The sequence below is a fragment of the Streptomyces sp. PA03-1a genome, assembly GCF_033792805.1.
In the GTDB taxonomy this organism is placed as follows: Bacteria; Actinomycetota; Actinomycetes; order Streptomycetales; family Streptomycetaceae; genus Actinacidiphila.
This window is the reverse complement of record NZ_JARAVO010000058.1, coordinates 1-41,620: the sequence shown is the minus strand read 5'-3', so window position 1 is coordinate 41,620 and position 41,620 is coordinate 1. Positions and strand designations below refer to the sequence as shown.

40 protein-coding genes and 5 pseudogenes are annotated in these 41,620 nt (G+C 70.7%); 19 read left to right on the top strand and 26 right to left on the bottom strand.

The genetic code is table 11. The features are described 5' to 3' along the window. Positions 1-232: pseudogene (locus PV341_RS15540) on the bottom strand (DUF3152 domain-containing protein); the annotation flags it as partial. 184 nt (positions 233-416) lie between these two features. Here PV341_RS15540 and PV341_RS15535 point away from each other — a divergent pair. Genes PV341_RS15535 through PV341_RS15525 form a run of 3 tightly spaced genes read left to right on the top strand, consistent with a single transcriptional unit; the run spans position 417 to position 3,294 of the window. After that, positions 417-1,106, top strand: coding sequence for a response regulator (locus PV341_RS15535; RefSeq protein ID WP_500325925.1), 690 nt, complete (start codon positions 417-419; stop codon positions 1,104-1,106). Further along, entirely contained in the window at positions 1,103-2,710 is a 1,608-nt protein-coding gene (locus PV341_RS15530) for a sensor histidine kinase (protein ID WP_500358098.1), read from the top strand. Before PV341_RS15535 ends, PV341_RS15530 begins: the two co-directional genes overlap by 4 nt. Continuing rightward, positions 2,707-3,294: a hypothetical protein gene (locus PV341_RS15525; RefSeq protein WP_500358096.1), complete on the top strand. Its 588-nt coding sequence runs from the start codon at positions 2,707-2,709 to the stop codon at positions 3,292-3,294. The genes PV341_RS15530 and PV341_RS15525 overlap by 4 nt, the downstream gene beginning before the upstream one ends. A 26-nt stretch (positions 3,295-3,320) precedes the next feature. Here the strand turns inward: PV341_RS15525 and PV341_RS15520 are convergent, their stop codons facing one another. Both PV341_RS15520 and PV341_RS15515 read right to left on the bottom strand, forming a co-directional pair. Beyond that, positions 3,321-4,073 carry an SDR family NAD(P)-dependent oxidoreductase gene (locus PV341_RS15520; RefSeq protein ID WP_500358094.1) on the bottom strand — a complete coding sequence of 251 codons (753 nt, stop codon included), beginning with the start codon at positions 4,071-4,073 and terminating at the stop codon, positions 3,321-3,323. A 50-nt stretch (positions 4,074-4,123) separates the two neighbouring features. Next, the gene (locus PV341_RS15515; RefSeq protein ID WP_500358093.1) at positions 4,124-4,564 is read right to left on the bottom strand and encodes a TIGR03618 family F420-dependent PPOX class oxidoreductase; all 441 of its coding nucleotides are present in this window, start codon (positions 4,562-4,564) and stop codon (positions 4,124-4,126) included. Between the two features lie 297 nt (positions 4,565-4,861). On the opposite strand from PV341_RS15515, the gene PV341_RS15510 reads away from it, so the two are divergent. Then, positions 4,862-6,184, top strand: coding sequence for an epoxide hydrolase family protein (locus PV341_RS15510; RefSeq protein WP_500358092.1), 1,323 nt, complete (start codon positions 4,862-4,864; stop codon positions 6,182-6,184). A gap of 295 nt (positions 6,185-6,479) precedes the next feature. On the opposite strand, the gene PV341_RS15505 is transcribed toward PV341_RS15510, so the two are convergent. Beyond that, positions 6,480-7,217: a GNAT family protein gene (locus PV341_RS15505; protein ID WP_500325937.1), complete on the bottom strand. Its 738-nt coding sequence runs from the start codon at positions 7,215-7,217 to the stop codon at positions 6,480-6,482. A 151-nt stretch (positions 7,218-7,368) separates the two neighbouring features. Here PV341_RS15505 and PV341_RS15500 point away from each other — a divergent pair, with 151 nt between their 5' ends. The 3 genes from PV341_RS15500 to PV341_RS15490 all read left to right on the top strand — a co-directional run bounded on the left by PV341_RS15500 (position 7,369) and on the right by PV341_RS15490 (position 9,818). Then, a complete protein-coding gene (locus tag PV341_RS15500) occupies positions 7,369-8,244 on the top strand; it encodes a glycosyltransferase family 2 protein (RefSeq protein ID WP_500325939.1) in 876 nt (291 codons plus the stop codon). Between the two features lie 61 nt (positions 8,245-8,305). Then, complete coding sequence (locus PV341_RS15495; RefSeq protein ID WP_500325941.1) at positions 8,306-9,127, top strand: MBL fold metallo-hydrolase; 822 nt, start codon at positions 8,306-8,308, stop codon at positions 9,125-9,127. 289 nt (positions 9,128-9,416) lie between these two features. Next, a complete protein-coding gene (locus PV341_RS15490) occupies positions 9,417-9,818 on the top strand; it encodes a YciI family protein (protein ID WP_500358091.1) in 402 nt (133 codons plus the stop codon). Positions 9,819-9,860: 42 nt separating this feature from the next. Here PV341_RS15490 and PV341_RS15485 read toward each other — a convergent pair whose 3' ends face one another. Continuing rightward, positions 9,861-10,205, bottom strand: coding sequence for a DUF6188 family protein (locus tag PV341_RS15485; protein WP_500325945.1), 345 nt, complete (start codon positions 10,203-10,205; stop codon positions 9,861-9,863). A 266-nt stretch (positions 10,206-10,471) separates the two neighbouring features. Beyond that, complete coding sequence (locus PV341_RS15480) at positions 10,472-11,254, bottom strand: DUF899 domain-containing protein (RefSeq protein ID WP_500358089.1); 783 nt, start codon at positions 11,252-11,254, stop codon at positions 10,472-10,474. Between the two features lie 370 nt (positions 11,255-11,624). On the opposite strand from PV341_RS15480, the pseudogene PV341_RS15475 reads away from it, so the two are divergent. Beyond that, positions 11,625-13,134 (top strand): annotated as a pseudogene (locus PV341_RS15475) (CoA-acylating methylmalonate-semialdehyde dehydrogenase). 74 nt (positions 13,135-13,208) lie between these two features. Further along, positions 13,209-13,342 (top strand): annotated as a pseudogene (locus PV341_RS15470) (LuxR C-terminal-related transcriptional regulator); the annotation flags it as partial. A gap of 53 nt (positions 13,343-13,395) precedes the next feature. Here PV341_RS15470 and PV341_RS15465 read toward each other — a convergent pair. Then, positions 13,396-14,154 (bottom strand): PIG-L family deacetylase, encoded by a 759-nt coding sequence (locus PV341_RS15465; protein WP_500325949.1) that lies wholly within the window; start codon positions 14,152-14,154, stop codon positions 13,396-13,398. A gap of 73 nt (positions 14,155-14,227) precedes the next feature. Next, positions 14,228-14,515, bottom strand: coding sequence for a hypothetical protein (locus tag PV341_RS15460; protein WP_500358099.1), 288 nt, complete (start codon positions 14,513-14,515; stop codon positions 14,228-14,230). Positions 14,516-14,554: 39 nt separating this feature from the next. Between PV341_RS15460 and PV341_RS15455 the strand changes: the two are divergent. Continuing rightward, a pseudogene (locus tag PV341_RS15455) lies at positions 14,555-14,653 on the top strand (IS5/IS1182 family transposase); the annotation flags it as partial. A 56-nt stretch (positions 14,654-14,709) separates the two neighbouring features. Here PV341_RS15455 and PV341_RS15450 read toward each other — a convergent pair. Beyond that, positions 14,710-15,210: an SMI1/KNR4 family protein gene (locus PV341_RS15450; RefSeq protein ID WP_500358087.1), complete on the bottom strand. Its 501-nt coding sequence runs from the start codon at positions 15,208-15,210 to the stop codon at positions 14,710-14,712. A 113-nt stretch (positions 15,211-15,323) separates the two neighbouring features. On the opposite strand from PV341_RS15450, the gene PV341_RS15445 reads away from it, so the two are divergent. Further along, positions 15,324-15,713, top strand: coding sequence for a hypothetical protein (locus PV341_RS15445; RefSeq protein ID WP_500325954.1), 390 nt, complete (start codon positions 15,324-15,326; stop codon positions 15,711-15,713). A gap of 75 nt (positions 15,714-15,788) precedes the next feature. Here PV341_RS15445 and PV341_RS15440 read toward each other — a convergent pair whose 3' ends face one another. The 4 genes from PV341_RS15440 to PV341_RS15425 all read right to left on the bottom strand — a co-directional run bounded on the left by PV341_RS15440 (position 15,789) and on the right by PV341_RS15425 (position 23,402). Continuing rightward, positions 15,789-16,403 carry a hypothetical protein gene (locus PV341_RS15440; RefSeq protein WP_500325956.1) on the bottom strand — a complete coding sequence of 205 codons (615 nt, stop codon included), beginning with the start codon at positions 16,401-16,403 and terminating at the stop codon, positions 15,789-15,791. Between the two features lie 29 nt (positions 16,404-16,432). Further along, positions 16,433-20,056, bottom strand: coding sequence for a S8 family serine peptidase (locus tag PV341_RS15435; protein ID WP_500358086.1), 3,624 nt, complete (start codon positions 20,054-20,056; stop codon positions 16,433-16,435). Between the two features lie 131 nt (positions 20,057-20,187). Next, positions 20,188-20,361, bottom strand: coding sequence for a hypothetical protein (locus PV341_RS15430; RefSeq protein ID WP_500358084.1), 174 nt, complete (start codon positions 20,359-20,361; stop codon positions 20,188-20,190). 110 nt (positions 20,362-20,471) lie between these two features. Next, positions 20,472-23,402 carry a helix-turn-helix transcriptional regulator gene (locus PV341_RS15425; RefSeq protein ID WP_500358082.1) on the bottom strand — a complete coding sequence of 977 codons (2,931 nt, stop codon included), beginning with the start codon at positions 23,400-23,402 and terminating at the stop codon, positions 20,472-20,474. 400 nt (positions 23,403-23,802) lie between these two features. On the opposite strand from PV341_RS15425, the gene PV341_RS15420 reads away from it, so the two are divergent. Beyond that, a complete protein-coding gene (locus PV341_RS15420; protein ID WP_499509873.1) occupies positions 23,803-24,177 on the top strand; it encodes a YidB family protein in 375 nt (124 codons plus the stop codon). 161 nt (positions 24,178-24,338) lie between these two features. Further along, on the top strand, positions 24,339-25,004 hold the full coding sequence (locus PV341_RS15415) for a nitroreductase (RefSeq protein WP_500325964.1): 666 nt from the start codon (positions 24,339-24,341) through the stop codon (positions 25,002-25,004). 36 nt (positions 25,005-25,040) lie between these two features. Here PV341_RS15415 and PV341_RS15410 read toward each other — a convergent pair whose 3' ends face one another. The 3 genes from PV341_RS15410 to PV341_RS15400 form a co-directional block, all read right to left on the bottom strand. Then, positions 25,041-25,733: a hypothetical protein gene (locus PV341_RS15410; RefSeq protein WP_500325966.1), complete on the bottom strand. Its 693-nt coding sequence runs from the start codon at positions 25,731-25,733 to the stop codon at positions 25,041-25,043. Between the two features lie 271 nt (positions 25,734-26,004). Then, positions 26,005-26,676, bottom strand: a complete 672-nt coding sequence (locus PV341_RS15405; protein WP_500325968.1) for a DUF4097 family beta strand repeat-containing protein — start codon at positions 26,674-26,676, stop codon at positions 26,005-26,007. A 339-nt stretch (positions 26,677-27,015) separates the two neighbouring features. Continuing rightward, positions 27,016-27,588, bottom strand: coding sequence for a hypothetical protein (locus PV341_RS15400; protein ID WP_500325969.1), 573 nt, complete (start codon positions 27,586-27,588; stop codon positions 27,016-27,018). 248 nt (positions 27,589-27,836) lie between these two features. On the opposite strand from PV341_RS15400, the gene PV341_RS15395 reads away from it, so the two are divergent. Continuing rightward, positions 27,837-28,838: an alpha/beta hydrolase gene (locus PV341_RS15395; protein ID WP_500325970.1), complete on the top strand. Its 1,002-nt coding sequence runs from the start codon at positions 27,837-27,839 to the stop codon at positions 28,836-28,838. A 100-nt stretch (positions 28,839-28,938) separates the two neighbouring features. On the opposite strand, the gene PV341_RS15390 is transcribed toward PV341_RS15395, so the two are convergent. The 3 genes from PV341_RS15390 to PV341_RS15380 all read right to left on the bottom strand — a co-directional run bounded on the left by PV341_RS15390 (position 28,939) and on the right by PV341_RS15380 (position 31,976). Then, complete coding sequence (locus tag PV341_RS15390; RefSeq protein ID WP_500325972.1) at positions 28,939-29,862, bottom strand: NADP-dependent oxidoreductase; 924 nt, start codon at positions 29,860-29,862, stop codon at positions 28,939-28,941. Between the two features lie 136 nt (positions 29,863-29,998). Continuing rightward, positions 29,999-31,312, bottom strand: a complete 1,314-nt coding sequence (locus PV341_RS15385) for an MFS transporter (RefSeq protein ID WP_500358081.1) — start codon at positions 31,310-31,312, stop codon at positions 29,999-30,001. A gap of 25 nt (positions 31,313-31,337) precedes the next feature. Further along, a complete protein-coding gene (locus PV341_RS15380; protein ID WP_500325975.1) occupies positions 31,338-31,976 on the bottom strand; it encodes an HD domain-containing protein in 639 nt (212 codons plus the stop codon). A gap of 137 nt (positions 31,977-32,113) precedes the next feature. Between PV341_RS15380 and PV341_RS15375 the strand changes: the two genes are divergently transcribed. From PV341_RS15375 to PV341_RS15360, 4 genes are all read left to right on the top strand, one after another. Continuing rightward, positions 32,114-33,091, top strand: coding sequence for a GlxA family transcriptional regulator (locus PV341_RS15375; RefSeq protein ID WP_500325977.1), 978 nt, complete (start codon positions 32,114-32,116; stop codon positions 33,089-33,091). A 608-nt stretch (positions 33,092-33,699) separates the two neighbouring features. After that, on the top strand, positions 33,700-34,038 hold the full coding sequence (locus tag PV341_RS15370) for a YciI family protein (RefSeq protein ID WP_500325979.1): 339 nt from the start codon (positions 33,700-33,702) through the stop codon (positions 34,036-34,038). Positions 34,039-34,398: 360 nt separating this feature from the next. Further along, positions 34,399-34,590: a hypothetical protein gene (locus PV341_RS15365; RefSeq protein WP_500325981.1), complete on the top strand. Its 192-nt coding sequence runs from the start codon at positions 34,399-34,401 to the stop codon at positions 34,588-34,590. 65 nt (positions 34,591-34,655) lie between these two features. Beyond that, on the top strand, positions 34,656-35,033 hold the full coding sequence (locus tag PV341_RS15360) for a hypothetical protein (RefSeq protein WP_500325983.1): 378 nt from the start codon (positions 34,656-34,658) through the stop codon (positions 35,031-35,033). 48 nt (positions 35,034-35,081) lie between these two features. On the opposite strand, the gene PV341_RS15355 is transcribed toward PV341_RS15360, so the two are convergent. The 7 genes and pseudogenes from PV341_RS15355 to PV341_RS15325 form a co-directional block, all read right to left on the bottom strand. Beyond that, entirely contained in the window at positions 35,082-35,474 is a 393-nt protein-coding gene (locus PV341_RS15355) for a DUF1622 domain-containing protein (protein WP_500325984.1), read from the bottom strand. 118 nt (positions 35,475-35,592) lie between these two features. Continuing rightward, positions 35,593-36,240, bottom strand: a complete 648-nt coding sequence (locus tag PV341_RS15350) for a cysteine hydrolase family protein (protein WP_500325985.1) — start codon at positions 36,238-36,240, stop codon at positions 35,593-35,595. A 260-nt stretch (positions 36,241-36,500) separates the two neighbouring features. After that, positions 36,501-37,655, bottom strand: coding sequence for a 3-oxoacyl-ACP reductase FabG (gene fabG / locus PV341_RS15345; protein ID WP_500358079.1), 1,155 nt, complete (start codon positions 37,653-37,655; stop codon positions 36,501-36,503). Then, positions 37,652-38,170, bottom strand: a pseudogene (fbiC, locus tag PV341_RS15340) (7,8-didemethyl-8-hydroxy-5-deazariboflavin synthase); the annotation flags it as partial. The pseudogene fbiC and the gene fabG, both read right to left, overlap by 4 nt. A 172-nt stretch (positions 38,171-38,342) precedes the next feature. Next, the gene (locus tag PV341_RS15335; protein ID WP_499509914.1) at positions 38,343-38,564 is read right to left on the bottom strand and encodes a helix-turn-helix domain-containing protein; all 222 of its coding nucleotides are present in this window, start codon (positions 38,562-38,564) and stop codon (positions 38,343-38,345) included. Then, positions 38,564-39,055 carry a DUF2975 domain-containing protein gene (locus tag PV341_RS15330; protein WP_500325991.1) on the bottom strand — a complete coding sequence of 164 codons (492 nt, stop codon included), beginning with the start codon at positions 39,053-39,055 and terminating at the stop codon, positions 38,564-38,566. Before PV341_RS15330 ends, PV341_RS15335 begins: the two co-directional genes overlap by 1 nt. Positions 39,056-39,198: 143 nt before the next feature. Beyond that, the gene (locus PV341_RS15325; RefSeq protein WP_500358077.1) at positions 39,199-39,645 is read right to left on the bottom strand and encodes a GNAT family N-acetyltransferase; all 447 of its coding nucleotides are present in this window, start codon (positions 39,643-39,645) and stop codon (positions 39,199-39,201) included. 867 nt (positions 39,646-40,512) lie between these two features. Between PV341_RS15325 and PV341_RS15320 the strand changes: the two genes are divergently transcribed. Further along, positions 40,513-41,487, top strand: a complete 975-nt coding sequence (locus PV341_RS15320) for a GNAT family N-acetyltransferase (RefSeq protein WP_500358076.1) — start codon at positions 40,513-40,515, stop codon at positions 41,485-41,487. Positions 41,488-41,620: the final 133 nt, after the last annotated feature.

The window sequence follows — 41,620 nt, the reverse complement described above, 5'->3', positions numbered from 1 at the left end:
GGGTCGGTGTGGGCGTGGGCGTCGGAGTGGGCGTGGGGGTGACGTGCACCACGCTCCGCGGGCGTGGGGCGCCGCTCGACGCGTCACTTCGCCCGTCGTCCAGGAAGAACGCGACGGAGCCGAGCAGCCCTGCGACCACCAGCGTGGCGACCAGATAACCCCGGCCCCGGCGGCGCGGACGGCGCCTGCGACGGGAGGCCCGGTGGCGTCCGGCACGGTGGGATGAATGCATGGCAGCTCAAACTGGTCATTTCAGATGATCGCCATGAGCTCACGCCATCACGAAACGATAACGAGCGGCCTTCCGGTGACCCACCGGCCGGCCCCACGCCCCACGTATGACCCTTCTGTAACAGCTCCCGGGCGGGCCCCTTCCGCCGCCCGGTCACCGATCGCGATCTGCTTAGACTGTCGGCGTGCCACGAGTCCTTATTGTCGAAGACGACCCGGATGTCCGGAAGGCCGTCCAGCTGGGGCTGCGCCACCAGGGACACGAGGTCTTCGCCGCCGGAACGGGTGAAGAGGGATTGGAACAGCTCCGCCCCTTCCACCCGGACGTCGTCGTGCTCGACCTCATGCTGCCCGGGATGTCCGGTCTCGACGTGTGCCGCCGCATACGCGACCGCGACCAGGTGCCGATCATCATGGTCACCGCCAAGGGCGACGACATCGACGTGGTCGTGGGGCTCGAGGCCGGCGCGGACGACTACGTCGTCAAGCCCGTGCAGGCCCGGGTGCTCGACGCACGCATACGGGCCGTGCTGCGCCGGCAGGACGCGTCGTTCTCCGACGCCGTCCGCCCCAGGGCGGAGTCCCACGGCGAGCTGGCCATCGACCGGGCCGGACTCGTGGTGACGCACCGAGGTGAACCCGTCGCACTCGCCCCCTCGGAGCTCCGGCTGCTGCTGACCCTGTCGGCCTCGCCCGGGCAGGTCTTCAGCCGCCAGCAACTGCTGGAAGCGGTCTGGGAGCACAGCTACTACGGCGACATACGGCTCGTGGACGCCTGCGTGAAACGACTGCGCGGCAAGCTCGGCGAGCTCGGCGGCGCTCCCCGGTACATCCAGACCGTGCGCGGCTTCGGTTACCGCTTCGGTACCGCGTGAGCCGCCGGAGATCGGCACGGCCGCGCAAGGCCGTGCGGCAGCGCGAAGCCGCGGCGACCGGGCAGGGCCCCAGGTGGACGCGCCTCCACCGCGCGGCACTGGCGAAGGTCCCGCTCCCCCTGCGGGGCCTGCGCTCCCGCCTCGTCGTGGCCTTCGTCCTGGTGACCATGGCCGGAGCACTGAGCACCGGAGCCGTCACCTTCCGGGAGGCGCGCACCGGCGTGCTGCAGCAGAGCCAGGACGCCGTCATCCAGCAGTTCCGGGACAGCGTCGACGCCGTGGCCGAATACACCCCCACGAATCCGGACCAGTCGGACCTGCAGACGGCGGTGAACCAGGTGTTCCGCGCCAACCAGTCCCAGGGCTGGCGGGTCATGGCCACGTACGGCGACCTCCGCGCCTGGGTGGTGGGCGCCGAGTTCGACATGCTCAGCCCGGAACTGCGCCGGAGCGTGGCGACCAAACGCGCCGCGGTGTTCCAGCGGGTGACCACCGACGGGCGTCCCTGGCTCGTCGTCGGGTTGCCGGTCACGTACACCAGCGGCGAGGGCAAGGAGCCCCAACTGTCGGGGCTCGTGATGTACCTGGTGGTGCCGCAGGACACCGAGCAGGCCTACGTCAGTGCGATGGTCAGCGCCATCGAGCACGCCTCCCTGGTCGCGCTGGGCCTCGCCGTCGTCCTGGCGCTGCTGGCCGCGCGAGGTGTCCTCCGTCCGGTACGGGCGTTGCGCGGGGCGACGCGCCGGATGGCCGAAGGCCACCTCGACGTCCGCCTGGCCGTCAACGGCTCCGACGAACTGGCCGACCTCTCGGAGTCCTTCAACCACACGGCGGCCGAACTGGAGCGTTCGGTGGCGGAGTTGCGCCGCCTGGAGGCCCAGGCGCGCCGCTTCGTCGCGGACGTCTCCCACGAACTGCGGACGCCGCTGGCGGCGATGACGGCGGTCACCGACGTGCTCGACGAGAACGCCCTGCGGCTGGACGTGGAGACCGGCGAGGCACTGCGGCTGATCAGCGAGGGGACCAGCCGGCTGAGCGGGCTGGTGAACGACCTGATGGAGATCTCCCGCTTCGACGCGGGCGCGGCCGAACTCAACGTGGACGAGATCGATCTGGCCGACTTCGTGCACCACTCCCTCGCCGCCCGCGGCTGGCAGGGCCAGGTGGAGACCCATCTGCCCCCGCCCGGTGTGCTCCGGACCCGCGTGGATCCGCGCCGGCTCGACGTGGTGCTGGCCAACCTGGTCGGCAACGCGCTGCGGCACGGGGCGCCGCCGGTACGGCTGACCATGAGCGTGCGGGAGGAACGGCCGGACGTGGCGTGGGCCGTCATCGAGGTGACCGACAACGGGAAGGGCATCGCCGAGGACGCCATGCCTCACATCTTCGAACGCTTCTACAAGGCGAACAGCACACGGACCAGGAGCGAGAGCAGCGGTCTGGGCCTCGCCATCACGGCGGAGAACGTGCACCTGCACGGAGGGCGCATCACCGCGGCCAACCTGCCCTGGGGCGGCGCGGCGTTCACCGTCGAACTCCCCCTGCACCGCGACTCGGCCGCCGACGGCGACGGCACCGACGACGTGATCGAAGGTGCCCGGTGAAGGGGGCGCGCGTCGCGGCGCTGACGGCCGGGCTCGCCGCCGGGCTCACGCTGGCGGGCTGCGGAGTCCCGCCGTCCGACGTCATCGAGGCCGGCGCGCCGGCGAGCGGCATGTTCTACGCCCCCGAGCCCGCGGTGACGGCCCCCGTGTCCCTGTATTTCCTGCTCAACGGCGATCCGACGCCCGTCGGCCGCAAGCTCGCCGATCCTTCGGACGTTGCAGCCGCCGTGCGCTTGCTGTTCGACGGACCGGCCGGAGGCGAGGCCGACAAGGTCACCACGGAGCTGCCGCACCTCGCGGTCGCACCGGAGGTGACGGTCGGCAAGACCGGCCTCGTCTCCGTCCGGCTCCCCGAAGGCATCCCTCCCCTCAGCCACCCGGCCATGCTGCAGCTGGCGTGCACGGTGTCCCACGTGGGTGGGTCCTCCGCCACGCTGCCCTCGGTCTCGGGCGGAGGCGGCGCCGCCGCGTCTCCTTCCGTCGCCGTGCGGGACTCCCTGTTGTACAAGGGCGTCGATGTGCGCGGGGACGGATGGACGATGACGCAGTCGGCCGACGCCTGCCCCGACGCCGGCCGCTCGTAGGCAAGGCCTACGCTCCCCCGTCCGGGTCAGACCTGGACGGTGCCGCCGTCGACGAACAGCTCCGTACCCGTGACGAAGCGGCTCTGGTCGGACGCGAGGAAGAGGACCACGTCGGCGACGTCGTCCGGAACGCCGATGCGGCCGAGCGGGATCCGGGAGACCAGGAACTCCTTCATGCGTCGCCCCTCCTCCGTGCCCGCCCCGAGCGCCTGGTCGAGCTGGGGCGTGTCGATCGTGCCCGGACTGATGGCGTTGACGCGGATGGACCGGTCCTTGAGCTCGTTGGCCCAGGTGCGCGCGAAGGACCGGATCGCCGCCTTCGTGGCCGAGTAGACGCCGAAGCCCTCGGGGCCCTCGACCGTCCAGATCGAGGCCGTGAGGATGACGGACGCACCCTCGTTCAGCAGCGGCAGGACCTTCTGCACGGTGAAGACCGTGCCCTTCACGTTCACACCGAGGAGGAGGTCGAGGTGTTCCTCGGTGACCTCCGCGAGCGGAGCCCGCTCCCCCACCCCGGCGTTCGCGTGCAGCACGTCGACCCGGCGGCCGTCCGCGGCGATGCGCTCGCAGAGGCGGTCGAGGTCGGCGGGGACGGCGACGTCGCCACGGACGCCGGTCGCCGCGGGCCCGATGCGCGCCACGGCCGCGTCCAGCTCCACCTGCCGCCGGCCCATGACGTAGACGTGGGCCCCCTCCTCGGCGAAGCGACGGGCGCATGCGAGGCCGATCCCCGTCGAGGCGCCGGTCACCACGGCCGTCTTCCCGTCGAGTCGTCCCATCAGGTCCTCCTCAGCCGGCCCGAGGTGTCACCGCTCCTCGCGGCCCGCGTTCAGACGCCGTAGATCCGTTCGGGCCGCACCAGCACGGCCGCCCGGCCTTCGGCGGCCATGACCTCGTCGTAGGCGTCCCAGTCGTCATGGGTGCCGCCCGCCGCGGTGAAGATCTCCCGCAGCAGCAGGCGCCTGCCGTCCGCGTCGACCGCCGGATGCGGGTCGTCGGGACCGATGATCTCGGCGTCCCCCTCCACCGTCAGCCAGTGCCATCCGGAGCGCACGCACGCGGCGAGCCGGGGACGCCCCCTGAGGTTGGCGAGCTTGACCTTGCCGTAGGTCACGAACGCCACCGCCTCCAGGCCGGACACCGGATGCCTCATGACCCCGAGGTTGACCACGGAGGACTGGATGCTCCGGTCGGCGCGCAGCGTCGACACCACACCGAGGCCCTGCTCGGCGCGGGCCAGCTCCGCGAAGTCGTTCAACGTCGCCGCCACTGTCGTCCCCTGCCTGTTGCGGTGCGCTCCGGAACAACGATGACACGCGATCGCGACGCGGACCTGCCGGCCTCCATGCCACCCCGGGCCGGGCCCGACCCTGAGTTGCGGAGCAACAGAGCGCCACATAGCGTCTCGCTTCATCGCACTACCCTCATATCGGATACCGGCCCGGCCCTCCTGCCCCGCACCCCGTGGCGATCGCGCATTCCGTGCGGCATCTCCCGCCGTCTCCGACGAGGTACGTGCACGCCCACGACGCTTCCCTCCGGGGAAACGGACGACCGGAGACCTGCCATGCCCGACATTGCCCGTCTGCTTTCCCGGCGAAAGCTCCTGCTCACCTCCGCCGGCGCGATGACCGCGGCGACCACGGGGGCCGTCGGCATGGCCTCTCGGACGCCGGACGCGGTGCACGAGCGGGCGGCGGCGGGCACGGGCATCCGGCCCTTCCACGTCGACATCCCGGAGGCGGCTCTCGCCGAGCTCCGCCGACGGGTGAACGGGACGCGGTGGCCCGACCGCGAGACCGTCCCCGACCAGTCGCAGGGCGTCCGGCTGGCGACGATGCGCGACCTCACGCGCTACTGGGGAAGCGACTACGACTGGCGGAAGATCGAGGCGAAGCTCAATTCCCTGCCGCAGTTCAAGACCAGGATCGACGGGCTCGACATCCACTTCATCCACGTCCGGTCCCGCCACCAGGACGCGCTCCCGATGATCCTGACCCACGGCTGGCCGGGCTCGGTCCTGGAGTTCCTCAAGGTCATCGACCCCCTGACCAACCCCACCGCCCACGGCGGCCGCGCGCAGGACGCGTTCCACGTCGTCATCCCCTCGATGCCCGGATACGGCTTCTCCGAGCGACCCACCACCCCCGGCTGGAACCCCAGCCGCATCGCCCGCGCCTGGGCCGTGCTGATGCAGCGTCTGGGGTACACGCGCTATGTCTCCCAGGGCGGCGACTGGGGCGCGGTGGTGTCGGACAAGATGGCGGCGCAGAAGCCCCCCGGGCTGATCGGCATCCACGTCAACATGCCGGCCACCGTGCCGCCGGCCATCGCGAAGAAGCTCGCCTGCGGCGACCCGGCCCCGTCAGGCCTGTCCGCCGACGAGAAGGCCGCCTACGACAAGCTCAACGCCTTCTACAAGACCGGCTCGGGCTACTCCGCGATGATGGTCACCCGCCCGCAGACCGAGGGGTACGGACTGACGGACTCGCCCGCCGGACTGGCCGCCTGGATGTACGACAAGATCGCCGCCTGGACCGACAGCGACGGCGACCCGCAGCGGGTGCTCACCAAGGACGAGATCCTCAACGACATCAGCCTGTACTGGCTCACCAACACCGCGGTCTCCTCCTCCCGCCTCTACTGGGAGAACAACGCCAACAACTTCAACGCCGTGTCGATCTCGATCCCCGCCGCCATCACCGTGTTCCCCGGCGAGATCTACCAGGCACCGCTCAGCTGGGCGGAAGACGCGTACCACGACCTCATCTACTACAACAAGGCTCCGCGGGGCGGCCACTTCGCGGCCTGGGAGGTCCCGGACATCTTCACCAGGGAGCTCCGCGCCGCGTTCTCGGCACTGCGCAACCCCGGAACGCCGGGCAAGTAGCCGTCACGGCCTCGCGGTGGCTCATCACCGCGAGGCCGCATCCCCATGGTCCGAGCAAGGGGGTCCCCACCCGCAATGCTTGCTCGGTCAAATAATTGAACAGCACGGCATAAATACGTTCAAGTAGCTTGACCCGCCATCAACTCGTGCGGCTCACGCCGGAGGCTCGGCCGCCAGGAAGGCGCGCAGCCCGTCACCCCTCCCAACCATGACCGCAGGCTACGGGCATCCGGTCCAGTGATGCCGTGGGGGGGGCGTCGGCTGCCCCGACCGAACGGCGCGGCAAGCCGGCGGGTCAGCGGTGCCGCACCCACACGTTCGGCTCCACCAGCGTGCCTCGATCAGCGCCGTGATCGATCACCAGTGGCGCGAGGGCCCCGGGGACGACATAGCTGCCGGACGCGGGGAGGGGGAATCCCACCCACTCCTCCCACTGCGCGACGGAGCCCTCCATCGTCATGGAATGCTCCGCGGCAGCCAGCACCCGCGCGCCCGAACGATGGTGCGTCCTCAGCCACGGGTCCAAGGGAGCACCGTCCGCCCGCGCCCAGTTCATGAACTCACCCATCGGGGTGAGCGGATAGCGCGCCTTCAGCGGCGGCCGCACCGGGGCGATCACGCGCGCCAGACCGGCGCGCTCCGCCGCCGACGCGAGTCGCGCCAGCACCTCCGCTGCCAGACCACGCCCCTGCAGATCCCGGCGGACCTGTGCGGCCGCGATCACCAGCGTGTCAGCCCTGCCACCCGCCTCGTACAGCGCGACGGCCCGCACCAGCGAGCCGTCGTAGCCGGCGGGCAGGTCGTCGCGCGACCCGTCCCACCGCACCGGCACGCCCCACCCGCCTGCCACGATCCGGTCCTCGCCGTCGACGAGGAGGAGGTTCAGTTCGCCGAACCACCGCCGCACCCGGTCCATGTGCTCATCCGCGACCGGGTCGTGGAAGATGAACTCCGGCCACTCCTCGCCGAAGATCCCCTCCGCCTGCCCGTGCAGATCGGGACGGTCATCGAAGAGATACGTCTGCAGATCCACAGCGCTGGAGCGTACGCCGCACCGAACGCCGGGTGCCGGGATTTTCGGCGCCGCCTGTGGCGCCGGTGGTGGCCGGTACCGCACGAGGGGTGTGCGGAGCGCGGGGCGGTTAGCATCGCGAGGACCACTTCCGGACGAACGGAGTTCACCCGTGGGCCACCTGCGCATCGGGGTTGCCGTCCTCACCATGGGCAACCGGCCCGCCGAACTCGATGCGTTGCTGGCCTCGGTCGGCGCGCAGGATCTGCCGCCGGCGCGGGTCGTCGTGGTGGGCAACGGGTCCCCGCTGCCGGCGCTGCCGGACGGGGTGACCGGGGTGGTCCTCCCGGAGAACCTGGGGGTGGCGGGTGGTCGCAACGTTGCCCTGCAACGGCTGCGGCAGTTCGGGGATGTCGACGTGGTGGTCGACCTGGACGACGACGGGCTGCTGATCACGGCCGACGTCTTCCGCCGTTTGGCGGAGCTGTACCGCCGGGACGCACGGCTGGGCATCGTGTCGTTCCGGATCGCGGACGAACTCGGCCGCACCCAGCGGCGGCACGTGCCGCGGCTACGGGCTTCGGACCCCATGCGCGGCGGCCTGGTGACGACGTTCCTCGGCGGAGGACACGCGTTGTCGATGCGGATGCTGGAGGAGGTCGGCGGCTGGCCGGACGCGTTCTTCTACGCCCACGAGGAGACGGACCTGGCGTGGCGGGCGCTGGATGCGGGCTGGCGGATCCGGTACGCGCCGGAGCTGGTGCTGCAGCACCCATGGACGTCCCCGACACGGCATGCGGTGTTCTACCGGATGGTGGCCCGGAACCGGGTGTGGCTGGCCAGGCGGCGTCTCCCGACCCCCTTGGTGCCGGCGTACCTGGGGGTGTGGGCGGTGCTCACGGTGCTCAAACGGCCGTCACCGGAGGGGCTTCGGGCCTGGTGGGGCGGCTTCATGGAGGGTGTTCGCACGCCGTGCGGGGCGCGGAGGCCCATGCGGTGGCGCACCGTCGCGCGGATGACCGCCCTGGGCCGCCCCCCGGTGGTGTGATGTGATCACCCAGGGCCCGGCGACGGGCTCCGGTGACAAGCACGACACGAAAGGTGCCGCGATGAACGATCAGGTCAGCCCCGCCCGCCTCCCCGGCGCGGTGAGCGTCCTCGGAGGGCCCACCACGGTGATCGACATCGGCGGGCTCCGCCTGGTGTCGGACCCCACCTTCGACGACCCGGGCGACCACGGGTACCTCACCAAGACGGCGGGGCCCGCCGTCGGCGAGGACGCCCTGGGGCCGGTGGACGCGGTCCTCGTCAGCCACGACCTCCACCCCGACAACCTGGACACCCGCGGCCGTGCCTTCGCCCTGGGTTCGCCGCTGGTGCTGACCGGGCCCGCCGCCGCGCGGCGGCTGGGCGCCCCGGCCCAGGGGCTGTCGGCCTGGGACCGCGTGGAGCTCCCCCGCCCGTCCGGAGGCACCGTCACCGTGCACGCCGTCCCCGCCCAGCACGGTCCCGACGACGGCGAACGCGACGAGCAGGGTCATGTGAACTGCGAGGTCACCGGCTTCGTCCTGACGGGTGACGAGCTGCCCACCGTCTACGTCAGCGGCGACAACGCCTCGCTCGCGGTGGTGGCCGAGATCGCCCGCCGCATGCCGCCCGTCGACGTGGCCGTCCTGTTCGTGGGTGCGGCGCGCGTCCCGTCGAAGATGCGCGGCCGGCCTCTGACGCTGACCGCGCAGCGGGCCGGCGCCGCCGCCTCCGTACTGGGGTCCCCGATCGTCGTCGCCGCCCACTGCGACGGATGGGCGCACTTCAGTGAGACCCGCGCCGACATCGAGCGGGCCTTCGACGACGCCGGGCTCGCCGCGCGGCTGCGCACCGCGGGCAACGGCGAGTGGATCGACCTGGGTCAGGCGGTCGCCCAGCGCTGACCGGTCGGCACTCGCACCGACCATGGCGACCTGGCTTTAATTTGTGCATTTAGCCGTGGTAGCTTCTGGTCCGGCAGGGGGGCGGGTCGACCGATTGAGATGACCGGTCACTTTCATCCTGGGTGACCGCGTTTTCAGCCGCTACGGGCAACGCGGCGGTCGGCGGCCCGTTCCACTGTCGACGGGCATCGGAGAAATCTCGGGCGGTGATGTCGAGAACCCGTGGCCGGCTCCGTCCCCGGGGTGAAGGCGGCCACAATGGGTCGCACCGGCACCAGGGAGAACCACCATGGCCAAGTACCTGCTCCTCAAGCACTACCGCGGCGCACCGGCCGCAGTGAACGACGTGTGCATGGACCAGTGGACGCCCCAGGAGATCTCCGACCACGTCCAGTACATGCAGGACTTCGCCGCCCGCCTGGAGAAGACCGGCGAGTTCGTCGACGGCCAGGCCCTCGCCCCCGAAGGCACCTGGGTCCGCCACGACGGCGAAGGCCGCCCGCCCGTCACCGACGGCCCCTTCGCCGAGACCAAGGACCTCATCGCCGGCTGGATGATCATCGACGTCGACACCTACGACCGCGCCCTCGAACTCGCCGGAGAACTCTCCGCCGCACCCGGCGCCGGCGGCAGGCCCATCCACGAATGGCTCGAACTCCGCCCCTTCCACGCCGCCCCGCCGGCCCCGTAGCCCGACGACCCACGCCGGGCAGGCCCGCCGAGGGGATCCGCTTCACGCGCCGGGCACGTGCCGCACGTCGAACCTCGCGTCCGCGACGATCCACAGGAGCGCACCGGCGTCGAAGGCGATGAGGAACGAACCGTCGGCGACCACCTCGACGTCCGTGACGGACTGACCGAACAGGTCGAGCACCGGGGCGAGGGCAGAGCCCGTTCCGGGGTGCATGTCGTGGTACTGGCCGTCGTCGTCCCGCAGGCGGAACCCCGTTTCCAGGACCAGCTCCGTGGTGACGCCTGACGTCTCACCTCCCTCCGCAGGGGCGAGACGCAGGCGCACCCGGTCGTCGCACGACGTGTCCTGCACCCGACTGCCGACCAGCGCTTTGAGGCTCTTCACCGCATGACTTCCACATCGCTCTGATGGCCCGGCAGGTGCTCCTGTCGAGCAGGGCACCCCCGCCGTATGCCGCTCGGACAGGCCGCCGGGCTCGGGGAACCGCCACAGATCCGGGGCTGGTGCCGCCACCCAGGGCTGACAACGTTGTCCACCCTACCTCCAACCCTCAGCCCGCTCGTAGATGATAACGATCATCCAGCTGTCCCATCAAGCTCACGTTCCGTGGCGGTCCGGCCACACCTCCGACGCCCCTCGAGGATGGCGCGTCAGTGGTGGTGGCCGTGCCGGCCGAGGGTCTCCACGGGGGTCGCGCCCGGGCGGGTCCACTGCGGCACGGGGCGGCTCGTCGGGCCCCAGGTGGCGTTCCCGTCCGCGTCCGAACGCCAGGACCAGCAGGCGTCGCCGCCCTTCGGCCAACCCTCGGGCTTGTCCTCCCACGCCTCGCCGCGACCGTAGGGCGTCATGTCGAGCAGGCCCATGGACCCGTTGACCGCTTCGTTGCCGCGCCCCGTCGTGGAGTAGGTGAGGAACACCCGGTCGCCGTCGCGCAGGAAGCAGGTGAGGTACCCCATGCTGCCGCCGGCCGGCCCGTCCACGTCGCGCACCGAGTACCAGGGCTGGGTGTAGCCCATGAACTCGACGTACGGGGCCACCTCCTCCCACCTGCCCGTGGTCAGGACGGCGAACGAGACGCCGCGGGCGTTGAGGTAGACGGCGTCCCTCAGGTGCCAGGCCGTGGTCGTGCAGCCCTCGCACTGCCCCTGGTGCGGCGCGCCGTCGTGCCACATGTGCTTGTAGACCACGAGCTCGTCGCGGCCATGGAACAGGTCCAGGAACGGGACCGGGCCGTCGGGTCCGACGACCTCGACCGTCCCGTCGAACTCCACCATCGGCAGCCGGCGGCGCGCCGCGGCGAGGGCGTCGCCCTCGCGGGTGTGCGCCTTCTCGCGGAGCAGGAGCTCGTCACGGGCGGCCTGCCAGGTGGCCAGGTCCACGACCGGCGGGCGGCCGGGCAGCGCGGTGGTCGGGTCGTCCGGTGTGGTCGTCATGGTGTCCTCCGTGGTGTCTGGTGCCGGGCAGCGTCGTACGGCCGTCGACGGCGTCCTGCGACGGTCACCGGAACAGACTCCCGCCGCGGCCGGAACTCATCGCGCCGGGCGCGAACACGGCGGCTCCCGGCATCCGGGTGATCCAGCCCACGACGATTCGGGACACGCGGCAGGCACTTCGGGCCGCCGGGCTCCCAAGCGCCTGTTCGTGCGGATCGGAACCGTAACTTCGATATCAGCAGCCGCGCGCTCCCGGGCTGGGGGCGTGTCCGTGGACAGGACCGCGGACCTCCGGCTGCAGTCAGGGTCCGTGAGGTGGACGACAGGAACCTCACCGCCCGCCACCGTCACCTTTGGAGGAGTTCCGCCGATGAAGACCGTCACCCACTGGATCGGTGGCAAGCCCTACGGAGACGCCGCAGGCGCCTCCGGCACCTGGGGACCCGTGACCGACCCCGCGACCGGAACGGTCACCACCCGGGTCGCGATGGCCGGCGCCGACGAGGTCGACGCCGCGGTCGCGGCGGCGAAGGAGGCCTACGCCACCTGGCGCACGTCCCCGCTCGCGCGGCGGATCGCGATCCTCTTCCGCTACCGCGAACTGCTGGACGCGCGCCGCGACGACCTGGCCGCGCTGATCACCGCCGAGCAGGGCAAGGTCCACGCGGACGCGCTGGGCGAGGTGGCCCGGGGCCTGGAGATCGTCGAGCTGGCCTGCGGGCTGGGCATGGCGCTCAAGGGCGACACGTCCACCGAGGTGTCGGGCGACGTCGACGTGGCGTCGATACGGCAGCCGCTCGGCGTGGTCGCGGGCATCTCGCCGTTCAACTTCCCCGCGATGATCGGCATGTGGATGTTCCCCATGGCGATCGCCTGCGGGAACACCTTCGTCCACAAGCCCAGCAGCAAGGCCCCGTCCGCGTCCATGCTCCTCGCGGAGCTCGCGGCCGAGGCGGGCGTGCCCGACGGGGTGCTCAACATCGTGCACGGCGACGAGGTCGCGGTGAACGCGCTGCTCGACCACCCGGACGTGGCGGCCGTGTCGTTCGTGGGCTCCACGCCCGTCGCCCGCCACGTCTACCGCAGGGCCTCCGCGAGCGGCAAGCGCGTCCAGGCCCTCGGCGGCGCGAAGAACCACATGCTGGTCCTGCCGGACGCGGACCTCGACGCGGCCGCCGACGCCGCCGTGAACGCCGCCTACGGATCCGCGGGCCAGCGCTGCATGGCGGTCTCCGTGGTGGTCGCGGTCGGCTCGGCGGGCGACGCGCTGGTGCCGCGGATCGCCGAGCGTGCCACGAAGGTCAAGATCGGCCCGGGCGACGACCCGACGTCCGAGATGGGCCCGCTCGTCACCAAGGCACACCGTGACGAGGTCGCGGCGTACGTCGCGGGCGCGGCCGCCCAGGGCGCCGATGTGGTGCTCGACGGCCGGGGCTTCACCGTCGAGGGCCGCGAGAACGGGCATTGGATGGGCATCTCGCTCCTCGACAACGTCAGCACCGACTCGGACGTCTACCGGAACGAGATCTTCGGCCCCGTCCTGTGCGTGCTCCGCGCGGAGACCTACGAGGAGGCCATGCACATCATCAACGGCTCCCCGTTCGGCAACGCCAGCTCGGTCTTCACCCGCGACGGCTGTGCGGCCCGCCGGTTCCAGCTGGAGGTCGAGACCGGCATGGTCGGCGTGAACGTGCCGATGCCGGTGCCGGTGGGCTACCACTCCTTCGGTGGCTGGAAGGACTCGGCCTTCGGCGACCACCGCATGTACGGCAGCGAAGCCGTGCACTTCTACACGCGCGGCAAGGTCATCACGAGCCGCTGGCCGGGCCCGGCCGAGCTGACGGCCGGCTGACGACCTGGATTTCCCCTCGTCCCGCTGACCGCCCCCCACACGCGGCCGCGCCGGCTCCCCTTCCGTGCCGGTGCGGCCGTCGGCCCTTGCCCGCGGTGACCCGTCAGCCTCGTCGCCCGGGGACTGACCAATGCCGAGATCGCCGCGGCGCCCTCTCGGCCGGCACGGTGAAGACGCACCTCGCCAACGTGCAGACCAAGCCGGCCGCCCGCAATCGTGTGGAGATCGCCGCCTGGGGGAGTCCGGTCTCCTGGACCGGCGTTGACGAGCGAGGGCCCGGACGGCCTGGTCAGGTGGTCAGTTCCGTCTGGGCCGCCGCTGCGGAGAAGGGGGCGTGGCGGATGTACCACTCGGTGGCGAGCAGTCGCTCCCGGGCATGTGATGGAAGGCCTGCGATCACCCCCGGCACGGCTCCGCGTTCGACCTCGGAGCGGTGCGCCAGCACCGCCGCGACCTTCTGCGTCATCCAGGGACGGACGTCGACGGTCGCGGTGACCTGTTCGTCCGGGACGCTGTACATCGCCTTGCGCGCACCGACCAGATGGTGCAGCGCCGGCACGGCCGAGCTCGGGTGGGCGGCCAGGTACAGGGAACGCGGCTGCCAGGGGGCACCGGCATCCGGGTAGAGCTGCCCGAGCCCGGCCGCTTGTGCGGCGATCACGGTCACCCGATGGGTGTGCACGTGATCCGGGTGACCGGGAAGGCCGCCGTAGGCGTCATGGGTGACCATGACGTCGGGGCGGAACTCCCTGATGTGCGCGACCAGTCGGTGCACCACCTCGTCGAGCGGCGCGTCGCAGAACCTCGGGCGGCCCGGGGCCGACCGGGGCACCCGCGCATCGGCGTAGCCGAGCATCCGCGGCGCACCGGCGCCGAGGATCCGCAGCGCCTCGCCCAGTTCCGCGGCCCGCGCGCTGTCCGCGGCCCAGGTCGCCGTGACGACCGCGGTCCGGGCACCAGCGGCCGCGTGACGGGCCAGCACTCCGCCCGCCGACAACGACTCGTCGTCCGGGTGGGCGAAGACCCCGAGCAGGCTCGGCACGGACATGGGCGGACCGCCTTCCTCCGCGCTGCGACTCCCGACGTCGCTTACGAGGGGGCCACTTCACCACACCGCTCGGTCAGAGGAGGGCGTCGAGGACGACCGCCAGGTGGAAAACGGCAGCGCCCACTGGCGCGAGCGCGGCGCACAGCCAGTAGCGGCGCACCCCGGCACGCGCCAGGTAGACGGTCAGGAGGCCGGTGAGCAGCGCGCCGACAGCCAGGAAGACAGCCAGCTCTCCCCAGTAGTGGAGGGCCAGGCCCAGCCAGAGCCCCTCCCCCGGCACCACCATGGCGATGACGGCCCCGGCCATACGCGGGCCGCCCGGTGACGAGTGAAACGATCTCGCGGTGTCTGGTGTGATCACGGCTTCGGAGCCCCGGGACCCCGCCGTGCGGGGCTCCGCCGCGACCGCCGCCTCAAAGGCGACGGAGTCCCCTGCGCCATACGCGGCATCGCCCGGATGCACAACCTCACCCTCGCCGGATACGAGCGACCCGTATGACGGCCAAGGGCTCCCGAGGCAGCTCGCAGATCAATGACGGGACGGCTCTCGGCCCGTCACAGGCTTCCGGGCTCACGCGTCAGTCCCTCGATGAACGACCGGAAGTCCGGGGCAAGGTGCAACTCCGCTTCGAGTTCCGCGTCGAACCAGGTCACGGAAGGCTCCCCGTGCCGCCCGCAGGCCCGGTAGTCCAGCCCGATCCAGCAGGGGCCGTCGCCCGAGACCAGCACCACCGCGGTGGGGAGCCCCCATTCCCGGACCAGGTACGGACTGTCGAGCATGGAGAGTGCCGCCGCGCGGTGCCCGATGCCCATGAGGAGGTCGAACGGGACATGATCGGCACTCCACGAGGTCGGCTCGCTCGTGGGGAAGGCGTTGCGGTCGGCCGCCACCGCGCCTCCGTTCTGCCGGCGCAGCAGATCGAGCAGGGAACCGGGGAGTGTGACGCCCAGCGAGCGCTCGGCCTCCACGATCAACGGGTCGGTCAGGGGCTCCTGAATTCCGTACTGGCCCTCGGTGTCCCAGAGGGAGCGGCGAAGGTCCTCGAAGCGTGCCATGGCCGGAATCGTAGGAGCTCTGATCCTGATGTGGCGCTTCGTCTCGTGGCCCGGGACGGGCGGCCCGGTCGGCGGTGGGAACACACGCGCGGAGCACCCAATAGAATCCTGGCATGCTGCTTTTCCACTTCACGCGGCCGGAGCTGTGGCCGCTGATCCTGGCAGACGCAGAGATCAAAGCGACCTGGCCGACGGCTCAGGAGGGCAGGCAGGAGCTGGCGGGGACCGTGCACCTCACGTCCGATCCCAGCCCCGCCTCGCTCCCCGGACCCTTCCGGGACTGCACGGTGCGGTTCACCGTGGAAGTGCCGGCCCCGGAGGCGCAGCGGTGGCACGCGTGGGCGGGCACCAGGCTGCCGGCCCAGACCGTCCACGTGCTGACGGCGACGCACTTCGGGGAGCGCCCCGACGAGTGGTTCGTCGTGGAGCGGGCCATCCCGTCGGCGGAGTGGGTGTCGGTCGTGGATCTGCAGATACAGAAACCTCTGTGGCCCCAGCCGTAGGCCTCCGCAGCCCGAACAGGGCGGGGCGAGACTCGGTCTCGCCCCGCCCTGTTCAGGTGTTCGCGGCCGTGCCCGTCAGCGCAGCGTGTACGCCGTGGGGAAGGTCTGCCTGACGGTGTTGCCCCCGGTATCGGTGGCGCTGATCCGGAGACCGACACCCTGGGCGGCCTGATCCTGCTTCGGATGCTTGATCTTCGCGGTGAAGGTGTTCGTACCGGCGGCCTTGCTGGTCACCGTGTGCCAGCTCCGGCCACCGTCGAAGGTGGCCTCGACCTGCAGTGAGTTCACCTCGGGCGGGGTGCTGAGGCGTTCCTGGTAGTAGCCGACGACCGTGATCTGGTGGATCTCCCCGGCCTTGGCCGTGTTGTCCAGGCCGAGACCGAGGTCGTAACGCAGGAAGATCAGCGGCTCCGGGCGGCAGGCCGCGCGGTTGTCGCCGACCACGTCGCCCATGCACGGTTGGAGCTGCGGGGCGTCGCCCTTGGTGGGCTTGTCGGAGGTGTACTCCCACACCGTCTTGACCCCGTTGGTCTCCGCCTCGAACGTGTACCGGGCCGATGTGGCCGGCAGGTCGTAGGCGACGAGGTCCCCGGAGCCCCCGGCGCAGCCGGAGAGCGCGAGCACCGCCGCGGCCGCGAGCGCCGCGAAGATCCCGTTCCGGCGCCGTGTGGACGGCAGGCTCGTGTTCATCGCGCTGGTCTCCTTAGCGGTTGCGGCCGTCATCGCCGGCTCTCGAAGATGCCGACGTGGAGTCGCTGCAGACGGCGTTCGACTTCGTCACCGGACTGGTTCAGCAGCTCGAATTCGCAGGTGGAACCGAGGGTCGGCAACGTGGGCGAGGCCGTCGCGGCACAGACCGGGGCGCCGAAGAGGAACTCCGCGAGGTTGTCGTTGTTGACGATGCCGACCACGGCCTGGCGGGCGCCTCCGCTGCTGGTCAGCTGGAAGGTCGGGTAGAAGGTGTCGCCCTGCCGGCAGCCCGAACACGGCGTCGCGGTGGCCAGCGTGAACCCTGACTTGGTCCGCACCTGCGGCACGGCGCCCGGTACGGCCGGACCCTCGTTCCAGTGGACGTCGTCCCTGCCCGTCAGGACCATCTCCCGCCTCTCGCCGCGGGCTTGGACGAGGACGGAGTCCGCTCCGTGGTCGGCCCAGGCGGCGTAGAACTGGTCGATGGCGTCGGGCTGCCGCTTGATGAAGGTGGTCATCGTCTGCTGCGTGCTCGTGTGCGGCAGGGCGTCGCCCATCGCACCCGGGGCGGACTCGGACTGCTGCCACCAGAGCATCCTGGTGACCACTCCGGGCCGGTCGGCGTGGAAGTAGTGGTCGACCCTGTCGAGCTCGCCCTTCCCGACGCGGTGCTCCAGGTCGGAGGGGATCCGGCCGTCGGAGTGGTACCTGGCCGCGTAGGTCCGCGGCGCAGCGCTGCCGCCGAGCTCGATCTTGACGTTCGACCGGTCGGCCTTGATCCGCTTGATCAGGCGGTCCGCCTCGGCGTACGGCACCTTCACGACCGGCAGCGCGGCGTACGGCTCGACCTTCGGACAGCTCTGCGGCCCGTCCGTGCACAGGGCGAGTTCCAAGGAGCCGCCCACCGAGTTGAGGTCCGGTGCCGAGACCAGCACGCCGACGGCGCCGGCAGCGGCGGCGGCCGCCACCCGTTCGTCGCGGAGCCTGGGGAAGTCACAGCTGGTGCCGCAGATGTCAGTCGGGGTCAGCAGCACCAGCTTGCCCCGGGCGTTGACGCCGGCGAGCTCGGGGGCGGAGCCCGTGCCCGCGTAGACCACCGGCACGCGTCCCTTGATCGGCAGTCGCGCGATCGGGGCCGAGACCTCGCGGACGACCGACTTCTCGCCGTCCTGCCACATCTGGGAGCCGACGAGCGAGGCGTCCGGGGTCCGGTAGCGGGCGGTCAGACTGAAGGGGGCACCGCCGCCCGTGGCCCGCATGGTGACGACCGGAGTCGTCCGCACGCTGTAGGTGTCCTGGGTGAGGGTACCCGTGTGCACCTTGCCGGTGGGCAGCGCCCACCAGTTGGGCTCGTCGCCGTATCCGGTCGTCAACGCCGTCAGGAACGACCGTGTGCCGGTCGCCGAGATCCGCCGGGTGTTGTCGCTCATCTCGTAGACCTCGGTGGATTCCGGGAACCGCACGGTCAGCGGCTTGAGCTTGCGCAGGTCCAACGTGACCGTGGTCGCCTTGGCGAGGTCCACCTCCGCCACGACCGGCGCGGCCTGCTGCCACTCCCCCGCCACGTCCCGCCACTTGAGCGGGACGGTGGCCGAGTAGGGTCCGCGGAAGAGCGAGAGGGTGAAGGTGTCGGCACCGAGCGCGCTCGTCACGTCCTTGCCCAGGCCGGGGATGTCGTCGCCGTCGAGGGGAAGGAAGGAGGCGGATCCGTATTCGACGTCGGTGGCGCCCGGCGGGCGGATGACGTTCACGGTCAGCGGGAGCTTCTGGGGCTCGAGGAAGGCGGTGACCGGGACGGCCGACCGCAGTGCTCCCGAGGAGTCCCGGGCGTTGAGCAGTCCGGAGTAGCCGCCGAAGGCGCCGTCGGTGCCGAGCACCCGGCCGTCGAGCGTCATCGACACCTCGGCCGAACCGCCCGCGGGTACGACCACCTGGTCGGGGCTGAGGGTGATCAGGCCGGCGGGAGCGGCCTTGCCGGCGGACGACACCGAGGCCGTGAGGTGGAGCGTGCTCGGCTCGTCGGTGTGGTTGGTGTAGGTGATCTTCCGCGTCTGCGGCGCGTGCGGGTAGGCCAGGCGGCCGAAGCCGAGGTTGCCGTTCGCGGTGGTCCGCGGGTCGATCGCGGCGGCGACGTCCACCCGGCCGACGCCCTGGGCGTCCCGGTCGAACCCCAGGTCGGTGGCGGTGCTCATCAGCAGCGCCTTGATCTCCCGTCCGGTCAGGTCCGGGTGCTGCTGGGCGATGACGGCCGCGGCGCCGGCCACGTGCGGGGTGGCCATCGAGGTCCCGCTGGCGGTGGTGTAGTAGTCGTCGACCGTCGTGCCCATGGCCGTGCCCGCGGCGCGTGCCGCAACGATGTCGACGCCCGGGGCGGCGATGTCGGGCTTGGCGGCGCCGTCCCCGATCCGCGGTCCGCGGCTGGAGAAGTCGGCCATCTTGTCCTGCTTGTCGACCGCCGCCACGGTCAGTGCCTCGTCGGCGGCGCCCGGGCTCCCGACCGTTCCGTTGGCCGGGCCGGAGTTGCCCGCCGCGACCACGAACAGGGTCCCGGTGGCGCGGCTGAGCTCGTTGAGCGACTGGCTCAGCGGGTCGGTCCCGTCGGTGGGGTCACCGCCGAGGCTCATGTTGACGACCTTGGCCCCGGAGTGGGCGGCCCACTCCATGCCCGCGATGACGGCGTCGTCGGTGCACTGCCCCTGGTCGTCGCAGACCTTTCCGACCCGCAGTTCCGCGCCGGGTGCGACGCCCTTGCGCACCCCGCCGGACGCGGCTCCGGTGCCGAGGATCGTGGACGCCACGTGGGTGCCGTGCCCGTGGCCGTCTCGGGTACCGCTGGGACTGTCGGTGAAGTCGACCTTCTCCACGAGGTGTCCGGACACGTCCGGGTGTCCGGCGTCGATGCCGGTGTCGAGCACCGCCACGGACACGCCCTTGCCGTCGTACCCGCGGTCCCAGGCGACGGGCGCGCCGATCTGCGGTACGGAGGTGTCGAGACTGATCTTGGCCAGCCCGTTGAGCCACACCTTCTTGACCCCGGCCAGGGTCCCGGCGGACCGGGCGGCGGCGGTGCCGGAGTCCGTCTTGCCCCGCACCCCCTGCCACCAGCGGCCGCCGTCGGCTATCTCCATCGAGCGGCCGTTGATGCTGGCGAGCGTCCTGCCGGCGGTCGCACCGGCGACCTCGGGGGCTCGCTGGGCCCCGGTCTTCCCGGTGTAGGTGACCAGCACGGGCACCTCGCCGCCCTTGCCGGCCGCGGCGAGCGTCACCAGCTCGGTCAGGTCGAAGAGTCCCCAGTCGAGCAGTCCGCTGCCGACCAGCGCGAGGGCGTCGTTGGGGACGACGTACACCTTGCCCGTGCGGGTGATGGTGTGGAACACGACGGGGGATCCGTCGGGCCGTGCCGCGCTCTCGATGGCGCGGACGGTCGGCTTGCCGTGGGCGTCGACGGCGACGTCCACCTTGTCCCCGGTGATCAGCGTCACCGGCACGGTGGCTCCGGAAGCGGAGAACGTCCGCGCGAGGTCATCGTTGTCGATCACCGTCGTCTTCTTGGTCTGGACGACTCCTGGAAGCGTCACCTTCCGGGCAGGCTCGGCCGCGTGGGTCGCCGTGGTCGACGCGACCATCCCGAGGATGGTCAGACCGACGGTCACGGCGCCCAAGCGTCGTCTGGCTCGCCTGTTTTCCCTTCGCCTCATCTATTCGATCTCCTGTGAGAGTGATGACCGGGGGGAGAGCTGGTGCGATGTGCCCCGAGGCCGCACAGCGGCACCAGGCCTCCTGGCTAGAGCGGTTCGTACTCGCCCACGACGTCGGCATCAGCGCCCGCGTGCTGGGCGGCGGAGGCGTCCGCTGGTTCGGCCGGCGCTTCTGCCGGCGCCGGTGCGGGCCGGGAACGGAGTCCCCGCTCGAGCAGGTCGGCTGTCGGCTGGGGCGTCGGCGGTTCTGCGGGCAACATGGGGACGAGTGTGCAACCGGGCCCGACGCCGCCTCGATTGGTCAGATGCGGGATTTAACTGGTCGTTCGCCCGTGGGTCCTTTTTTTCGTCCCGGGCGATGACGGTGAATTCACTCGTCGCCCTGCGGTGTCTGCCCCTGCTCGCCCACGAGTCGCAACTCCACGACCCTGAGGGCGAGTCCGGTCCGCGACGTCACCTGCAGTTTGCGCATGGCCGACTTCACCTGGCTGGCCACGGTCTGCGTCGACACCACCAGCACGTCGGCGATCTGCCGGTTCGTCCGGCCGTCGAGCAGCAGGCGGGCGACTTCCAGCTCGCGCGGGGAGAGGTGGTTGCCGTAGCTGGGCCGTCCCCGGCCGCGCGTCTCGCGGCTGTCCCCATTCCGCTCGTTCAGGGTCCGTGCCACCCGGTCGGCGTCGTGGTGGGCGCCGAGCTCCGACAATGCTCGCCGGACGTCGGCCAGCACCGGCAGAGCGGCCTCGTCCCGGCCGTCGGCGAGCAGGCAGCGGGCGTGGCGCTCCCGTGCGAGCAGGGCGTCGTAGGGGCGCGGCAGTGCCTGCCAGGCGTCGGCTGCCCGGGCGAACAGCGAGGCGGCGTCGGTGAGCCGGCCGTCGGCTTCGGCCAGGATGGCGCGGCACAGCACCACGGACGCCCGCGGCGCCGGGGCTTCCCTGTCTCCCAGGGCCCCCTCGAAGGTGTCGGCCAGGTCGGCGGCGCGGCCGAGCTGACCGGCGGCGACCAGGGCCGCGACCCGTGCCGGGGCGAACTCGACGGCCCGGGACCAGATGCCGCCGCTGACGGCGATCTCGGCCGGCTGGTCGGTGAGGCGGAGCGCCTCCTCGACCTCGCCGTCGCGCAGGCACAGCTGCGCCAGCGCGGCCGCGGCCTCGATGCGTTGCTGGTCGTCGCGTCCGGCGAAGCGCAGGCGTGCCTCCGCTGCCTCCCGGTCCCCGGCGGCGGCCTCGATCAGGCCCGCCACGAGCGCGGCCTCGCACCGGTCCTTCAGCCGTACGCCGCCGTCGTCGTCGACCAGCCGCGCCGTCCGCTCGGCGAGTCCCGGCCAGGCGCCGGTGAACCAGTCGAGGTGGGCCCGGGAGGAGGCGATGCTGTCGAGGTAGTCCAGGAGCTGGTGGCGCTCGGCGAGTGCCTGGGCCGTGGCCAGCCGTGCCCTGGCCTCGTCGTACCGGCCCCACCTCGTCGCCTCCTCGCCGACGTTCGTGTGTCCTATCGCGACGATGGCCGCCGCCCGGGGATCGGAGACGTCGTCCGGGATCTGCCGGGCCGCGTCCCAGCCGGCCTCCTCGCCGAGCATGAGCAGCGCGAAGGCGCGTTCCACGAACAGGCGCAGCCGGTCGTGGGAGGCCATCGCCTGGGCCAGCGGCGGTGCTTCCTGCAGCCACCGCAGGTGCTCCGCGACAGGGCGTGCGTTCCCCAGGGGCAGGGCGAGCAGGATGCGGGCGCGCGGCGCCTCCGGCGAGTCCAGTGCGAGATGGGGCACCGCCCGCAGGATCTCGAAGCGGCCCGCCTCGATCTCTCCCGCCACCATGAGGACCCGGCCGACCTGGAAGCGGACCAGGGCCTGCTGTCCCGGCGTCAGGACCTGGCCGCAGAGGGCCGCTCGCAGCGCGTCGATGGTCTTCGAGTACGGGTCGGAACCGGACAGCGCCTGGAACTGGATCTTCGTCACCAGCCGTACCAGCGGTTCCGCCGGGAGGGCCACGGTGGTCACCAGGCTGTGCAGTAGCAGTGCCGAGGTGGCCACGTCTCCGGACTGGACGCAGAGGTCGGCCGCCTGCTCGGTGTACCGGCACGCGGCGTCGACCTCGCCGGCCAGCCGGAAGTGCCGGGCCAACTGCGCCACCGGCGGCAGCGGCCATCCCTCCAGTGCCCGGCCCGCGCGCAGGTGCATGGCGCGCCGCTCCTCGGCCGGGATGGCGTCGTACACGGCGTGACACGCCAGCGAGTGACGGAACGACCACTGCCCGGGCCTGTCCTCACGCAGCAGGCCGCAGCCGAGCGCTTCGGCCGCTTGCGCGGCGAACCGGTCCTCGGGCAGGCCGGTCACGGCCCTCAGGGTCGCGTGGTCGGCCGGGCCGGACAGTACCGACACCGCGTACAGGACGGTCCGGACATCGGGCCGGAGCCGCTGGACACGTTCGAGCATGGCGTCGCGGATCGTGGGCGGCACGTCGATGCGGTCCAGCCGGCGCCGTGCCCACCCGCCGTCCTGGCTGATCAGGTCGGCCCTGTCGTGCATCAGCCGCACCGACTCCTCCACCGCCAGCGGCACACCCTCCGTGCGTGCGTGCAGGAAGGTCGCGAACTCGGTCGAGACGTGTCCGTCGGCCAGCATCGACGAGACGAACGACGCGGTCTCGGGGATGTCCAGCGGCTGCAGTGTCAGCCTGACCAGGTGCGCGTCGGCTGGCGGCCGGGAGGACAGCCGCAACAGCAGCGAGTCGGCGGGCACTTCCTCCCGCCGGTAGGTCAGCACCACGCTCAGCGTCTGCGGTCGGCGGGAGACCAGGAACAACAGGAACTCCAGCGTCGCCTCGTCCGCCCAGTGCACGTCCTCGATCGCCAGCACCGCGACGTCGAGCCGCCCGAGGACCTCGACGAACGCGCGAAACAGCCGGTGCCGGGCGGCGCTCGCGTCCTCCAGTGGCTCCGGCGCGGGAGGCAGGTCGTCGGCCCACTCGGGGAACAGGGGCCGCAGCGCACCGCCCAGCCCGCTCAGCCCCAGGGTGGCAACGTTGTCAACACCGTCGCGCACCGCGTCCACGACCGCCCCGAGCGTGTACGGCACCCGCAACTCCGGGCAGGCCCCGACGAGGACACGACGTCCCCGCTCGGCCTGCGACCCCAGGAATTCGCGCAACAGCCGGGTCTTGCCGATACCCGCCTCACCGTCGAGCAGGACGAGCGCGGGGGCCGGCCCGAGCGCCCCGCCCAGGGCGGCGAGCTCCCGCTCCCGGCCCACGAACCGCGGCCCGGAGAGCGCCGGATGCCGACCGGCATCGGTCTGGGTCCGTCCAGCCACCGTCCGCTCCCTTGATCGATCAACGCCACGCCGGTGCTGACTTTATCCGGGAGAGATCATTTGGGTGGCGGTACCGGCTCGGACAGCTGAACGACGAGCGATCCCGCGGGCTCCTCGTACGGGGTCGCCATCGCCGTCGGGCATGTTCCCGGCGCCGACGCGGTGCCTGCCGGTCGCCGGGCACGCCGACACGCGCAGGAGGGCCTCCTCGCGTCACCCGGATGGGCTAATCGCACGGCGCCCGCGGACGTCTCGTGCTGGCCTGGAGGGGGTGTACGAGCGAGGCGACACCATGTGCGACCTGCGGCAACACTATGTCGGCCCCACCCCATCGCCGACCGGCGCAGCATCCGAAATCGCCGCGTGTCGCCCGCACAGACCACAACCACGGGAGTAACCCATGGCTGACCCCACGAAGAGCAGCGGCGGCGGCATGATGGACGAGCTGCAGGCACTGCTCGAGGGTGCGACGAAGCTCCTGAGCGACAGCGGCCTGAAGGGCGTCGTCGACTCATGGCTCGGCAACGGTCCCAACGAACCGGTCACGACGAGGCAGATCGAGGACGCGTTCGGCGCCGACAAGGTGGCCGAGGCCAGCAAGCAGGCCGGCGTGAAGCCCGACGCCCTCGCCGCCGAACTGCCCGAGGTCATCGACAAGGCATCTCCCGACGGCAAGATCGACATACGCAGTAGCAGCATCGAGCCGTCCTCCATCGACGCCCGCAAGGAATCGGTCATCGACGTGCTGGGCCACACGATCGAGCGCCGCGGGTGACCACCTGCGACGACCGTCCCAGGGCCGGCGCTCACCCGTAGCGCCGGCCCTGTCCGTTCCGGATCACGGTGCCGGAGCAGCCCTTTCCGCACCCGCGGCAACTCGTACGCGTTGAAGGCGGTAGAAGAGGTGGTCGTCGTGGAGTGAGGGGGCGGGAAGACGTGGACGTGTACGAAGCCGTGGACAGTCGCCGGGCGGTGCGGGCGTTCAGCGACGCGCCGGTGTCCAAGGAGACGCTGGAGAGAGTGCTGGCCGCGGCGACGCGGGCTCCGTCGAGCGGCAACCTCCAGCCCTGGCATGTGTACGTCGTGACCGGCGAGCCCTTGGCCGACCTGAAGCGGCGCGCGACGGGCAGGGCGCTGGCGGGAGACCCGGGTGACGATCGGGAGTACCCCATGTACCCGGCCGAACTGGCCTCTCCCTATCTGGACCGCTTCTCCGCCGCGGCCGCCCAGCGGTACCAAGCACTGGGGATCGAGCGCGACGACCCCGACAGGCCCAGGAAGATCGCGGCCTTGAACTCGGAGGCGTTCGGGGCGCCGGTCGTCCTGTTCTGCTACCTCGACCGGACGATGGGGCTCGGACAGTGGGCCGACGCGGGGATGTACCTGCAGACGGTCATGCTGTTGCTGAGGGCGGAAGGCCTGCACAGTTGCCCCCAGGTGATGTGGACCATGTACCGCAGGACCGTCAGCCAGGCCGTCGGGGCAAGCGACGGCCTCGTGCTGTTCTGCGGCGTCGCGGTGGGCTTCGAGAAGGAAGGCGTGCCTCGACTGCGCACGGGCCGCGCGGACATCACGGAGACGGTGAGCTTCGTCGGGACGTGACCGCCGGGCCCAGCGGAGCCTTCGCCCCGCTGCTTGTCAGTAGCGGTGGCCGGGCCAGTGCGGATCCGTCCAGCGGTCCTCGCCCGTGAGTCCGAGCAACCGTATGCGGTGCTGCAGCCCGGTCGACGCGCCCGACTCACGGAGCCGGGCGGCACCGTGACCGAGGAGCCAGGCGACCAGTTCGGCGCGCATCTCCTCTTCGTCGTGCTCGTACCACCCGATGTACCACGGCAGGCCGTCCCCCAGGAGTTGGTACTCCCAATCCGCCGCCGCGTCAGCGAGGCGCCGGTCGCTGAGGTGCCCGGTCTGTTGCTGCCATGCGGCAAGCCAGGGGCGGAGTGTTCCTGATGCCTCCGCGCACATCACCAGGACCTGGTGCGCCGGGACGGCCGCGTCCGGGTCGGTAAGGCTCTGCGCCCACCAGGCGTGCAGGAACTCGTGTACCGGAGCGGCGTGGTCGTCGGGCCACTGCTGCCAGTGGCCGCGGGCGAAGGACGTCCCGGCTTCTTCCAGCCGGAACATGGGGTCCGCGCCGTCGGCGACAAGGGCCCGGGAGAACTGCGGCAGGATACGGCGCGCCACAGCCGCGTCGTCGGTCCAGTCGACGGCCTGCCAGGTCCGGCGCAGGAGGTCCGGCTCGAGCATCACCTCCGGCGTCTTCAGGAGGGCGAGCTCCTCCGGACTTCCCCAGTGACATTCGCAGTTGTGCTCGTCCGGATGTGCGGTCATGCCCCGGACGGTGACGGCGAGGTCGTCCAGGGCTGCGTCGAGTCGGCGACGTGCGGGATGGTCGGCGAGATGCATGATGTGCCCGGCCTTCGAGGGACTCCGCGCGGCTTCCGCCGGGCGAAGATCACTACGTTGGTCGATCGGGCTCCTTGCGCACGAACGGGGCGGCGTACTCCGACGGCTGTCGGTGTACGCCGCCCTGGGGTGCGGCACGTTGCGGGAGACGGCCCGCGTCGCCATGGCGGTTGCTTCGCGTCCTGGTTGGAAGCGACTACAGGCTGCGCGCGGTGATGTCGCCGTAGGAGGTGGTCGCGTGGATGTCCAGGTCGGCGGCATCACCGTCGGTGTTCTTGAGGGCGTTGTGGATCCGGCCGTAGGCGGTGCCGGCGTCCAGTGAGGCGGAGGCTCCGCGGGCGGCGCCCACCGAGATCCCGCCGTGCTCGGTCCGCAGTGTGACGGTGCCGCGTACGGCTTCGGTGATGAGGAGGTCGCCCTTCTGGGTGCTGATCTCGGCGGGGCCGCCCAGGCGTCCGACGGCGATGTCGCCGGCGAGGACGGAGATGCGGGCGCTCTCGGTCTCGTCGAGCTTGACCGTGGCCTGCTGGCCCTCGAAGACGACGTCGCCGAGCCGTCCCACGCCGCGGAGTTCGGCGGCGGCCGCCTTCGCCTCGATGCGGGAGCCGGTGGGCAGTTGGACCGTCACGTCGACGGACCCGGATGCGCCGAGGATCCGGCTCTTCGCCGCCGGGAGCTCGATCCGCAGCACGCCGTCACGGTAGGCGACCTCGGCCTGCTCCGCCGCCTTCACGTCGCGGCTCTTCGCGGCGTCCGCGGGCAGGACCTCGACGGTGGCGTCGGCCCGGTCGGCGGCGATGAACCGGATGCGCCCGGCGGGGACGTCGAGGACGGCCAGGATCGGGGCGGGGGTGTCGAACTTCTGCATCGTGCTCTCCTTCGTCTCCATCGGGCGCCGGTGCGTCCCGGTGTTTCTGACAAAAGAAACGCTACGTTGCGTTCGCTGATACGGCAACAGATTTGTTGCACAACTAGCGCATCATTGCAGGTCATTGCTGAGAATTCATTGCAATGGTTGTGGACGCAATGCAACGCCTTATCCTCAGGGCATTGCAATGGATGAAAGGTGAACGCTACAGAGAAGACCCTGCGACAGCTGCTACGCGGAGCAGCCCGCGACACTTTCGGGCGGCACCTGAGAGCCAGGCCCACATCCCCGATGGACGGCGGGCCTCGATGGGCACACGGCCCACCCCTCGCTACGACCTCAGCCCGTCGCGGCCCGGCGCCAGGCGGAGGCGAGAGCGATGCGCTGGAGTTGCCGCGTGGTCAGGACGGGTTCGGCCCGGGACGCGGGCAGTTGGTAGGCGGGCGCGTTGACCGCGGTGATCACCACGCGCAGGCCGTCGGTGCGCAGCGCCGGGGGCAGCAGGTCGGCGATGGTGTCGGTGATCTGACGGCCGGTCATCCTGGGGACGAGCGACGTTCCGGGTAGAGCGGTCCGCGGGACGGGCGTGGCGGACAGGACGGGCTTCCAGGCGGGTGAACCGGCGATGGCCGCGAGGGCCTTCGCCGTCAGGGGAAGCGGGGACTCCCCGGTCGTCGGGCTCCCTGTGGCACCAGGGGCCTGTGAGACGAACACCTGGGTGCCGTCCTTGTGGGTGAGCAGCGTGGTCAGCACTGCCGCCCCCGACGGTCGCTTCTCGTCCGCCGGGGACCGGTCCTGCGTGAGCAGGGCTCCGTCGGACAGCCGGGCCCGCGTGCAGCGGCTGTACGGGTGATAGGCCGAGTCGGGACACGTCGAGAACTGCTCGGGTATTGGAAGCGAGTACCGGTTCACGGTGACCGTGAGCCGTGCATCACGATCGCCCGACGACGACCGGCTGCTGCTGAACGTCGCCGCTCCGCGGGGCTTTTGCCCGTGTCGTGGCGCCATGTACGCGACCCGCGACGGCCGTACGGGGGCCGGCGTTTGACCTTACGATTGCCCTTACGTGCGGGCGCTGATACGTCACCTCGCCAACGTGGCGATAGGGGCTGTCCCGGTGATCGCCATCGCGAACGGCGGGTGGACGGAAGAGGGATGTGATGACGTCACCCGGATTCCCAAGGCTGCAGGAACGCGTCAGGGAGTTGTCGGACGAGCAGCGGTACGCGGACGCGTACCGCCTCGTCACCGACGAGGGGCCGCAGTTCACAGAGAACGAATCGGACGTCTACTACCTGCGGTCGTGTGCGGCCGCACGGATGGGTGATGCCGACCTCGCCGTGGCACTCTTGCGAGAGGCCCTGGCGCGGGGCCACTGGTACGGCGAAGTGTTACTGCGTCAGTCGCCGTCCTGGGACTTCTTGCAGGGCACGGCCGACTTCGAGGAGGCGGCGCGTGAAAGCACGGCTCGCCAGCGAGCCGCCTCCGGCCCGTCGCGCTACCTCGCCATGGGCCACGAAGCCGGGGCGGAGCAGTACCGCGCTGTCGTCGCCCTGCATGGCAACGGCGGGAACGCCCACGAATCGATGAGCGGCTGGCGAGGGGTCGTGGGCGAAGGCCGACTGCTCGTGGCCTTCCAGTCCTCGCAGTGGATCGCACGCAATCGCGCTGTCTGGGACGACGAGGCCGTGGCCCTGCGGGACGTCCGCGAACAGTACGCGGCGCTGACGGCGGATCGCCGGTTGGACCCGGGTCACCTGGTCGTCGCGGGCTTCTCCATGGGCGCCGAGACCGCCTTGCGCACGGCGCTCGAAGGGAGTGTCCCGGCGCGTGGCTTCGTCCTGCTGGGGATGGCCGGGCCGCGTACTGCCCACCCTGCGTCCTGGATGCCGTTCATCGAGAGGCGGCGCCGGAGCGGCCTTCCGTTGCGCGGCTTCTTCTTGGTGGGCGCGGACGACGACGGCGGCGTGCGGTACGAGAAGCTGTCCGCACTCGCCGGTTTTCTCGCCTCGCAGGGAGTCCCCTGCGAGGTGGAGGTGCTGCCGGGACTCGGGCACGAGTATCCGGGCGACCTTCTCCCCCACATCAGGCGGGCACTCGCCTTCATCGACTCGGACGACCGGGGACACGCCGTCGCCGACGGTCCTTCGTCTGCTTCGTAGGGCGCAGCGGGACGCCCAGGGGTGCCACGCGTCACGGCCGGCCGGGCGCTGTTCCCCCACGCGGCGCGCCCGGCCTGCCCTTGCGGGCGTGCGCCCGCACTCAGCCTTCCGTGACCCGGATGATCGTCTTGCCGGGGGTGCGGCGCCCCTTGTGGGTGAAGGCTGCGGGTGCCTCGGACAGGGGCAGCACATCCCCGACGATCGGCTTGAGTCGGCCGTCCCGGACCCGCTGGACGAGGTCCGCGAGACGTGCCCGGTCGACCTCGACGACGAAGAAGACGGCCCGCCCGTCGTCGGGCTGGACGGTTGGTGGCTCCGCGATGGTGACGAGCGTGCCGCCGGCGCGGACCAGCGCCGTCGAGCGTTCGAGGATGTCGCCGCCGAACACATCGAGTACCAGGTCGACCTTGCCGACGTCTTCGAGCCGGTCGTTCTGCAGGTCCACGAACGCGTCCGCGCCGAGATCGAGCGCGGTGCTCCTGCCCGCGGCCCGGCCGGTGCCGATCACCCTGGCGCCCGCCTCGCGTGCCAGCTGCACGGCGATCGACCCGACCCCTCCCGTGGCGCCGTGGATCAAGACGGTCCGGCCCGTGGTGAGGTGCCCGTGGTCGAAGAGGCCCTGCCATGCGGTCAGCCCGGAGATCGGCAGCGCGGCGGCCACCGTGTGGTCGACGTCCACCGGGAGCGGAGCGAGATTGCGGGCCTCCACCGCGACGTACTCGGCCAGTGAGCCGTTCCGGGTCCAGTCGGCCAGTCCGAACACCCGCTGGCCCACGGTCAGGCCCGTGGTTCCGTAGCCCAGTTCGGCCACGACGCCCGACAGTTCGTGCCCGGGTACGCTCGGCGTCCGGTCACGGCCGGCCCGGTCGGACCAGGTTCCCGGCCACTCGAGCTCCCCCGGCGTGAAGCCCGCGGCGTGCACCCGTACGATGACGTCGTTCTCGGCGGCGTGCGGGTGGGGCATGTCGGTGAGCGAGAGCCCATCGGCTCCGGCGTTCCGGTCCCGAGCGGTGACGGCTTGCATGACAAGTCCTCTCTTAAGCAAATTTACCCATCAGAATTTCGCCGACGCGGAAAGACCATTCACTGTTCGGCGCGCACGAGAATCCATGACCACACCAAGATATCGGCACCATCGCAGAGAATCGTTCTGCGCTTTGTCATGAATTCCCTCTGCCATCAACAAGCGCTCGGTGAGCGATCCCTTCGCTATGAGGTCGGCTCCGACCCTCGGTCTGCGAGTCCGCGCGCATCCTGCCCCCGAGAGGCCCGAGAGCACGTGACCGGCCGGCGTGGAGGGCGGCACCCATGGAGAGCACCCCGACGAACCCGACGTACAGGTAGCCCGTGGTCTCCAGTCCCCACACGGGAGCCGCGAACCCCGCCGCGAGGGCGGGGAGGCTCAGCGCCGCGTAGCTGATCACGTAGACGGCGGAGAAGACCTCCGACCGCGACTTCGCGCTCGTGACCTCACTGATCACGCGGAGGCTGCCGTTGAAGGTCAGGCCGACCCCCAGCCCCGCGACGACCGCCCCGCCCGCAGAGACGAGCGGTGACGCGAGAGCCATGGCGACCGCCAGTCCGGCCGCGCCCAGGGCCAGGAGCACCGCTCCCAGCAGGGTGGCGAGCCGAGCCGTGTGCCGCACGGACCACAAGCCGCCCACGCTGTTGGCCAGGAACAGCACTGCGATGCCGAGTCCGCCCGCGGCGCCGGACCGCACGTGCAGGACGTCTCTCACCAGCGATGGGGTGAGCGCGAGGAACAGCCCCGTGACGGACCACCCTGCGACGAGGGCGGGGACGGACGCGAGAAACGCCGGCCGGACATCCCGGGGGACCCGGACCCTGAGACGCAGCAACGCCAGTCCACCGGCGCGTGGGGCGCGCGTCTCGGGCATCGCGAGGACGACCGCGGCCAGAACCACGAACGTGCAGGTGAGGACGGGAAAGACGTACGCGTCGGGACGCGGGGTGAACCGGACCAGCAACCCCACCGTCCCGGCGCCGGCGGCCATGCCGAAACTCGTGCCCACCGCCGTCATCGTCGGCCCCAGATGCGGACGCCCCTGGGGCGAGAGCTCGACCAGACCGGCGGCGAGACCGCCCGTGGCCGCCCCGGTGGCGATGCCCTGCACCACCCGCGCGACCAGGAGGGACACGACTCCCTCGGCCGTCCAGAAGATCGCCGTGCTGGCCGCCGCCACCAGGAGGGCGGCGGCCAGCACCGGGCGGCGACCCACGTGGTCGCTCAGCGATCCGACCGTGAGCAGGGCACCGAGCAGACCCACGACGTACACCGCGAAGACCACCGTCAGCATCGTGACCGACAATCCCCAACGCGCCCGGTACAGGGGGTAGATCGGTGAGGGTGCGCTCGCCGTGGCCATCATCACCACGTTCGCGGAGACGAGCACGGTGAAGGCGGCGCCTCGTCCGAGACGGACGCCGGCGCGACGCCGGTTCACATGTTTCATCACGTCGTCCACTACGGCTGTCTGATCAGCTCGGCCAGGGCGCGCCCATGATGCGCTCGACCGTGGTCGTACGACGGAACCCGGGGATGAAGTGCTCCAGCACGTCCGCGTTCACGGTCCCGTTCGTGGTCTCCGGGCGGTGCTGGAGTCCGTCGACGAAGGCCTGCAGGAACTCGTTCTTGAAGTCGCCCCGCGGATGGAGGGCGATCACCTCTTCCACCTGGGCGCGATCCAGCTCGTCCAGGCCCAGGCCGAGCACGTCGGTCAGGACGCCGAGATTCGTGATGGCGATCTCCGGGCCCATCCGGTCGGGAATTCCCGGTGTCGTGTGCAGCGCGATGGCCGTCCAGACGACGTCGGCGGCCGTGGCCGGGAAACCGCGCTCCAGCATGAACTTGCGCGCGTGGTCGGCTCCGTCGACCTCGAACCGCTGCTCCACGTCGGAAAAGGGCGTCATGAGGCCGGTGTCGTGGAACATGGAGGCCAGGTAGAGCAGCTCCGGGTCGGGGTCGAGACCGAGCCTGCGGGCATGAATGGCGCCGAAGACGAAAACGCGCCGGGAGTGATGGTAGATGAGGGGGCTGGTCGTCTCCTGGACGAGTCGGGTGGCTTCGGCGACCGCGGCTGTTTCGGGAATCTCTACACCGGCGATGATCTCGGTCATGACCTCTGCGCTTTCTTATTTCGGTGTGTTATGAAGGAACGGTGCCTCCGACTTCCACACTGCCGACCACCGGGCGTTCGGCGCCACCGCAGTCCCGCCACGAGTCACCCGAATCCGGACGGGCGGAGAATGGCGGTGTGAACCCTGCTGCGCATCAGGTCGTGATCCTCGTCTATGACGGGGTCACGCTGCTGGACGTCGCCGGCCCCGCGGAGGTGTTCGCGGAAGCGAACCGGTTCGGGGCCGACTACCAGGTCGTGCTGGTCTCACCGACCGGGGACGACGTCGCCTCGTCCATCGGGGTCCGGATCGCCGTCTCCGGCGCCGCCACGGAGCTCGCCCCTCATACGTTCCTGGTGGCCGGCTCGGACCTCTACCCGCGCAACGCCGTAGCCCGTGACCTGCTCGAAGCGGCGCAGACGCTGGCCGTCAAGGCCGACCGGGTCGCGTCGATCTGCACCGGGGCATTCGTCCTCGGCGCCGCCGGTCTCCTGGACGGCAAGCGCGCGACCACGCACTGGAAGGTCACGGACCAACTCGCGGCACGGCACCGGGCCAGCCGCGTCGAGCCCGACGCGATCTACGTCCGTGACGGCACCACGTACACCTCGGCGGGCGTGACCGCCGGCATCGACCTCGCGCTGGCACTCGTCGAGGAGGACTACGGCCCTGATCTGACCCGCGACGTCGCCCGTTCCCTGGTGGTGTATCTGCAGCGTTCGGGCGGCCAGTCGCAGTTCTCCGCCCCGCTGCAGGGACCACCGCCCCGCTCCCCGGCCATCCGCAGGATCACCGACCTGGTGACGGCCGATCCCGCGGGCAACTACTCGGTCGGCGAGCTCGCCAAGCACCTCAATTTGAGCCCCCGGCACCTCACCCGGCTCTTCCGCGACGAACTTTCCACCACGCCGGCCCGGTACGTGGAGTCGGTCCGGTTCGACATGGCGAAAGCCCTGCTCGACCAAGGGCACACCGCGACCCAGGTGGCGTCCCTCGCCGGATTCCCGAGTTACGAGAGCATGCGGAGGGTTTTCGTGAGGCGAATGGCGATAAGCCCCGCCGCGTATCAACGCCGCTTCAGGACCGCGCACCGCGCCGGAACCGGGCAGCAGTGAGCACGCATCGCATTCGCTGAACTTGATATGTCGGATCCGCACAAGCGGCACAGCAGCGACCCACGGGGGCGACAGCCGTGCCCCTCAGCGGCACGGTCAGGTCGGCGGGGGCGACCATCATGCGTCACGGTGATGCTGACCTCGCCGGGACCGGGAAGCGGCTCCTCGGCGTCAATGAGCTCGATGACGTCGGGCCCGCCGTAGCGGCTGATGGACGTGGCCTTCATCAGGGACTCCTCATGTGCAGCCCGTTCGCCGGAACCGACGCTCGGACCATGTCCGTACCGCTGCCCGAAGCAGACAGCGGACGGCCTCGGTCACCGCCGACCGGCGGGAGATGGGACCCATCCCCACAGGCTCAGGAAGCAGGCGTCTCCAGCCGCCAGCAACCCGCCGGCTCCGGACCATCCCCGCAAGGTGCGGGCACTGGGAGCAGGGGGCGATCGGCCGCCTCGCATTCGCCGGTCCCGTGCGGGTCATGCCCTCGATCAGTGGTGCTCCCACGAAACCGTGAAGCGGCCGGCATGGGGAAGTGTCGGTTCTGAAGGCAGGCGTTCGTCGTAGGGTGAGGGGCGGCCGAAGCAGGCCAACGGCCAAGGGAGGCACGTATGACGCGGTACCTGATCTCGTTCGATGACGGCGCGATGACCTTCCCCGAGGAGGAGTTGCCCGAGGTGGCCGAGGCCTCGCACGAGGTGGTGCGCAAAGCTCAGGACGCCGGTGTGTGGGTCTTCGGCGGTGGACTGGAAAGGCAGCAGGCGAGCGTCGTGGCCACCGACGGGTCCGTCACGGATGGCCCGTACCCGGAGACCAAGGCGGTGCTCGGCGGGTTCTCGATCATCGATGTGCCCTCACGTGAGGACGCGCTGGAGTGGGCTGCCAAGATCGCTGCCGCATGCCGCTGTGCGCAGGAGGTCCGGGAGATCATGCCCGACTCGACCGTCTGATCGAAGACGACCCGCGGCGGCTGGGGCCTGGTTCGGCAGTGCCTTGTGACCTATGGGCGCGATCGGCATGCCAGCCCTGCAGAACGCTCAGTGCAACGACCGGACAGTACCGGCGTTGCCGTGCCGTCGGTCAGGTAGTCGGCGGCACGATGTCAGAGGGGCTGCTTAGGGTGACGTGCAAGACCAAGGGTAAGTGTGCCGGGGTGTTCGAGTCGTCGGGGGGGGTTGTCGTGGCCTGGTGGAACGGGGAGCCGGAAGATCGGCCGCAATGGGTGCTCGATCCGCTGGCGGGGGTGGGCCCGTTGCGGTTCGGGATGGACTCCGATGAGGTCGAGGCGGCGCTGGGAGGAGTACCCCGCAGTGGCTCGCAGGTCGCCCGGAACGGTCTCCTTCGACGGCATCGACCTGATCGGCAAAATGAGCCTGGTCGTCAGGTGCTCGGGCGATCTCGGTCCGAACGGGCTCAACATGTACGTCCGGTCCGCCCGAGCGGGTGACGTCATGGTCAGCGAGGCGAGGTTGTGCGCCGCCGGCTGGGAAGACCATGGCTGACACCACCAGAGGGCTCGATCGCGCATGTCCGAGGCCTATCCGATCCGGCAGTTGAAGGAGCCCGCATGACACAGGCTGAGCAGAACAACCGTCGGCCACGGCGCATCGACGAACTTCAGGACGTCTACGACTTTCTGGACGAGGTACGCCTTCGCCCTAGCATGTTCGTCCGCGGGGGCTCCCTGCAGCACCTCAACTCGACGCTGTACGGGTATCGCCTGGCCATGGGCATCCACGGCATCGAGGAAGACTTCCCCTTCTGCACCCCGGGTGCGGAACCGCCCTTCAGCCGGTGGCTTTGCCAGCGCAACGGCGAGGAAAGCTCGCTGGGCTGGTCGACGCAGATCGAGCGCGAGGCCGAGGCCACCGGAACACCAGCGATCGAGCTGTTCTTCAGCCTGCTCGACCAGTTCCGAGCCGAGCACGATCAAGCGGGGCGATAGCCCTCTCCAGGCTAGCGTCGCTCCGCCGGCCGCCGGCGCCACGCGGGGTCAGTCGTCGGCTTCGGCCACTGCCTTCTGCCATGGCCACCGCCCGGTGATCTCGAGCTCGAGAGAAAAGCTGAGGAAGGTCCGGATGCCCACGATCACGGCCAGTACTCCGACGCTTGCGTACGTCGGTGCGACGGCGACCGTGCGGATGATGTCGCCGGCTACGAGGAACTCCAGCCCCAGCAGGATCGACCGCCCGACGCGACGGCGGTAGTCGCGGTACACGCCTGCCTGTCGGCGACCGAGCCGCACGGCCGCGAGGACGGTCGCCAAGAGCGTCCCCACGACGATGACGGCTACGCCCGCGGCGTCAACGGCTCGACCGGCCAGCTCCACGACGTGTTGGAGCTCCACAGAATCCCCTCTCGCACCGACCCGGGTCCGCTCGTCCATGGTCCGCAAGCTCTGTTACCACCGCACCCTCGCGCAGTGGACCGGCGACCGTCGACGGCGCCCGTTGAAAACGTAATCATCGGGCGGACGCGAGCGCCATTCCCCCGCTGCGAGTTCTTCAGCGCATTCCGTCGAGTACTTCGTCAGTCGACAGCAAGGCATGGGCGAAGAAGCGGTAGTTGATGATCGCCGCCTGATAGCCGTCGCCCCATTCCGGGTGCCGGGGTCCGGCTGTCGCATCCCTGACCACGGCTACCTCGAATCCCTCCTCGATGAGGTGACGCATGTGGGACTCGACGCACATGTTCGCCAGCATCCCGCCGAGAACAATCCTTTGCATTCCCCGCTTGCGCAGTTGCAGCACCAAGTCGTTGGATTCCGGACCGAACACCTTGTGCGGGCTGGCGACCACCGTTCTGCCGTCTTCGATATAAGGCTTGAAGCGGTCCAGCCAGTCCGCCCCGGAGTTTCGGAACCCGGTCAGATCGAGCTGTCCCGCCCGTGCGAACGTGTGGGTTTCCAGCTCGCTCGTCTCGAGCGGCCCGTTCATTCGCCATCCGTTGTCGGTCGGGTAGAAGTAATGGGGCGAGATGAAGACCTCATATCCGCCCGCCTTGGCCGCCTCGAAGATTCTCTCCATGTTCTCGACGGTTCTGTTCTCCGTGACGCTCGCCCCCACCGCGTCCCAGTTCGCTCCGCTCTCGCTCAGCACGTCGTTCTGTGGGTCAATGAAAACGACCGCCGTGTCGGTATTCCTGATTTCCACCTGGTGCTCCTCACGCGACAACGAACCACTGGCGGGACAATTACCGGTACAGCGGATGTCCTTCCGAAGCACATTCCGATCCGGAGACGCGAGGTACCTTCCCGCGGAGGCGCTGTCCCGGTCATTCGGCCCTCCGTTCCACTTTGCCCCATCGCGGGGCGTTCTGCATCGGTGTATTGCTGCACCTCGGTCCTCGTCCCTGCCCTCCCCGGCGAAGCGCGGGCGGCCGTGAATCCTGACATCACTTGATCAGCGGCTGGTCACATGTGACGGCCGCCGGTCACCTCGATGACCGTCCCCGTGAGGTACGACGCGAGGTCCGATGCGAGGAAGAGCGCCACCGAGGCCACCTCCGGCGCCTCGCCGGGGCGTCGCATCGGGATCTCGGCGAGTTTCGCGTCCCGGATGTGGGCCGGCATCGCCTCGGTCATCGGCGAGCGGATCAGACCCGGGGCGACGGCGTTCACCCGCACGCCGTGGTGGGCCGTCTCCTTGGCCGCGGCCTTGGTGAGCCCGATGATTCCGGCCTTCGCCGCCGAGTAGTTGGTCTGGCCGACGAAGCCGACCTTGCCGGAGATGGAGGAGAGGTTCACGATCGCGCCGGAGCGCTGTTCGCGCATGACGGCGGCGGCCAGTCGGGTGCCGTTCCAGCAGCCCTTGAGGTGTACGGCGACGACCTGCTCGAACTGCTCCTCGGTCATCGTCCGCATGGTCGCGTCACGGGTGATGCCTGCGTTGTTGACCATCACATCGAGCCTGCCGAACGTCGAGACGCACAGGTCCACGGCGCTCTGGACGTCCGCCGCGGCGGTGACGTCGCACGCCGCCGTCACGACCCGGTCGCCCGCCAGCAGATGGGCGAGGTGGTCGACGTCGAACCGCAGTGACGCGAGGTCGGGTTCGGTCAGTTCGTGGGCGCCGGAGCGGCGGTGGGCCGCTCGCGATCCGGCGCCGTACGACGGTTGCAGGGCCTGCCCCGGGCCGGCCGTGAGCAAGGTGGTGCCGCGGCACTCCGCGTCGGCGACGAACGCCCCGTCGCGGGTGCGGGCGTATGCGAGGGCACGCCCGAGGACGGCCGGTTCGAGGAAGGGAAGGTCCGCGGGGAGTGAGGCCACGGCGCATCGGGGGTGGATCGCCCGGGCCGTCTGCTCGCCCTGCCGGAGGGCCTCGTTGAGGCCGGGGCCGTCGGTCAGGACGGGGCGCACGTCGAGGTCGTCGACGGCGTCGAAGTCCTGGAGGCGGTCGAGTACGACGATGACCTCGCCGACCCCGGGTGCCGCCCGTGCGGCCGTCACGGTGTCGCGGAGCAGGGCGCGGGCGACGCTCCGACGGTCCCGCGGGACCAGTTCGAGGCGGCTCTTGGCCAGTCGCAGGTCCTTCTGCGGGATGACGATCACCCAGTCCGACCGTCTCATCGCAGGAACCCGACGCTCAACGGCAGGGCGCGGTGCACCTCGGTGTCGAACCCGAGCGCGGCCCGCGCGCACTCGGCGGTGACGTCGTCGTAGGTGGTGGTGCGCTGTCGGGTGGTCCTGCCCGCCGCGGTCGCCAGGTCCTTGATACCGGCGATCGTCCACATCGACCCGTTGGTCGATCCGGCCATGCGGCTGATGGTCTCCTCCATCAGCGTGCCGCCGAGGTCGCTGGCTCCGCCGCGCAGCATGTCGACGCAACTCTCCGGACCGAGCTTCACCCAGGAGCAGGCGATGTTGTCGATGTGGCCGTGCATGAGGAGCCGTGCCAGTGCGTGGACGGCACGGTTGTCGCGGCGCGACGGGCCCGGACGGGCGATGCCGGCCAGGTAGATGGGCGAGCTCTGGTGCACGAAGGGCAGCGGCACGAACTCGGTGAATCCGCCGGTCTCCTGCTGCAGCCGGACCAACGTCCGCATGTGGTCGACCCAGTGGCGCGGCTCTTCGACATGGCCGTAACCCGACGGGTACGTCGGGACGTCGTTCCCGCCCGACGGCGAACCCCCGCCTTTCCGGCTGGGAAGGACGGGGGTTCGCCGTCGGGAGGTCACGTACGCGGGTCGCGCGTGCTCCACGTGCCGTGTCACGGGCCGGTGGTGCCGGGCGTTCTCACGCCCGGCCCGGGGCACTTCATGCGCCCGCGGCGTCCTCGGCCTCCCAACGCAGCAGGTCGCCCGGCTGGCACTCCAGCACCTCGCAGAGCGCGGCGAGCGTCGCGAAGCGCACCGCCTTGGCACGGCCGTTCTTGAGCACGGCGAGGTTGGCGGGCGTGATCCCCACGCGGTCCGCGAGCTCGCCCACGGACATCTTCCGCCTGGCCAGCATCACGTCGATGTCGACGGAGATCGGCATCAGATCACCTCGTCCAACTCGGCCCGCATCTGCGTCGCCTCGACGTCGCGCGCGACGGCCTGGGCGAGCAGCATCCGCAGCACGAGCACCATCAGCGCGACCCCCAGGATGGCCACGCCGACCCCGCCCATGATGACGGTGACGCCCGGGTCCTCCCGCTGGCCCGGAGCATTGATGGCCGTGACCGCGAACCACACGAGGGCGGCCGCCACGATCGCGCCGATCATGACGTCCACGTACCGGAAGGCGGCGTGGGAGAACACGGTTCCGCGTTGCACCATCCCCACAAGCCGCCAGACGCAGACCAGGGCAACCTGGGCCGACAGCATCCCCAGGATCGTGATCAGGCGCAGCGGGGTCAGCGGGAGCGACCCGTCCTCCGGGTCGTTGCCCGACACCAACGCCCACACCATCCCCGCCTGTACGAACACGGTGCCGGCAAACACCACCACCAGCACGGCGCGCAGCGCACGCACGGTCAGCTTTCCCATGACCTACCCTTCCATCGAGTTACGATGGAAACCTATCGAATCTCGATAGGTGAAGCAAGGGCGGGGACGGAGGGTGGGCGGCGCCACGCACCGTTGCGGAACGCTGTGGCGGTTCCCCGAACCCGGAAGAACCGGCCGAGTGCCTACGCACGCGTGTCACGCCGGTAGGTGTAGAGGATGAAGCCCTCGTGGAACCTGCCCACCTTGTCGTACAGCGCGCGAGCCGGGGCGTCTTCCAGGGTGTTCCAGTAGAGGCCAGGGGCGCCGTGTTCCTCCGCGTCGCGTGCGACCCATTCGATCAGCGCGGTCGCGACACCCTGCCGCCGGACCTCCGCGTCCACGAACAGGTCCGCCAGGTAGCACTTCCCTGCGTACCAGACGCTGGCGTGGAACAGGTAGTGCGCGATGCCGACCATCCTGCCGTCCAGCCGGGCGGCGATCCCGCGTATCCGCTCGTCGTCGAGCAGGCGTCGCCAGGTCCGTTCGTAGCTGTCGTCGTGGCGTTCGACGTCGAAGTACGTGTCCTTGCCGCGGGCCAGCACTTCCCAGCAGGCGCGGTCGGACTCGGTCAGGAAGCTGATCTCCACCATGGTGCCCATCCTGCCGCGCCGCCGGATCGGCGGTGGACGTCCGGCGGCAAGCCGGCGTCCGGCCGTCACGGGGGCGGGACGTGCCCCGGGGTGCGACGCCGGAAGTGGCGTCGGAAGTGGCGTCGGCTGATCGCTTGCCGCTGTCCGGGGACGGTGAGATCATCTGGCGCACACGTCGAAAGCGGGGTGCTGTGATGGGGGACGACGTCAGCGACCTGCACGGCGACGGTCCGGGTCCGGACCGCCGGGCATCTGCTCCTGTGCGCCGCCCTGCTCACCGCAGGCGATACCGGATCCTCCGGAGACGGTGAGCGCGAAACAGGCGGTCCCGCCCGCCGAGATACCCGTTCCAACCGGCCGCATCGTATCGCGCCGGCTGGGACTTCTCACCCTGCCCGAGAGACTCGGATCCTCCTCGGCGGACCGTCGAGGCCGCTCGGGCCGCGGTGCGCAGGCTGGACCGCACCGGCGTGTGCGGGTGGATCGTCGACCTGCACGGAAACAACGGCGGCAGCATGGACCCCATGATCCGCGGACGCCCGCACGCCCGGTCCTTCGGCTCCCCCACCTACGGAACACCCTCGGGCTCGCGCTGAGCGACGACGCCCAACTGGTGATCGCCAGCGTCGCCGAGGCCGACCGCACCGGTCACCGCCACAACCCCGACTCCCCGCTGGCACCTGACCAACCGACCCGGCCCGGCCAGGCCGAAGCCGCGGCAAGAACATGGCTTCAACAGCAACCCGGGTGTGTACCGGTGGGCTGAGCCAGGGCCGCCGGAGGCCTTGAGCCCCCGTCGCATCCACCCCCGCCGGCGTCGCGAAAACAACGCGACAGCCTCCGGCCGGAGTCCGTACCGTCGCCCCCATGAACGCAGAATCCACCACCCTGACGTGGCGACCGCTCACCACAGGCGACGCGAAGACGTCGGCCGACCTCCTCAACGCCATGGAGGCCGAGGACAAGATCGGCGAGAACTACGAGGAGGCGGACACCCTCCAGGAACTGGTGGATCCCTACGCGGACTTGGAGCGCGCGAGCCTCGCCGCCTTCGACGGCGACGTGATGGTCGGCTACATGAAGGCCACCTACAAGCCGACCGCCGAGGACGTGCACCGGATCATGGTCGACGGCGGCGTGCACCCGCACTACCGTCGCCAGGGTGTAGGCACCGTGCTGCTGAAGGCCGGGATAGCGGGCGCGAAGGCGTTGCACGCACTGCACCAGCCGACCCTGAAGCTCGAGGTCCAGGTCCAGAACTGCGAGCGCATCGCCGGTGCGGCCGAGCTCTTCCGCTCCCGGGGTTTCGCACCCGCCCGCTACTACCACTTCATGGAGCATCCGCTCGGTGACGCGATCCCGGACGCGGTGATCCCCGACGGGCTGCGGATCGAGCCGTGGTCGGAGCAGAACGACGAGGAGTTCCGGATGATCCGGAACGAGGCGTTCAAGGACCATTGGGGTACCGTGCCGGTGCCCGTGGACGCCTGGAGGAACAAGATCACCAATCACACCTTCCGGCCCGAGGTGAGCTTCCTGCTCCGGGACGCCGCGAACGGGGCCCCGGCGGGCATGCTGGTGACCATGTCGTGGGAGGCCGACACGGTGGCCACCGGCGTGCGCGAGGCACACTTCATGCTCATCGGGACGCTCCGCGACTACCGCAAGCGCGGCGTCGCCGGCGGCCTGATCCGGCACGCGCTGCGCAGCGCCGCCGACCAGGGCTACGGGAAGGCCAGCCTGAGCGTGGACTCGACCAATCCCAGTGGGGCGTTCGGGATCTACGAGAAGGCCGGGTTCGCGCCCAAGGAGCGGTACGTCCGCTGGGCGCTCGACGTCTGACGGCTTCGGTCCCCGGGGGCTCGGTCGGGTGAGTGCCTTGAGCCGGTAGGGCGTCGACCACTCCGAAAACCGATGGACACGCTCCAGGGCGCTCCGCGATCATCCAGCGCTGTGACAGATGAACCCGCCCGCC

Excerpts from the sequence above, each read along its gene's own strand:
- PV341_RS15385 (WP_500358081.1), bottom strand. The coding sequence starts at position 31,312 with ATGAAACATGTGAACCGGCGTCGCGCCGGCGTCCGTCTCGGACGAGGC.
- PV341_RS15490 (WP_500358091.1), top strand. The coding sequence starts at position 9,417 with ATGGCCAAGTACCTGCTCCTCAAGCACTACCGCGGCGCACCGGCCGCA.
- PV341_RS15355 (WP_500325984.1), bottom strand. The coding sequence starts at position 35,474 with ATGGACGAGCGGACCCGGGTCGGTGCGAGAGGGGATTCTGTGGAGCTC.
- PV341_RS15480 (WP_500358089.1), bottom strand. The coding sequence starts at position 11,254 with ATGACGACCACACCGGACGACCCGACCACCGCGCTGCCCGGCCGCCCG.
- PV341_RS15325 (WP_500358077.1), bottom strand. The coding sequence starts at position 39,645 with ATGGTGGAGATCAGCTTCCTGACCGAGTCCGACCGCGCCTGCTGGGAA.
- PV341_RS15395 (WP_500325970.1), top strand. The coding sequence starts at position 27,837 with ATGACGTCACCCGGATTCCCAAGGCTGCAGGAACGCGTCAGGGAGTTG.
- PV341_RS15420 (WP_499509873.1), top strand. The coding sequence starts at position 23,803 with ATGGCTGACCCCACGAAGAGCAGCGGCGGCGGCATGATGGACGAGCTG.
- PV341_RS15390 (WP_500325972.1), bottom strand. The coding sequence starts at position 29,862 with ATGCAAGCCGTCACCGCTCGGGACCGGAACGCCGGAGCCGATGGGCTC.
- PV341_RS15335 (WP_499509914.1), bottom strand. The coding sequence starts at position 38,564 with ATGCCGATCTCCGTCGACATCGACGTGATGCTGGCCAGGCGGAAGATG.
- PV341_RS15410 (WP_500325966.1), bottom strand. The coding sequence starts at position 25,733 with ATGACCGCACATCCGGACGAGCACAACTGCGAATGTCACTGGGGAAGT.
- PV341_RS15520 (WP_500358094.1), bottom strand. The coding sequence starts at position 4,073 with ATGGGACGACTCGACGGGAAGACGGCCGTGGTGACCGGCGCCTCGACG.
- PV341_RS15440 (WP_500325956.1), bottom strand. The coding sequence starts at position 16,403 with ATGAACACGAGCCTGCCGTCCACACGGCGCCGGAACGGGATCTTCGCG.
- PV341_RS15320 (WP_500358076.1), top strand. The coding sequence starts at position 40,513 with ATGAACGCAGAATCCACCACCCTGACGTGGCGACCGCTCACCACAGGC.
- PV341_RS15465 (WP_500325949.1), bottom strand. The coding sequence starts at position 14,154 with ATGTCCGTGCCGAGCCTGCTCGGGGTCTTCGCCCACCCGGACGACGAG.
- PV341_RS15380 (WP_500325975.1), bottom strand. The coding sequence starts at position 31,976 with ATGACCGAGATCATCGCCGGTGTAGAGATTCCCGAAACAGCCGCGGTC.
- PV341_RS15450 (WP_500358087.1), bottom strand. The coding sequence starts at position 15,210 with ATGGCACGCTTCGAGGACCTTCGCCGCTCCCTCTGGGACACCGAGGGC.
- PV341_RS15495 (WP_500325941.1), top strand. The coding sequence starts at position 8,306 with ATGAACGATCAGGTCAGCCCCGCCCGCCTCCCCGGCGCGGTGAGCGTC.
- fabG (WP_500358079.1), bottom strand. The coding sequence starts at position 37,655 with ATGAGACGGTCGGACTGGGTGATCGTCATCCCGCAGAAGGACCTGCGA.
- PV341_RS15510 (WP_500358092.1), top strand. The coding sequence starts at position 4,862 with ATGCCCGACATTGCCCGTCTGCTTTCCCGGCGAAAGCTCCTGCTCACC.
- PV341_RS15330 (WP_500325991.1), bottom strand. The coding sequence starts at position 39,055 with ATGGGAAAGCTGACCGTGCGTGCGCTGCGCGCCGTGCTGGTGGTGGTG.
- PV341_RS15430 (WP_500358084.1), bottom strand. The coding sequence starts at position 20,361 with ATGTTGCCCGCAGAACCGCCGACGCCCCAGCCGACAGCCGACCTGCTC.
- PV341_RS15445 (WP_500325954.1), top strand. The coding sequence starts at position 15,324 with ATGCTGCTTTTCCACTTCACGCGGCCGGAGCTGTGGCCGCTGATCCTG.
- PV341_RS15405 (WP_500325968.1), bottom strand. The coding sequence starts at position 26,676 with ATGCAGAAGTTCGACACCCCCGCCCCGATCCTGGCCGTCCTCGACGTC.
- PV341_RS15370 (WP_500325979.1), top strand. The coding sequence starts at position 33,700 with ATGACGCGGTACCTGATCTCGTTCGATGACGGCGCGATGACCTTCCCC.
- PV341_RS15360 (WP_500325983.1), top strand. The coding sequence starts at position 34,656 with ATGACACAGGCTGAGCAGAACAACCGTCGGCCACGGCGCATCGACGAA.